This is a genomic window from Thermoflexus sp., assembly GCF_042408815.1.
Taxonomy (GTDB): Bacteria; Chloroflexota; Anaerolineae; order Thermoflexales; family Thermoflexaceae; genus Thermoflexus.
The window spans coordinates 1-56,233 of the sequence record NZ_JBHOQR010000028.1 but is presented as its reverse complement, the minus strand read 5'-3'; the positions used below and the strand labels follow the sequence as shown (position 1 = coordinate 56,233).

50 protein-coding genes, 2 tRNA genes and 1 pseudogene are annotated in these 56,233 nt (G+C 64.7%); 27 read left to right on the top strand and 26 right to left on the bottom strand.

Annotated features, from left to right (window positions below; genetic code table 11):
* The 13 genes from ACFMO3_RS10375 to ACFMO3_RS10315 all read right to left on the bottom strand — a co-directional run.
* On the bottom strand, window positions 1-1,791 hold a 1,791-nt coding region (locus ACFMO3_RS10375), incomplete at its 3' end, for a DNA translocase FtsK (RefSeq protein WP_376790335.1).
* A gap of 93 nt (window positions 1,792-1,884) precedes the next feature.
* Entirely contained in the window at window positions 1,885-2,943 is a 1,059-nt protein-coding gene (amrS, locus tag ACFMO3_RS10370; protein ID WP_376790334.1) for an AmmeMemoRadiSam system radical SAM enzyme, read from the bottom strand.
* Window positions 2,944-3,340: 397 nt separating this feature from the next.
* The gene (locus ACFMO3_RS10365; protein WP_376790333.1) at window positions 3,341-3,817 is read right to left on the bottom strand and encodes a DUF411 domain-containing protein; all 477 of its coding nucleotides are present in this window, start codon (window positions 3,815-3,817) and stop codon (window positions 3,341-3,343) included.
* 139 nt (window positions 3,818-3,956) lie between these two features.
* Window positions 3,957-6,392 (bottom strand): heavy metal translocating P-type ATPase, encoded by a 2,436-nt coding sequence (locus ACFMO3_RS10360; RefSeq protein WP_376790332.1) that lies wholly within the window; start codon window positions 6,390-6,392, stop codon window positions 3,957-3,959.
* 63 nt (window positions 6,393-6,455) lie between these two features.
* Window positions 6,456-6,695: a hypothetical protein gene (locus ACFMO3_RS10355; protein WP_376790331.1), complete on the bottom strand. Its 240-nt coding sequence runs from the start codon at window positions 6,693-6,695 to the stop codon at window positions 6,456-6,458.
* A 3-nt stretch (window positions 6,696-6,698) separates the two neighbouring features.
* A complete protein-coding gene (locus ACFMO3_RS10350) occupies window positions 6,699-6,944 on the bottom strand; it encodes a hypothetical protein (protein ID WP_376790330.1) in 246 nt (81 codons plus the stop codon).
* 159 nt (window positions 6,945-7,103) lie between these two features.
* Window positions 7,104-7,316, bottom strand: a complete 213-nt coding sequence (locus tag ACFMO3_RS10345) for a heavy-metal-associated domain-containing protein (protein WP_376790329.1) — start codon at window positions 7,314-7,316, stop codon at window positions 7,104-7,106.
* Between the two features lie 101 nt (window positions 7,317-7,417).
* Complete coding sequence (locus ACFMO3_RS10340; RefSeq protein WP_376790328.1) at window positions 7,418-7,696, bottom strand: metal-sensitive transcriptional regulator; 279 nt, start codon at window positions 7,694-7,696, stop codon at window positions 7,418-7,420.
* A 165-nt stretch (window positions 7,697-7,861) separates the two neighbouring features.
* Window positions 7,862-9,403, bottom strand: coding sequence for an ArnT family glycosyltransferase (locus ACFMO3_RS10335; RefSeq protein ID WP_376790327.1), 1,542 nt, complete (start codon window positions 9,401-9,403; stop codon window positions 7,862-7,864).
* 18 nt (window positions 9,404-9,421) lie between these two features.
* Window positions 9,422-10,348 (bottom strand): NAD-dependent epimerase/dehydratase family protein, encoded by a 927-nt coding sequence (locus ACFMO3_RS10330; RefSeq protein ID WP_376790326.1) that lies wholly within the window; start codon window positions 10,346-10,348, stop codon window positions 9,422-9,424.
* 403 nt (window positions 10,349-10,751) lie between these two features.
* On the bottom strand, window positions 10,752-11,270 hold the full coding sequence (locus ACFMO3_RS10325; protein ID WP_376790325.1) for a DoxX family protein: 519 nt from the start codon (window positions 11,268-11,270) through the stop codon (window positions 10,752-10,754).
* An 89-nt stretch (window positions 11,271-11,359) separates the two neighbouring features.
* Window positions 11,360-12,400 carry an SDR family oxidoreductase gene (locus tag ACFMO3_RS10320; protein ID WP_376790324.1) on the bottom strand — a complete coding sequence of 347 codons (1,041 nt, stop codon included), beginning with the start codon at window positions 12,398-12,400 and terminating at the stop codon, window positions 11,360-11,362.
* Between the two features lie 139 nt (window positions 12,401-12,539).
* Entirely contained in the window at window positions 12,540-13,511 is a 972-nt protein-coding gene (locus tag ACFMO3_RS10315) for a hypothetical protein (protein ID WP_376790323.1), read from the bottom strand.
* 120 nt (window positions 13,512-13,631) lie between these two features.
* On the opposite strand from ACFMO3_RS10315, the gene ACFMO3_RS10310 reads away from it, so the two are divergent.
* From ACFMO3_RS10310 to ACFMO3_RS10300, 3 genes are all read left to right on the top strand, one after another.
* Window positions 13,632-13,717 (top strand) — tRNA-Leu (locus ACFMO3_RS10310).
* Window positions 13,718-13,777: 60 nt separating this feature from the next.
* A complete protein-coding gene (locus ACFMO3_RS10305) occupies window positions 13,778-14,248 on the top strand; it encodes a pyridoxamine 5'-phosphate oxidase family protein (protein ID WP_376790322.1) in 471 nt (156 codons plus the stop codon).
* Window positions 14,245-15,027: an ABC transporter permease gene (locus tag ACFMO3_RS10300; protein WP_376790321.1), complete on the top strand. Its 783-nt coding sequence runs from the start codon at window positions 14,245-14,247 to the stop codon at window positions 15,025-15,027. Before ACFMO3_RS10305 ends, ACFMO3_RS10300 begins: the two co-directional genes overlap by 4 nt.
* Window positions 15,028-15,092: 65 nt before the next feature.
* Here ACFMO3_RS10300 and ACFMO3_RS10295 read toward each other — a convergent pair whose 3' ends face one another.
* Both ACFMO3_RS10295 and ACFMO3_RS10290 read right to left on the bottom strand, forming a co-directional pair.
* Entirely contained in the window at window positions 15,093-16,055 is a 963-nt protein-coding gene (locus tag ACFMO3_RS10295) for a threonine/serine dehydratase (RefSeq protein WP_376790320.1), read from the bottom strand.
* A gap of 39 nt (window positions 16,056-16,094) precedes the next feature.
* On the bottom strand, window positions 16,095-17,279 hold the full coding sequence (locus ACFMO3_RS10290; protein ID WP_376790319.1) for an NAD(P)/FAD-dependent oxidoreductase: 1,185 nt from the start codon (window positions 17,277-17,279) through the stop codon (window positions 16,095-16,097).
* Between the two features lie 252 nt (window positions 17,280-17,531).
* On the opposite strand from ACFMO3_RS10290, the gene alr reads away from it, so the two are divergent.
* The 6 genes and pseudogenes from alr (at window position 17,532) to ACFMO3_RS10260 (ending at window position 24,136) form a co-directional block, all read left to right on the top strand.
* Window positions 17,532-18,701 carry an alanine racemase gene (gene alr, locus ACFMO3_RS10285; protein ID WP_376790318.1) on the top strand — a complete coding sequence of 390 codons (1,170 nt, stop codon included), beginning with the start codon at window positions 17,532-17,534 and terminating at the stop codon, window positions 18,699-18,701.
* 846 nt (window positions 18,702-19,547) lie between these two features.
* Window positions 19,548-20,324, top strand: a complete 777-nt coding sequence (locus tag ACFMO3_RS10280) for a DeoR/GlpR family DNA-binding transcription regulator (RefSeq protein ID WP_376790317.1) — start codon at window positions 19,548-19,550, stop codon at window positions 20,322-20,324.
* Between the two features lie 10 nt (window positions 20,325-20,334).
* The gene (locus ACFMO3_RS10275; protein ID WP_376790316.1) at window positions 20,335-21,279 is read left to right on the top strand and encodes a 1-phosphofructokinase family hexose kinase; all 945 of its coding nucleotides are present in this window, start codon (window positions 20,335-20,337) and stop codon (window positions 21,277-21,279) included.
* A 13-nt stretch (window positions 21,280-21,292) separates the two neighbouring features.
* Window positions 21,293-22,656: pseudogene (locus ACFMO3_RS10270) on the top strand (PTS mannitol transporter subunit IICB).
* Window positions 22,641-23,096, top strand: a complete 456-nt coding sequence (locus ACFMO3_RS10265; RefSeq protein ID WP_376790315.1) for a PTS sugar transporter subunit IIA — start codon at window positions 22,641-22,643, stop codon at window positions 23,094-23,096. The pseudogene ACFMO3_RS10270 and the gene ACFMO3_RS10265 overlap by 16 nt, the downstream one beginning before the upstream one ends.
* A complete protein-coding gene (locus ACFMO3_RS10260) occupies window positions 23,096-24,136 on the top strand; it encodes a zinc-dependent dehydrogenase (protein ID WP_376790314.1) in 1,041 nt (346 codons plus the stop codon). The genes ACFMO3_RS10265 and ACFMO3_RS10260 overlap by 1 nt, the downstream gene beginning before the upstream one ends.
* Before the next feature lie 835 nt (window positions 24,137-24,971).
* Here ACFMO3_RS10260 and ACFMO3_RS10255 read toward each other — a convergent pair.
* A complete protein-coding gene (locus ACFMO3_RS10255) occupies window positions 24,972-25,199 on the bottom strand; it encodes a hypothetical protein (RefSeq protein WP_376790313.1) in 228 nt (75 codons plus the stop codon).
* Window positions 25,200-26,125: 926 nt separating this feature from the next.
* Between ACFMO3_RS10255 and aroB the strand changes: the two genes are divergently transcribed.
* The gene (aroB, locus tag ACFMO3_RS10250; RefSeq protein WP_376790312.1) at window positions 26,126-27,235 is read left to right on the top strand and encodes a 3-dehydroquinate synthase; all 1,110 of its coding nucleotides are present in this window, start codon (window positions 26,126-26,128) and stop codon (window positions 27,233-27,235) included.
* Between the two features lie 33 nt (window positions 27,236-27,268).
* On the opposite strand, the gene ACFMO3_RS10245 is transcribed toward aroB, so the two are convergent.
* From ACFMO3_RS10245 to ACFMO3_RS10235, 3 genes are all read right to left on the bottom strand, one after another.
* Window positions 27,269-28,435: a beta-ketoacyl-ACP synthase III gene (locus ACFMO3_RS10245; RefSeq protein ID WP_376790311.1), complete on the bottom strand. Its 1,167-nt coding sequence runs from the start codon at window positions 28,433-28,435 to the stop codon at window positions 27,269-27,271.
* A 97-nt stretch (window positions 28,436-28,532) separates the two neighbouring features.
* Window positions 28,533-28,868: a hypothetical protein gene (locus ACFMO3_RS10240; protein WP_376790310.1), complete on the bottom strand. Its 336-nt coding sequence runs from the start codon at window positions 28,866-28,868 to the stop codon at window positions 28,533-28,535.
* Between the two features lie 86 nt (window positions 28,869-28,954).
* Complete coding sequence (locus ACFMO3_RS10235; RefSeq protein WP_376790309.1) at window positions 28,955-29,521, bottom strand: sigma-70 family RNA polymerase sigma factor; 567 nt, start codon at window positions 29,519-29,521, stop codon at window positions 28,955-28,957.
* 447 nt (window positions 29,522-29,968) lie between these two features.
* Here ACFMO3_RS10235 and ACFMO3_RS10230 point away from each other — a divergent pair, with 447 nt between their 5' ends.
* The gene (locus ACFMO3_RS10230) at window positions 29,969-30,826 is read left to right on the top strand and encodes a GNAT family N-acetyltransferase (RefSeq protein ID WP_376790308.1); all 858 of its coding nucleotides are present in this window, start codon (window positions 29,969-29,971) and stop codon (window positions 30,824-30,826) included.
* 61 nt (window positions 30,827-30,887) lie between these two features.
* Here ACFMO3_RS10230 and ACFMO3_RS10225 read toward each other — a convergent pair whose 3' ends face one another.
* The 3 genes from ACFMO3_RS10225 to rlmN all read right to left on the bottom strand — a co-directional run bounded on the left by ACFMO3_RS10225 (window position 30,888) and on the right by rlmN (window position 33,616).
* Window positions 30,888-31,775, bottom strand: a complete 888-nt coding sequence (locus ACFMO3_RS10225; RefSeq protein WP_376790307.1) for an ROK family protein — start codon at window positions 31,773-31,775, stop codon at window positions 30,888-30,890.
* An 87-nt stretch (window positions 31,776-31,862) separates the two neighbouring features.
* A complete protein-coding gene (gene rpe / locus ACFMO3_RS10220) occupies window positions 31,863-32,540 on the bottom strand; it encodes a ribulose-phosphate 3-epimerase (RefSeq protein WP_376790306.1) in 678 nt (225 codons plus the stop codon).
* Window positions 32,537-33,616 carry a 23S rRNA (adenine(2503)-C(2))-methyltransferase RlmN gene (gene rlmN, locus ACFMO3_RS10215; RefSeq protein WP_376790305.1) on the bottom strand — a complete coding sequence of 360 codons (1,080 nt, stop codon included), beginning with the start codon at window positions 33,614-33,616 and terminating at the stop codon, window positions 32,537-32,539. Before rlmN ends, rpe begins: the two co-directional genes overlap by 4 nt.
* Before the next feature lie 425 nt (window positions 33,617-34,041).
* Between rlmN and ACFMO3_RS10210 the strand changes: the two genes are divergently transcribed.
* From ACFMO3_RS10210 to ACFMO3_RS10160, 11 genes are all read left to right on the top strand, one after another.
* The gene (locus ACFMO3_RS10210) at window positions 34,042-35,271 is read left to right on the top strand and encodes an aminotransferase class I/II-fold pyridoxal phosphate-dependent enzyme (protein ID WP_376790304.1); all 1,230 of its coding nucleotides are present in this window, start codon (window positions 34,042-34,044) and stop codon (window positions 35,269-35,271) included.
* Window positions 35,272-35,387: 116 nt separating this feature from the next.
* Complete coding sequence (locus ACFMO3_RS10205) at window positions 35,388-35,615, top strand: zinc ribbon domain-containing protein (protein WP_376790303.1); 228 nt, start codon at window positions 35,388-35,390, stop codon at window positions 35,613-35,615.
* A 14-nt stretch (window positions 35,616-35,629) separates the two neighbouring features.
* A complete protein-coding gene (locus ACFMO3_RS10200) occupies window positions 35,630-36,364 on the top strand; it encodes a hypothetical protein (protein WP_376790302.1) in 735 nt (244 codons plus the stop codon).
* A gap of 169 nt (window positions 36,365-36,533) precedes the next feature.
* Window positions 36,534-37,802 (top strand): exonuclease SbcCD subunit D, encoded by a 1,269-nt coding sequence (locus tag ACFMO3_RS10195; protein ID WP_376790301.1) that lies wholly within the window; start codon window positions 36,534-36,536, stop codon window positions 37,800-37,802.
* A gap of 46 nt (window positions 37,803-37,848) precedes the next feature.
* Entirely contained in the window at window positions 37,849-40,398 is a 2,550-nt protein-coding gene (locus tag ACFMO3_RS10190; protein ID WP_376790300.1) for an AAA family ATPase, read from the top strand.
* A gap of 180 nt (window positions 40,399-40,578) precedes the next feature.
* Entirely contained in the window at window positions 40,579-41,505 is a 927-nt protein-coding gene (locus tag ACFMO3_RS10185; protein ID WP_376790299.1) for a DUF1385 domain-containing protein, read from the top strand.
* A 487-nt stretch (window positions 41,506-41,992) separates the two neighbouring features.
* Entirely contained in the window at window positions 41,993-43,087 is a 1,095-nt protein-coding gene (gene ychF / locus ACFMO3_RS10180; RefSeq protein ID WP_376790337.1) for a redox-regulated ATPase YchF, read from the top strand.
* 23 nt (window positions 43,088-43,110) lie between these two features.
* Complete coding sequence (locus ACFMO3_RS10175) at window positions 43,111-43,821, top strand: SDR family NAD(P)-dependent oxidoreductase (RefSeq protein ID WP_376790336.1); 711 nt, start codon at window positions 43,111-43,113, stop codon at window positions 43,819-43,821.
* Between the two features lie 123 nt (window positions 43,822-43,944).
* Window positions 43,945-44,337 carry a Fe-S cluster assembly sulfur transfer protein SufU gene (gene sufU / locus ACFMO3_RS10170; RefSeq protein ID WP_376790298.1) on the top strand — a complete coding sequence of 131 codons (393 nt, stop codon included), beginning with the start codon at window positions 43,945-43,947 and terminating at the stop codon, window positions 44,335-44,337.
* Window positions 44,338-44,395: 58 nt separating this feature from the next.
* Window positions 44,396-44,468 (top strand) — tRNA-Met (locus tag ACFMO3_RS10165).
* A 145-nt stretch (window positions 44,469-44,613) separates the two neighbouring features.
* Window positions 44,614-45,246, top strand: a complete 633-nt coding sequence (locus ACFMO3_RS10160; RefSeq protein WP_376790297.1) for a site-2 protease family protein — start codon at window positions 44,614-44,616, stop codon at window positions 45,244-45,246.
* Between the two features lie 154 nt (window positions 45,247-45,400).
* Here the strand turns inward: ACFMO3_RS10160 and ACFMO3_RS10155 are convergent, their stop codons facing one another.
* Window positions 45,401-46,102 carry a PIG-L deacetylase family protein gene (locus tag ACFMO3_RS10155; protein WP_376790296.1) on the bottom strand — a complete coding sequence of 234 codons (702 nt, stop codon included), beginning with the start codon at window positions 46,100-46,102 and terminating at the stop codon, window positions 45,401-45,403.
* Window positions 46,103-46,562: 460 nt separating this feature from the next.
* On the opposite strand from ACFMO3_RS10155, the gene ablA reads away from it, so the two are divergent.
* From ablA to ACFMO3_RS10130, 5 genes are all read left to right on the top strand, one after another.
* Window positions 46,563-47,930 carry a lysine 2,3-aminomutase gene (ablA, locus tag ACFMO3_RS10150; protein WP_376790295.1) on the top strand — a complete coding sequence of 456 codons (1,368 nt, stop codon included), beginning with the start codon at window positions 46,563-46,565 and terminating at the stop codon, window positions 47,928-47,930.
* The gene (locus tag ACFMO3_RS10145) at window positions 47,930-49,039 is read left to right on the top strand and encodes a hypothetical protein (protein WP_376790294.1); all 1,110 of its coding nucleotides are present in this window, start codon (window positions 47,930-47,932) and stop codon (window positions 49,037-49,039) included. Before ablA ends, ACFMO3_RS10145 begins: the two co-directional genes overlap by 1 nt.
* A gap of 114 nt (window positions 49,040-49,153) precedes the next feature.
* Complete coding sequence (locus ACFMO3_RS10140) at window positions 49,154-50,254, top strand: D-alanine--D-alanine ligase (protein WP_376790293.1); 1,101 nt, start codon at window positions 49,154-49,156, stop codon at window positions 50,252-50,254.
* Window positions 50,223-50,765: a GNAT family N-acetyltransferase gene (locus tag ACFMO3_RS10135; RefSeq protein WP_376790292.1), complete on the top strand. Its 543-nt coding sequence runs from the start codon at window positions 50,223-50,225 to the stop codon at window positions 50,763-50,765. The genes ACFMO3_RS10140 and ACFMO3_RS10135 overlap by 32 nt, the downstream gene beginning before the upstream one ends.
* The gene (locus tag ACFMO3_RS10130) at window positions 50,765-51,814 is read left to right on the top strand and encodes an ATP-grasp domain-containing protein (RefSeq protein ID WP_376790291.1); all 1,050 of its coding nucleotides are present in this window, start codon (window positions 50,765-50,767) and stop codon (window positions 51,812-51,814) included. Before ACFMO3_RS10135 ends, ACFMO3_RS10130 begins: the two co-directional genes overlap by 1 nt.
* Before the next feature lie 24 nt (window positions 51,815-51,838).
* Here ACFMO3_RS10130 and guaA read toward each other — a convergent pair whose 3' ends face one another.
* The 3 genes from guaA to tdh all read right to left on the bottom strand — a co-directional run bounded on the left by guaA (window position 51,839) and on the right by tdh (window position 56,092).
* Entirely contained in the window at window positions 51,839-53,428 is a 1,590-nt protein-coding gene (gene guaA, locus ACFMO3_RS10125) for a glutamine-hydrolyzing GMP synthase (RefSeq protein WP_376790290.1), read from the bottom strand.
* Window positions 53,429-53,831: 403 nt separating this feature from the next.
* Window positions 53,832-55,034 (bottom strand): glycine C-acetyltransferase, encoded by a 1,203-nt coding sequence (locus ACFMO3_RS10120; RefSeq protein WP_376790289.1) that lies wholly within the window; start codon window positions 55,032-55,034, stop codon window positions 53,832-53,834.
* Window positions 55,035-55,054: 20 nt separating this feature from the next.
* Window positions 55,055-56,092 carry an L-threonine 3-dehydrogenase gene (gene tdh, locus ACFMO3_RS10115; RefSeq protein ID WP_376790288.1) on the bottom strand — a complete coding sequence of 346 codons (1,038 nt, stop codon included), beginning with the start codon at window positions 56,090-56,092 and terminating at the stop codon, window positions 55,055-55,057.
* Window positions 56,093-56,233: the final 141 nt, after the last annotated feature.

The window sequence follows — 56,233 nt, the reverse complement described above, 5'->3', positions numbered from 1 at the left end:
CACGGAGGAGGCCACCGCGAAGGCGATGCGGGCCGGGAAGTTGGCCTTGATCAGCCCGGTCACCACATCCACGCTGGGGCGCTGGGTGGCGATCACCAGATGGATGCCGGTCGCTCGCGCCATCTGCGCCAGCCGGGTGATCCGTCGCTCAGTTTCCTCCGGCGCGGTGATCATCAGATCCGCCAGCTCATCCACCACGATCACCAGATACGGCATACGGGGCTCGCCCCGCTCTTCTGCCCGCCGGTTGTAATCCGCGATGTGGCGCGCGCCGACGGCGGCGAACACACGGTATCGACGCTCCATCTCCCGCATGGCCTCCTGGAGCACCCGGGGCACTTTCTCGATCTCCACCACCACCGGGGTCCAGAGATGCGGGATCCCGTTATAGGGCGTCAGCTCGACCCGCTTGGGATCGATGAGGATCAGCCGCAGATCATCCGGCGTGCACGTGCATAACAGGGAGACCAGGATCGCGTTCAGGGCCACCGATTTCCCGGAGCCGGTCGCTCCCGCGATCAGGAGGTGCGGCATGGCGGTGAGATCGGCCACCAGGGGCTCGCCGGAGACCGTTTGCCCGAGGGGCAGCCGTAGCGGGGAGGCCATCGTGCGATAGACTTCGCTTTCCATCACTTCCCGCAACCGAACCAGGGCCGCCCGCTCGTTAGGAACCTCGATGCCCACCAGGCCCCGGCCCGGGATAGGGGCCAGGACCCGGACCGCGCGGGCGGAGAGGGCCAGCGCCAGGTCGTCGGCCAGCGCCGCGATCTGCCCTACCTTCACCCGGGTGGAGCGGCCTCCCCGGGAGATCTGCCCGGGTTCCAGGCCGAAGAGGGTCACCGTGGGCCCGCGCTGGACCTCCACCACCCGGGCCTCGACCCCCAGGCTGCGCAAGGTCTCTTCGATGATATGAGCCTTCTCCCGAAGATCCGCTTCGTCGATCTCCACGGCTTCTTCAGGATCCAGGATCTCCTCCAGGCGGGGAAGGGTCCATTTCGGTCCTTCCGGGGCAATCTGCAACGGCGCCTCCTGGCCCTCCGGGAGCTCCGAGGTCTGCACAGCCTCCGGGGCATGCTCGGAGGTCTCGGTTTCCCCCAGGATGCGCGGGGATCGATCGGAAGGAGGCAAGGCAGCCGCTGGTTCCGCCCGCTGGGGAAGGGGAATCGGGAGGCCCCCGGCCGCTCCGCGGGCGGGCCGAAGGCCTCGAAGCCGGCGCAGCCCTCGAATGGCCCACTCCAGCGGGCGTTCGGGCGAAAGCTGGAAGGTTCCCATCAGGCCCGTCCCGATCATCCCCAGCCAGACCAGCCATGCCCCGATGGGGCCCAGATTTTCCGTCAGACCCTGGACCAGCGCTGCCCCCACTGCCCCACCCATCCCTCCCAGTCCATCCAGGATCATCAACAGCGATCCATAGAGCAGGAGAAGCCCCAAAAGGAGCGACATGCGGGGTCGGGGGACCGGCTCAAAGCGTCGAACCAGCAGCCAGGCGCCGCCTGCGATCAGCCCCAGAGGGAACGCGAAGACCCCACCCCCCAACCCATCGATCAGACCCAGAAGGAAGAAGCTCAGGCCTGGCATTCGCTGGGGGGCGAGCAAACCGAAAGCCACCAGGATCCCGCCCAGAAACAGAATCAGGCCCAGCAGATCCAGCTGCTGATCCAGCGTGAGGGCCAGCCTCCAGCGCAGAGGACCTTTTGGGGAGGTTGTCCGGCGGGCGCCAGACGTTCTCTCCCGGGCCCCTCCTTTCGTCCGGCGACGCTCCCCAACGACACGCTTTTTCGAACGGCTCACGGTCCGCGCTCCCCTGGTCTCCATGAAGAATTCAGGCCCCCCTCTGCCCACCGGTCGACGGGCCATGGGCCCCTTTCATTTTTTGTGGTGTTCTCACTGCCAGATGCCCGGGATCGCCGTCCCGCACCGGTAGCAGGTCCCTCGCCCACTGAGATGATCCACCAGGATCTGGAAGCCATGGCGGGCGATGAGGAGCGCATCGCAGTTCGGGCAGTAGGTGTTCTCAAAGGGCCCCACCCGGCCCGGGAGGTTGCCGGCGTACACATAGCGCAGGCCAGCGGCCTTCCCGATCTCCGCCGCCCGGATCAACGTCTTCGCCGGGGTCCAGTCCCGATCGGTCATCTTGTAATCCGGATGGAAGGCCGTCACATGCCAGGGGATATCCGGGGAAATGGAAGCCAGAAACTCCGCCGCGTCCCGCAGCTCCTCATCGGAATCGTTAAAGCCCGGCACCACCAGGGTGACCACCTCCAGCCACAGGCCGCTCTCGTAGACCATGCGGATGCCTTCCAAGACGTTCTTCAGAGGCATCCCCAGGGCCCGGTAGTTCTTATCGCGCATGCTCTTGAGGTCGATCTTGTAGCCCACCAGGTAGGGGCGGAGATACGCCAGCACCTCTGGGGTGAGGTTGCCGTTGGAGACATAGACGCACCGCAGACCCTGGGCGATCGCTTCCTGAAAAACGGCCACCGCCCACTCCGAGGTGATCAGCGGCTCGTTATAGGAGCTCCCTACCAGCTGCGCCCCATACCGCTTCGCCAGCGTTACCAGCTGGGCAGGGGTGACCTCCTCCGGCATCACTCCCGCGGCTGGATCACGAAGAGCCTGCGAGGTAAGCCAGTTTTGACAGTAACTGCAATGCAGATCGCAACCCAGCATCCCAAAGGTCAGGGTATAGGAACCGGGAAGGATGTGGAAGAAAGGCTTCTTCTCCGTGGGGTCCACCTGGAGGGCGGCCACATACCCCCACGGGACGTAGAGGGTGCCGTCCCGATTGAAGCGCACCTGACAGATCCCCCGCCGGCCCGGACGGATCAGACAGCGGTGACCGCAGGCGTAACAGCGCACGGATCCATCCGGAAGCCGCTCATAGAGCTCGCCCGGCCGTGTCAGCGCATCCAGCACCTCCGCCAGTGTCCGAACCTCCGCCATCGCGATGCCCCCTTTCCCCCCATCAGGCCGGCAAGCCGCTGTTCATTGAGGAGTTCCAGATAGGGATCCTCTCGATTCCCCATAGAAACGATGATCCTCCTCACCTCCAGGCCGCAAAGCGGCGCAGGAGAGGGCAAGGACTCGCTCACCGCTCCGCGTCTTCCCGGCGCGGGGAGAGATGGAGAGAAGAGAAACAATCAGGGACCAGAGCCTCCACGGGCCCTTCTATTCACATTTTAATCCCCTTCTCCCGGGAGGGGGGAAAAGAAGGGCTGGTATCGTTCCGCTCGAATCGGGGAGGGCGGGTGGCTTCTCCCCCATGGCCCCAAAGGCCGTATGGGAAAGGGGAAATCCCTCCGTCTCTCCGAGGAGACCCAGCGCATGGGCCGTGTGGGTCTCACCACTCCATCCACAGATGGGCCTGGCCGTCGGCGGTGAGGAGATAGATCGTCAGCGGACCGGATCGGGCGCCCCCCATCCCGGGAGATCCAGACGGCATGCCGGGGAGCGCGATCCCCCGGGCGTTGGGGCGTTCCCTCAACAGGCGGGCGATGGCCTCCAGCGGCACATGGCCCTCGACCACATAGGGGCCCACCCACGAGGTGTGGCAACTCCACATGGACTCCGGGATCCCCCACTGCCGTTTCAGCGGTATCCGATCATCCTGTTCAATTTCAATGTCATGGACGGTCACCCCGTGATCTCGGAGATACCGAACGTATTCGCCGCAGCATCCACAACTCAGGGGGCGATAAACCGTCATCCCTTCCTTCGCCAGAGGGCTGTCCCGCTGGGCCGAGGGGAAGCACCCCTGGCCGCCCATCAGAAACATGATCACCAAGATCCCCAGGAGCGCTTTTCGCCCAGGTCTCATCGCTGCCTCCAGGGAAGCGTTGCTCAGAACTATGCCATGGAGCGCACCGAATCGAAGAGAGCCTGCTCCTCGACGCACTGCATCCCCCTGGACCTACTACTCCCCATTCGCGGATTCGCGACCTCCTCAGGGACGGCCTCTACACCCGGAACCCTCGTAGGCGCAGCGAGTTGGTTACAACGAAGATGGAAGAGAACGCCATGGCGCCGGCCGCCATCATCGGATGCAGCAGGCCCAGAGCTGCCACGGGGATCAGGATCACATTGTAGAAGAACGCCCAGAACAGATTCTGGCGGATTGTCCGCATCGTCCCCCGCGAGAGCCGGATCGCCTGGGGCAGCAGGCGCAGATCCCCCCGCATCAGCGTGACGTCCGCCGTCTCCATCGCCACCGCCGTGCCGGTTCCCATCGCGATCCCCACATCCGCCTGGGCGAGGGCCGGGGCATCATTGATCCCATCCCCGACCATGGCGACCCGATGGCCTTCCCCCTGCAGCTGGCGAACGATCTCGGCCTTGTCGGCGGGCATGACCTCCGCGAAGACTCGATCGATGCCGACCTGTTGGGCGATTGCCTCCGCGGTTCGCCGGTTATCCCCGGTGATCATGGCAGTTTGCACGCCCAGCCGATGCAGCGCCGCGATGGCCTCCGCCGCTTCCGGCTTCAACGTATCCGCCAGGGCGATCAATCCGATGGCCTCTTCATCCTGGGCGACCAGCATGGTCGTCCGGCCCTTCTCCTGAAGGGCGCGCGCCGCTTCGCCCAGTTCCTCCACCGTCACCCCCTCCGCCTGGAGCCACGAGACCTTACCTACCCGGACCACGTTCCCATTCCGGTGGGCCACCGCTCCCCGGCCGGGCAACGCCGAGAACCCGGCCAGCTTCTCCAGGGCGAGCCCTCGGGCTCGGGCGGCTTCCACCACGGCTACGGCCAGCGGATGCTCACTCCCCTGTTCCACGCTGGCGGCCAGGGCCAGGACATCCTCGGGGGCCCAGCCCCCGCGCGGGATCACTTCGGTCACCACCGGCCGGCCCTGGGTGAGGGTGCCCGTCTTGTCCAGGGCAACCAGGGTGACCTTCCCCAGCTGCTCCAGAGCCCGGGCGCTGCGGAAGAGGATCCCCATCGTCGCCCCTCGACCTGTCCCCACCATAATCGCGGTGGGCGTGGCCAGCCCCATTGCACACGGGCAGGCCACCACCAGCACGGCGATGGCGTTGACCATGGCGCGGGTAAAACCGGCCCCGCCGGCCAGCAGCCAGCCCAGGAACGTGAACGCGGCGATGGCGATGACCACAGGGACAAAGACCGCCGAGACCTGGTCAGCCAGCCGCTGGATGGGCGCCTTGCTCCCCTGGGCCTCCCGGACCAGCCGGATGATCCCGGCCAGCACGGTATCCCGCCCCACATGAGTGGCTTCGATCTTCAGCAGACCGTGCTGGTTCACCGTCCCACCCAACACCCGATCGCCCGGGCCCTTCTCCACCGGAAGCGATTCCCCGGTCATCATGGACTCATCGACCGCCGAGCGTCCTTCCAGGACGATCCCATCCGCCGGGATGCGCTCCCCCGGTCGAACGATGAGGAGATCTCCCACCCGGACCTCCGCGGCCGGGATCTCGATCTCCCGGCCGTCCCGCAGCACGCGGGCCCGCTCCGGCTGCAATGCCATCAGGGCGCGGATCGCCTCGCCGGCCCGCCCTTTGGCTCGCGCCTCCAGATACTTCCCCAGAACGATCAGGGTGATGATGACCGCGGCGGTCTCGAAATAGGTGTAGCGGCCCAGCGCCGTGCTGCCCAGGGTGAGGGCCAGGGTCACCGCCAGGCTGTAGAAATAGGCCGCCGAAGTGCCCAGGGCGACCAGCACGTCCATGTTGGCGGTTCCCAGCCGCAGAGCCCGATAAGCCCCTCGATAGAAATCCCATCCCACTCCGAACTGCACCGGCGTGCTGAGGAAGAGGAGCAGCCAGTCCAGAAGGAGCGGCCGGGCCATCCCGGGCATCACGTTGTGGAGCAGATCGAACTGCATGCTCAGCCAGAACGTGGGGAGCGTGAAGATCAACCCCCACAAGAGGCGACGGCGCTGACGGGCCAGCTCCGCCTCGCGGGCCGCCTGCTCCACATCCATCCCGGCCTCTTCCAGCTCTCCGGCCGCCACCACCCCATCGTAACCGGCCTCCCGAACTGCCTGGATCAGATCACGGATCGAGGCCACGCCCACCACATAAGTGACGTGGGCCCGCTCCGCCGCCAGGTTGACCGTGGCCTCCAGCACCCCCGGAACCCGGTGGAGGGCGCGCTCGATGGCGCGGGCGTCGTTCGCGTCGGCCATCCCCTGGATGGGCAGCTCCACCGTGGCGGTGGCCACATCGTAGCCGGCCGCCCGAACCTGCTGGACGGCCTGGCGGATGTCCGCGGCCGAGGGATCCAGCAGCACGACCGCCTGTTCGGCGGCGAAATTCACCGAAGCCTCCAGCACACCGGGCATGCGCTTCAGGGCCCGCTCCACCGTCCGGGCGCAGTTCGCACAGGTCATGCCGATGATGGGAAGCACCACTTCCCGCGTCGAAGCCGTCATGGAACGCTCACCTCCTGGATGCTGCTGTAGTGCATCGGGAAGACTGGCCCGGCCTCCCTGCGCCTATCGGATCGCCTGCTGCAGAACGGCCTCCACGGTTTCCGGCGTCACATCGTGGCCGAAGCTGCGCCAGATGACCTGCCCCTGGCGGTCCAGGACCACCAGGCCATGGGTGCCGGGCATCCCGAACCGGGCCAGGAGGGTCTGACCCTCCCGCGTGTCCGCCCGCACCTCGAAGAAATCGACATCGCTTTCATACTGGGGTCGCAGCGCCTGCACGAGGCGCGTATTGCGGGCGCACACCGGTCAGCCCGGCAGGACGAAGTTATAGAGCGCCGCCCGCGGGCGCGGCGTCGGCGTCCCCGTCGCCGTCGGGGTTGGGGCCGGCGTGGAGGTCCATGTCGGCGTGGGGACCGGCGTGCCGATCGCCACCAGCGAAGCGGTCGGTGTCTCTGTCAGGCCCGTGGGGATCGGGGCAGGCGTTCCCCCACCCCCGCTTAGGCATCCGACCAAACCGATCCACGCCAGCCCCAGCGTCCAGATCCTTCGCATCTTGCCCCCGTTCCATGGCTCATCTGTTTCCCCCAACAGGGGGAACCGAATGACCGGCCCCTTCCGGCTTCCTCGACCCGTGGCTCGTAGACCGGCTCTCCGCTCGATCCCTTATGCAACCGGAAGGCGGGCGGAGACCCCCAAAGGGGATGGACCGCCTCATGCCGAGGCAGGGGGGTAGCCGATTTCATGGAGCACCGCTACAATCCGCTCCCAGGTGGCGGGGGGCTCGAAGGCCACCGTCACCTGCTTGGTGGTCAGATCCCCGCGTACTTCCTTCACCCCTTCCAGCGCCTTCAGCTCGCGGGTGATGGTATGGATGCAGTGATGGCACGAGATGTTCGGCGCAACAAAGGTTCGAGTCTCCATCATCGCTTCCCTCCATACAGGGTTCTCTGGGAACCAGAGATCGCGCGTCGCCCGGATGGATCCGGGAGATGGCCCTCTCTGCATGATCCCTGGTCCTGGGCGGGTCAAAGCTTCTGCGCAGCCTCAAAAACCTCCACGATCTCCTCCAGCACCCGCTCCCGTTCGCCTGGGTCCTCACCCCGAATGGCGGTCGTGACGCACGTGCGCAGGTGCTGGGCCAGGACCATATCGTTCACCTTGGCCAGAGCCCGCTGCACCGCCTGCACCTGCCGGATGATGTCGATGCAATAGGCGTCCTCCTCCACCATCCGGGCGATCCCTTCCACATGCCCGGCGATGCTGCGCAGCCGCCGCAGGACCTCCGCTTTCGTTCGAGCTTCCATAGTCCCTCCGGGCGGATATCCCTCCCCCGGGGGGAGGGGAATCACCCCCATGATATCCCGACTGGGCGAGTCTGTCCAATTCGGCTTGGGGATCTTCGCGTTTGGCGGGGATGGGGAGGTCGAGGCGGAAGTCCCCCAGCCCCCGAGCCCAGCCCGAACCCGGCGCTATGGGAGATGTCGGGGGATCAGAAGGCGATAGATAAATCCGTTCATCGGGATATCGGCGATCGGCCGGTAAGCCTGGCCGATCGCGTCCAGCACCGGCTGGGGGTAGAACTGGGCCCGCAGCACCACGATCCCGAAGGCCTGGGCTCGGATCATCCGGATCAGCGGCTCCGGATTCAACTTCCGGTTTTTGTAAAGATTCAACAGCTGCGTGGGGTTGGTCACCGGTTCCTTCCCGGCCCAGAGCGCCCATGAGGCTTCTTCCGTGAAAGCGGGGCCTGGCGCCTCCCGCACCATCTCCACAATCCGCCACCCGTTGCGGATATCCTCCGCGGTGGGCAGATGGCCCAGCTGGGTGTATTCGACCGTGTCCACGTATCGAACTCCCTCCAGCCCCAGCCAGCGAGCCACCGGCGCGGTCCACGGATGATCAGTGGGCAGATGGAAGACCCGCGCAGCCTGATGGAGCAGGGCGAGGGGGATCAACACCGCCGCAATCGCCCGCCCTGCGGGCCGCCCAGCGGTCCATCCCTCGATGCGCGCCAGGAGCCGTCCGGCCGCCAGGATCGCGGCCACCACCGCAGTGATGAAATACGATTCCCCGGCCCCCCACTTGCCCGCCAGCGCTCCGCCGGCCGTGGCGAAGACGGCCCACATGCTGAATATGGAGAGGCGATCGGCATACAGCTCATACAGGACCAGCGCCGCCGTCAGGAAGAGGACGACTGCATGAAGGCGAAACCACTGGCTGTAGAGGAAGAAGGCCTGGCGGTAGTCATACTCGTTGATGTTGGCCTCAATGATGTGTAGGAACCAGTAGCCACCGGTGGCGAGATTCAGCAGGGCGAACAGGGCCAGATTCACCGCCGCGAAGGAAACCCCCCAGGCCAGCGCCACCCGGGGACGGCGCAGGAAGAGATAAGCGAAAACCGCCAGCACGGTGACGATGGCGTGTTGTTTGGTCCAGCCGGCTGCCGTCAGCGCCAGCGACCCCAGCAGCAGGGATCGCCGGGAAGGGAAATCCTCCTCCCGGGCCAGCGTCAGCACGGCCAGGGTTTCGAAGAGGACCATCATCATGTGGCTGCGGGAGAGGGGGCCGATGTGATAAACATAATTCGAGGCCAGGACCATCCCCCCTGCCCAGATGCCGGGCTCCCACCTCCGGGTCCAGCGCCCCACGGCGAGACCCACCGCCACGGCCAGGGCGATCGTTGCGGCCGTGGAGAGCAGCCGGCCCGCGATCAAGCGCGGGCCGAAGATCCAGACCAGGGGGACCGCCAGGAGATGAAAAAGCGGGGGATAATTTGAGGCATAGAAGGGGTAGGTCTCAATGTCGCGATATGGCCACTCCCCCCGGGCGAAGTAAATCGCATCGAGCAGCTCGAATCCCTCTCCCTGATCATAATCGAAGGGGAACTGAAAGAGAGAGACCGCGTAGATCCCGAAGATCGCCCCATATGCCAGATAGACCAGGACCACCAGGGTCCACAGGCTGGAGACCAGGCGCTCGCTGAGTTTGGACAGAAGGGAGGGAGTGGCCATGGGGGAACGATCCTCCGCTCACCCCCGGAACCGGGGATCTTCCCGGAGCATCCGACGCAGGCCTTCTTCCAGGAAGACCCGCGGCCGGTATCCCAGGAGCCGCTCCGCTTTCCGGAGATCGGCGCACAGCCGGGCCACCCCACCGTCCTGGGCGGGGCTGTGGATCACGGGGACCTGCCGGCCGACCACGCGCATGACGGTATCGGCCAGCTCGTTGATGGAGATCTCCCGGCCGCTCCCCACATTGATGAGCTCTCCGTTCAGGCCTGGCCGCTCCCCGGCCGCCACTAAGGCTTCCACCACATCATCCAGATACACGAAATCCCGGGTTTGGGTCCCATCCCCGAAGATCACCAGGGTTCCGCCTTCGATGGCCTGTTTAAGAAACCGGGAAATCACCGGCGCGTGGGCAGAAGGGAGCGGCTGGCCTGGGCCATAGGCGTTGAAAATCCGCAGGACGACCACCTCGAACCCCCACAGTCGGCCCAGGGTCAGAACGAAATGCTCGGCGGCCAGCTTGGTCACCGCATAGGTGGAGCGGGGGCGGGGAAGAAGCTCCTCGTGGACCGGCTGGACTGGCTGATCGCCATAGACGGCGCCGGAGGAAGCCAGCACCAGGCGCCTCACCCCGGCGTCCCGCATCGCCTCCAGCAGGGCCACGGTGCCGCCCACATTCACATCTTGGTAGATCCGAGGGTAGAGGATGGATTCAGGCACCGAAACCCGGGCGGCCAGATGATAGACCAAATCCACCCCTTGCAACAGGGTCCAGAGCCGGGGGACATCCCGCACATCCCCTCGGGCGAGGACCACCCGGGAATCCAGGCGCTGGGGATCCCCCGCGCTGAGGTCATCGAGGGCTAGCACTGTATGGCCCTCACGAACCAGCCGGTTCGCCAGGGCGGCGCCCAGGAAGCCCGCGCCGCCGGTGATGAGAATCCGCATTGGACCTCCCGCCCCCCATAGGCTTCTGTGGCCAGGCTGGGCATTGAAGCGGCCTAGCCATCGCAACCTACCGGATTATATTACCATTCGATGGGGGGCGTGCTTAGAGCGTGAAGCCGGAATCCACAGGCGGTGGGAAACCCGGGCGAGACCCGAGGGCCTTATCTTAGCCTTATCTTATGAGGAAAGCGAGGACCTTGCGGGATTGCTTCCAAATCCCCATGCCGGGGGAACGATCCATAGTCGTTGTCTGGGGTGGGGCGAAACGCGGGGATGGGGATGAGGCGCATCGCCGGCGACGATCCTCATAGGCGTTCCCGGGCTGATCCGCAGAACGGTGGGAAGAGCGAGGGATCGGGCGGCCGCTCTGCGGCCGCCCGATCCTCCGGCCGGGCCATAGGGATCAGGCGGCCCGCCGGGAGAGCCGCGGCGCCCAGACGGGAGCCGCCAAGGCGAGGAGGGCAATGAGCAGCGCCAGGATCAGGACGAGCCCGAAGGTCATGGGCTGCGGCCATGCCCACCCCAGCCAGGCATCCGCGCTGTAGGCGCCCGCCCCATAGAATCCGAAGAAAGCGTTCAGGGTGATCAGGACCAGGTTATACTCAAAGCCGCCCCGATCGATCCACAACCCCTTCGGCGCATGGACCCGAAGGAGGGCGACCAGCTGGGAAGCGAGCAGCGGCAGGGTCGCCCACGGCGTGGCCAGGCCCAGGGCGAGGAGCAGGCCGCCTGCAAACTCCCCCAGGCCCAGCAGCAGCGCCCACGGCCGTCCCGGCCGGATATTCAGGCTCTCCAGCCACGCGGCCGTCCCATTCAGCCCATGGCCGCCGAGCCATCCGAACAGCTTCTGAACCCCATGGCCCGCAAAGAGCAACCCGATCAAAACGCGCAGGATCGCCAGGCCGAGATCCAGGCGCACCATATGCCCTCACCTCCCTTCCGGCGCCTCGTTCGAGCCACTTTCATTTGCTGAATATATCGCCCCTGTGTAAACGAAACGTGAACAAAATATCAGCGTTCCGTTAGAGTCCCCCTCGGGGAGGGCCGGTCTGCCCCCTCCCCCGCGCGAGGGGATCCGGGACAGGATTCCTGATACCATTCCCATGCGCGCCGGATTGCCTCGCGCACTGGGACCTCGGGGCGATAACCCAGCTCCGCCTCCGCTTTGCGGCCATCACACCAGATGAAGTGGGCGCTCAGCCACAGCTGATCGGCCCCCACGGGCAGGGGAAGGCCCAGAGCCTTGGCGATCCGGGCCAGCGCGGCGAGCCCTTTTACCCCTCGTGGGGGGATCACCCAGCGGGGGGGAGGGACGCCGATGACTTCCGCGATCCGCTCGGCGAGCTCCCGATAGGTCAGGTTCTCCCCACCGAGGATGTATCGCTCTCCTGACCGCCCGCGCTCCAGGGCCAGGGCATGCCCGCGGGCCACATCCTCGACTGCCACCACGTTGACCCCACCGGGTGGGAGGGCTGGCACCCTCCTCCGGGCCATTTCCAGGATCAAGGCCCCCGCGATGCGATGGATATCCCGGGGACCCAGGATCACGGAGGGGTTCACGATCACCACCTCCAGCCCCTGTTCCACAAAAACCCGGGCGATCGCTTCCGCGATGGCCTTGCTGTATCCGTAAAGAAAGCGCCTAGGGGGCAGATTGTAGGGATGATCTTCGGTCAGCAAGGTGCCGGGCTCCGGCACCCCCAAGGCCGCCAGGGAGCTGGTTAGGACAACTCGATGGATCCCCATCTCCCGGGACGCCGTTAGGACGTTCCGCGTGCCTTCGACATTCACTCGGAGGATCTGTTCCGCTGGGGTGCGCCAGTAGGCGGAGATCGCCGCGGCGTGAAAGACCACATCGCATCCCACCATCGCCGGGCGCAGGCTGTCCGGATCCAGCACATCCCCGATTGCATGCTCTACATCCAGGTCCTTCACGGCGTCCAAGGAGGAGGTGGGGCGGCGGAGGATCCGGACCTTCCACCCCTGTTGTCGGAGATAGGCGGCCAGGTTGGCGCCCAGAAAGCCTGTTCCTCCTGTAATCAGCGCGCGCATTGGCGTCCCCTGTCCGATTCGAAGTGAGCCTTGTGGCTTCGTCTGGTGCTGAATGGGAAAACCCGTTCGGCGAGCTGTGGTGGTCGCACGAAGGGGGCGTTCCCCATCCCAAGAGGATACCACCAGCCAGGAAAGGCGCTCAGGGGGCCTGGGGGATCTCCTCTGCAGGCAGGGGCCCTCCGGTCCAGGAGCGATACGCCAGGGTCCACACCGTTTCCACAAAGGTCATGACCGGCGCCCGCAGGAGCGAGGTCAGAAGGCCGATGCAGAACCCAGTCAGCGCGATGACGCTGATGAATCGAGTGGAGAGATGCACAGGCCCGCCGCTCCCGAAGAAGGCCAGGAATGCGATACCTTCGATGGCTATAAGGGGAATGGCGGCGAGGAGGGAGAGAATGAAGGTGATCACGCCCAGCACCCCGACATCCAGCACCAGCCACACCAGGAGCAGAGAACCTATCCGCCGCAGGCCGATTTGAAGGCCCCGGCGGAGCGCTGAAATCCACGGGAGATCCTCTAGCAGTGCCGCTCGCAGAGCCAGGCGGGACCAGAGATGCAGCGCCCCGGCGAGGATCAGCAGACAGCCCAGGAGAGCCAGCATGGCCGGAATGAGCACCAGCAGGATGGTGATCCGGGCCGCTTCCACCCGCTGGGCGAAAGCCAGCAGGAAGCCGCCGAGGATAGCCGCGAGGAACACCAAGGCGACCAGGAAGCCGGGGGCGCCCAGCAGCGCCATGATCCCGATCATGCGCAGCAATCGCGCCGCGGCCCGCCGTGCCAGAACGCCCAGCGCCGGAGGGCGACCTGCCATTGCCTCGCCGCTTCCCAGGATCAGGGCTCCCTGGCCCCAGAGGGATGTGAGCTGAATCCCCATGGCCAGAACGAGAAAGCCCAGGAGGGCTAAAAGGAGGAGCGGCCAGTTCCGTTCCACCCATCGCTGGAGCATCGGTTCGAAGCCTGGAGAAGAGAAAGGGGGTCGCCCGAGGTTCAGACGGCCCTGGATGCGGGGAGGAATCCCTGCACCCAGGGCTGTCAGGAAACCAAAGAGCCAGAGGGTTTTATACCGCCAGGTCAGCTGAAGCCCTCGCGAAAGCCATTCCCCGAGTTCCATGGCGATCTCCTGTTCGGGATTCTGGAGAAGCATCCTTTCGCGCCCATCATGTTGTATGGATGCGTGCCTGTTGCCCGACACCGAAGGGGTCGGTGGGTTCGATTAAAATAATATGGGAAAGGGCCGGTGGCGGAAACGGCAGACGCGGCAGACTTAAAATCTGCTGCCCCGGAAGGGGCGTGCGGGTTCGACTCCCGCCCGGCCCATCTGCGAGCAGGATCTGGATTCCAATGGAAACCTCTCCTCCACCCACAGGGCGGTCCTGCATGGCCGAGTCCGTTCCGCCTCATACGGGAGAGGCTTGGGAAGCGGCCCTCCGTTTCCTGAGCCGTCGCTCGACCTTGACCTTGGCAACTGTGGATGAGAGTGGCCATCCCTACGTGGCTTCGCTCTACTTCGTCCACGACGAACGGCTGCGGCTCTATTTCCTCTCTTCCCCGGAAAGCCGGCACGTTCGTCATCTCATCGCCCGACCGGAAGTCGCCGTGACCGTCCATGGGGAGCCGTGGGACTGGAGGACCATCCAGGGCCTTCAGCTGACCGGGATAGCGGAGACTGTGGAGGATCCAGCGGAGCGGGAACGGGTGATGGCCCGATATCGGGAGAAGTTCCCGTTCATCCAAGAGCTACCCCAGGCCCTGGCCCATGCCCGGCTGTATCGGATCACCCCGCGCTGGGTGCGCTGGATCGACAACACCAAAGGATTCGGCTATCGGGTGGAGTGGCGCCTGGGATGACCTACGTGCGGGTTCTCCTTCGGTTTTTCAAGGCCAACCTGATGGCCGCTATGGAATATCGGGCCGATTTCCTGGCCAATGCCCTGGTGGCAGTTGCCTCCTCTCTCTGGACGCTGGCGGCGCTCCAGGTGTTCTTCATGCATCGCCCCCGGCTGGGCGGCTGGCGCTATGAGGAAGCCGTGATCGTGGCCGGGCTTTTCATCGCCTTCGAAGGCGTGATGGCCGCCCTCTTCCGCCCAAACCTGGAGGAGATCCCGGAGGCGATCCGTAAGGGCACCCTGGATTTCACCCTGCTGCGCCCTCTGGACAGCCAGTTCTTGGTCTCCTTCCAGCAGATGCAGATCTGGCATCTCACGGATATCCTACTGGGCCTGGGGGTGGTGGCCTGGGCTTTGAGCCGGCTAGGGTGGCCTTCGCCGGATCGCCTGCTCCTGTTCGGGGTGATGCTCCTCGCCGGCCTGGTGATCTTCTACTCGCTGCTGATGGTTCTCATCACCCTGGCTTTCTGGTTTGTGGAGGTGGGGAATATTATGGAATTGATTTATACCTTCTTCGAGGCCGGCCGTTTCCCCGTGACGGCCTTCCCCACCTGGGTGCGGATCGTCTTAACTTTTATTGTCCCGATTGCGTTCATCACCACGGTGCCGGCCCAGGCGGCCCTGGGCTGGCTGCGGCCGGAAGGGGCTCTGGCCGGTCTCCTGATCGCCGTGATCCTCTTCGGGATCAGCCGCTCCTTCTGGCGCTACGCGCTCCGCCACTACACGAGCGCGGGCGGGTGATCGACCGGCTCGAGGTGAGGGGCTGCCGTGCCCTGCCGTCTCCCGCATCCCCGGCCGGAAACCGCTTAGAGGAGAAAACGACGGAGCTGCTCGGGAGACACGTTCCCCCCGCTCAGGATCAAGGCGATGGTCTTCCCCCGGATCTGTTCCCGCATCCGGAGGGCGGCGGCCAGGGGGGCGGCCCCTGCGGGCTCCGCCAGCGTCTTCGCTTTTTCCAAATAGATCCGCACGCCCTCCACCAGCTCCTCATCCTCCACCAGGAGGAAGTCGTCCAACTTCTCCCACATGATCCGCTGGGGCAGCATGAACGGCCGCCGCGTGGCCAGGCCCTCCGCCAGCGTCTCCATCGGCGCCTCCATCCAGCGTCGATGCCGCCAAGTGAGATAGGCGGCGGGCGCGCGGGCAGACTGCACGCCGATCACCCGGATCTGAGGGTTCAGGGTCTTCGCCACCAGGCATGCCCCCGCCGCGCCGCTCCCTCCACCTACCGGCACGAAGATCATTTCTATCTCCGGCTGCTCCTCCAGGATCTCCAGGGTCTCGGTGGCGACCCCGGCGATCAGGTCCGGCTCGTCGCCGGAGGAGATGTAGCGGAGGCCTTCTTCAGTGGCGGCCTGTTCACAGTAAGCCCGGGCGTCATCGAAATCCCGGCCGTGCACGCGGATTTCGGCGCCGTAGGCGCGGATCGCTTCCACCTTGACCGGATTGGCGCTCTGGGGCACCACGATCACGGCCCGGACATGGAAGAGGGCCGCGGCATAGGCGATGGACTGGCCATGGTTGCCGGTGGAGGCGGTGATCACTCCCCGGGATTGCTCCTCCGGCGAGAGCCGGGACATGAGATACACGCCTCCTCGAACCTTAAAGGCGCCGATAGGCTGGAAGTTCTCGTGCTTCACATAGACCCGCGCTCTTAGCAGCGCGTCCAAGCTCGGATAGCGGTAGAGGGGAGTGCGTGGCAGGAAGCGTCCCACGACCTGTCGGGCGCGCAGCACATCCGTGAACGTGGGCATGGGCGGCTCGGACATCTCTGCCTCCGCTGAGCAGGATGCTGAAAGAGCGGCCTCTCACAGGACCTTCTTTCCAGTTGGGCGGAAGGTCCGATGGACTCGGAAGCGGTTCTCCGCTTCAGGGAGCTGACCGGTCATAACGGCGATAAGGTGCCGCGCGGCCTGGGGCGCACTCTCAATCCCGTAGCCGTTATCCCCGGTCAGCACATACAAGCCCTCCACTGGCGGACAGCCTCCAATAAGTGGTTTCCCATCGGGCGTGCATGTATACTGACCCGCAGCGACGGATACTCGATCCCGGGTCAGCCGGGCCGCCACTTCCCGGAAGAAAGGGGCGAGCCGCGCCGCGCCCTCGAGGACGCGGGCCGGGAACAGGGGATCCGTGGGGACGGGGTCCTGAGGCTCGCCTGGCGACTCCGGCCAGCCCCACCCCAGAAAAGCCCCCCCGGCCTCCGGTCGCCAGTACACCCCGGTGTCGTCGTCCGCTACCATCGGGGCGTCAGAGGGGATGGCCGGATCGGCAACGAAGGCCCGCTGGCGCCGGAGCAGGAACAGCGGGAGGTCCACCCCGGCGGTGGCGGCCAGGCGGCGGGAGAACGGCCCTGCGGCGATGACCACCTGGGGCGCGGCGAGGAACCCGCGGGAGGTTTCCACGCCGAGGACCCGCCCGCTGGCGGTGTGGATCCGGAGCGCCTCCGTCTCCAGCAGGAAGGTCGCCCCGCTGGCCCGCGCGTAGCCGTAAACCACTTCGTGCGGCGAAAGCCACCCATCCCGGGCTCGGAACGTGGCGGCCGTCACATCGTGGGAAAGCCATGGGAAGCGCCGCCGGGCCTCATCCCCCGTCCAGAGTTCGGTGTCGGTGATCCCCAGGCGTCGCTGGCCTTCGACCCAGCGTTGAAAACGGTCGAAGCCTTGAGGATCCGTCGTGGCGAACAGCCATCCCTGTTGACGCAGGCCGATCTCATAGCCGGGGATGCCGATCTCCTCCGCGAACCGCTCATACGTGGCGATGCTTGGGACCATCAGGTACGCGAAGTCCGGGTCGTCCCATTGGGCGCGGAAGCAGGCCACAGCCACGGCGGTCGTCAATGCGCCCAGCCACGGCTTGCGTTCCACCACCACGGTCCGAAAGCCTGCGCGGGCCGCGTAGAAGGCGGCCGCCGCCCCGGCGATCCCCCCGCCGATGATCGCCAGATCCGCTGTGCGGGGAGAAGCCCCCAAGTTCGCAAGCCCCGACCGCATAGGCTCCTCCGATGTTCCCAGGATGGGATTCGCTCAGGCCTTTCGCGGATCCCAGGTCCCCTCGGATGGCCCATCCTCCGGGAGAGCGATCGGGCCCTTCGGTTGGGGATGATGACCGCGATAGGATCCAACGCTATAATACCAGCGGGCTTGGTTTCCAACACGTCGGGAAGTCGCGAAGGAGGGTGGAGAAGGAAGCCGGCGACGCAACGCCCATTGAGAGGACGTGATGGGCTTTCTCAAGGAGGAGGGATGACCCTGAAGGCGTCTCCCCTGACATGGGCGGAGGTGGATCTGGACGCAATCGCGGAGAACACGCGGGCGTTGAAACGATGGGTGGGCGAGCGGGTAGAGATCATCGCCGTGGTCAAGGCGGATGCCTACGGCCACGGCGCGATCCCCGTCGCCCGGACGGTCCTGGCTGCTGGCGCGTCCCGCCTGGCCGTCCACCGCCTCGGCGAAGGGATCGTCCTCCGTCAGGCGGGCATTGAGGCGCCCATTCTGGTGATGGCTCCCCTGATGCCCGAGGAGGCTTCCGAGGCCGTTCGTTGGCAGTTAACCCCCACGCTTTCCACCATCGAGGCCGCCCAGGCCCTGGACGCGATCGCCCGGGGAGCCGGGCGGGTCGTCCTGGCCCACGTGGAGGTTGATACCGGGATGGGGCGGGCGGGGATTTCCCCCGAGGATACGGTGGATTTCCTTCGCGCGCTGCGGACGATGGATGGCCTCATGGTGGAGGGCCTCTATACGCACTTTGCGACCGCCGATGAGAGCGACCCTTCCTTCGTGATGCGTCAGCTGCGTCGGTTTGAGGAGGTCATTGTCGCCCTGGAATCTGCTGGGATCCGGGTTTCCCTCCGTCATGCCGCGAACAGCGCGGCGACGATGCGCTTCCGCTCCGCTCACTTCGAGGCCGTGCGCCCGGGGCTGGCCCTCTATGGGATGCGCCCTTCTACGGAGTGGGAGCCTCCCTTCCCCCTGCATCCGGCCATGACCATCAAAAGCCGGGTGATCCGGGTGTGGACCCTGGCCCCAGGGGAATCGGTGGGGTATGGCCGGACGTTCGTCGCGGAACGGGAATCCCGGATGGCGCTGGTGCCCATCGGTTACGGCGACGGCTATCCGCGGGCCCTTTCCAATCGGGGGTATGTTCTGATCCAGGGCCAGCGGGCTCCGGTGCGCGGCCGGGTGAGCATGGACCAGATCGTGGTGGACGTCACTGGGATCACGGGCGTGAAGATCGGGGATGAGGTGGTGATTCTGGGCCGACAGGGGGAGGCGGAGATTCGCGCGGAAGAGCTGGCGACGTGGGCCGGCACCATCAACTATGAGATCACGACTCGGATCTCCTCCCGGGTCCCACGGATCTATCGAGGGGAAAGGCCGCCTGAGGGTTCAAGGGGTTTTCCCTTCAAGGCTTAAGGGAATGGAAGCGCCGCCAGCTGCTTCGTCCGGCTCACCCTCTCAACGATAAATCCTTGCTCTATGGTTCTCTGGCGAGATGCGGGTAACCCAGGCCTTCCGGTTCAAGCTGGATCCCAATACAGCTCCGCCGCCCAGCTCCATGAGGCGTGGAATACCTGGAAGCGGCAAAATGCCCCTTGGTAGAAGATATGCCCAAGTGCGCCCCTGAGAAGGCTTTCCAGGACCTGGAGCGCGCTTTTCGCAACTGACGGCAGGGCCGGGTTGGAAGGCCTCGATTCAAGACATGCAGCTCCCTCGTACTGGCCAGATAGGCGCCAAAGAGCGGACGGATTAAATAGGGGCGACCCCCCGGGCTGCCCCTATTCAATTCAAAAAGGAGGCCGGCATCCAGCTGGCCCTTCCTCTCCCCGAATCGGGAAGAGGAGGGTAGGGTCAGAGGCCACTGACACACCCGGTCATGATCAGCGCTTCAAGCGGTGATGGAATCGCCGCTTCCTGGGCTATGAAGAAGCGATTCCCCCTAAGACATCTGCCCTAGCCTCGGATACTACTACATCATCCATGCCTCGTCATCGAAGCGGGGTTGTCCCCGCTGCCGCGCTGGGGACCATGGCTTATCCTTGAAAATGGTATTGGACCGTCTGCTGAATCTTCGGAATAAGGAAGACGAGCTCGCTGCATCGCCGATCTCTTCTTTGAGGTGAATGCTGTTGCCATATCTAAATGCCTCGCCGCCCTCCTCCAGTCAACCCCCTGTTTTTTCGAACAGCCCCCCGCCCCACTTGACAAAAACAAACATAGACGCTAAAATAAATCAAAAACAATCGAGCACAATTGAACGCCATGAGCCTGAAGGATCTCTTTGCTGAAGAACGCCAGCGGCGTATTGCCGAACTTGTCCGCACCCAGGGGCGTGTAGTCGTTGCCGAGCTGGCGGAGCGTTTTGGGGTATCTGAAGCTACAATCCGCCGGGATCTGACCATCCTGGAGCAGATGGGGGTTTTGCAGCGAACCCATGGGGGGGCCATCCTTGCCGAACCCATGGGTCTGGAACTGCAGTTGGAGGAGCGAGCCACCCGCCACTTAGAGGAGAAAATCCGGATCGGGCAGAAGGCCGCGGAGCTTATCGCAGATGGTGACACCGTCATTCTCGATGCGGGGACAACTACCATTCATATTGCGAAGGCGATCAAAGCCCGGCGTTCACTTACCGTAGTCACTAATGCGCTGAACATCGCTATGGAGCTGATGGGGAGTCCAGGTATTGAGGTGATCTTCATTGGAGGCTCCCTGCGTCCCCGGACCGCCGCGGCCGTTGGTCCCTTCGCCGAGCAGATGCTCTCCCAGCTCAATGCAGACAAGGTTTTCTTGGCGACAAATGGCATCTCCCTGGAACGCGGCCTGACTACCCCCAATCCGATTGAGGCTCGAACAAAGCAGGCGATGATAGCAGCCAGCCGGCAAGTCATCACGGTAGCGGATCATTCCAAATTCGGCAAGGTGTATTTCGCACAGATTGCCTCCTTGCAATCTATCGATGTCCTGATCACAGATGATGGGGCTGAGCCAGAGGTGATTCAACAGATTGAAGCCATTGGCATCCATGTTTTCCTCGTCTAAGGAGATGTGGATGCAGACCGCCATGGTGCTCACCGTTACTTTAAATCCTGCTTTAGATCGAACCATGATTGTGCCGGGATTCCGAGAAGGGGCTATCTATCGGGCTCAAGAGGTTTATTACACCCCAGGAGGGAAAGGAATTAATGTTTCCCGCATCCTTCACCAGCTTGGCACCTCCTCGCTGGTCTTTGCTCTGGCCGCAGGACATATTGGTCTCCTGCTTCTGGATCTGCTGCGACGGGAAGGCCTGGCGCTGGATTTCATGTTCCTGGAGCACGGAGAGACTCGAATCAACACCACCATATTGGATCCTGAATCTGGCATAGAAACCAAAATCAACGAACTTGGTCCCTGGGTGGACCAGAACGCTGTAGAGGGGGTTGTAAAGCGGCTCGCTACACTGCTTCGACCAGGGTTATGGGTCGTGCTCTCGGGAAGCCTGCCGCCAGGGGCTCCGGAAGATCTGTATGCTCGCCTGATCGAGTGCATTCATGAGCGGAATGGAGCTGTGGCTCTAGATACTTCTGGTCCACCCCTAGCTCTTGGTTTAGAAGCCCGCCCGCGTCTAATCAAGCCCAATCGAGTTGAGGCGGAGGGAATTCTGGGCCGTGCGATCCAGAATGTCCGCGATGGAGGAATAGCAGCCTGGCAGTTCGCTCGGAAATGGGGGTGCCAAGTTCTACTCTCCCTGGATCAGGATGGTGCGGTGTGGACCGATGGTTGTGAGATCTGGTGGGCCCGAGTTCCCCGGGTTCAAATTCGCCAGTCGGTTGGGGCAGGAGATGCACTGCTTGGAGCGTTTCTTCATTTCTCTTTACAAGGCTTCCCGCCACCGAAAGCCCTTCGATTCGCCGCTGCCCTGGCTACAGCCGTGACGATCTCGGGAGAGATTGCCAGGTTTCGAGCAGATGATCTGGAATCTGTGTTGGCTCAAACCAGCGTTGAACCCCTCTAAAAGGAGGTGCGCCATGACGACGGTTCCTATGCCACTGGCTGCGCGTGGCCTTCAGGCCTGGCTTCAGCGAATTGGAGGCTTCCTGGCCAATATGGTCATCCCCAATATTGCCGCGTTCATCGCTTGGGGGCTCATCACAGCCTTCTTTATCCCTACGGGCTGGCTCCCAAATCCCAAGCTGGCTGAGCTGGTGTCTCCGCTAATCCGCTTTCTGCTCCCGATCTTGATCGGCTATACCGGTGGATATCTGGTTCACGGCCAGCGAGGAGCTGTTGTGGGAGCCATCGCCACTGCCGGGATCGCCGTAGGGACTCAGATCCCCATGTTCCTGGGTGCGATGATTGTTGGCCCGGCGGGAGCGTGGCTGATCAAGCAATTCGATCGTGCTGTTCAGGGAAAGATCCCGATTGGGTTTGAAATGTTGGTTAACAACTTCTCCGCTGGTATCCTGGGTGGGGCGCTGGCAGCCCTGGGCCATGTGCTCATTGGGCCTGTCGTTGAGGCGGTTTCGCAGGCCCTGGCGGCAGGCGTCGGATTTCTGGTGCAGGCCCGCCTGCTTCCTCTGGCCTCGATCATCATTGAGCCCGGTAAAGTTCTTTTCCTCAACAACGCGATCAATCACGGCGTGCTGGCCCCTCTAGGGGTAGCAGAAGCTGCCCAGAAGGGCAAGTCGATCTTTTTCCTCCTGGAAACCAACCCGGGGCCAGGTCTGGGGCTCCTGATTGCTTACTGGTTGTTCGGACCGCGCTCGGTGCGCCCTTCGGTGCCGGGAGCTATCGTCATTCATTTCTTCGGTGGCATCCATGAGGTTTACTTCCCTTACGTCCTGATGCGGCCGATCCTTATCCTGGCCATGATCGCCGGTGGGATGTCGGCTGTCTTCACCTTTCTGCTCACGGGAGCCGGATTAGTGGCAACCCCGTCCCCAGGGAGCATCTTCGCGGAGCTGGCTATGACTCCTAAAGGTGGGCATCTGGCCACTCTGGCTGGCATTGCGGTGGGCGCAGCGGTGTCCGGCATGGTAGCCAGCATCCTCCTTAAGCTTTTTCCATCCGGGGAGGACCAGGGATGAAAAAGATCCGGGGGAGTGAGATTCGCAAGATTATAGTAGCTTGTGAGGCGGGGATGGGAAGCAGTGCTCTACTGGTTTCCCAGCTTCGTCAGAAGCTCCGGAGCTTTGCCATTCACATTGAGCACACCACGGTAAATCGTATCCCGCCAGATGCGGATGTGGTGCTGTGCCATCGGAGTTTATCTGCACGCGCTCGCGAGGTCGCCCCGGATAAGGTAATCCTTCCCTTCAACACTTTCCTGGGCGATCCGGTTTTCGACCATCTGGTCCGGATAATCCAGGAGGACACATGGATCGAAGGTTAGAGGTTTCCATAGGCTTGCTACAGCCTCAGGCGATCCGACTCGAGGGTCGTGCGATCGAACGCTTTGAGGCTGTTCGCGAGGCAGGAGAGCTTCTCGTCGAGATCGGCGCTGTGGAGCCTCCTTATGTGGAGGCTATGCTGGAGCGAGAACATCAGATTTCAACCTATGTGGGGGAGGGCTTCGCCCTCCCCCACGGCACCAATGCCAGCCGTGTCTGGATCCGCCGCTCCGCTCTCGCGTATCTCCGGTTTCCCCACGGAGTGGATTGGGGGGGAGAGAAAGTTTTTGTATGTATCGCGCTGGCCGTTCATGGCGAGGAACACCTTGACGTGCTCTCCCAGCTCGCTCAGATATTGATGGATCCTGAAAAAGCCGCCCGGCTGCGTGCGGCTACATCAGTAGAAGAAGTTTTAAGCTTTCTCCGTGTCAAGGAGGGATGATGCAAGTAGCACGACTTTACGCTCCCGGCCGGCTGGAGCTGGAAGTGGATCCAGATCCAGAGCCCGGTCCAGGCGAGCTGGTTATCCGGGTGAGGGCATGTGCCCTCTGTGGCACGGATCTGAAAATCTTTCGTCACGGGCATTCTCATTTGGTTCTCCCCCGTGTGCTGGGGCATGAGATCGCCGGCGAGGTTGTGGCCCTTGGAGAAGGGATCACGAACTGGGCACCCGGGGATCGGGTCCAGGTGATCGCTGCCATCCCGTGCGGGGAATGCCGCTACTGTCGCCGGGGATTTCAGACAGTATGTGAAAATCTGGAATCCATAGGCTATCACTATGATGGCGGGTTCGCGACCTTCATGCGCATTCCGGCAAAAGTGATTCAGCAGGATGGGTTGCACCGCATTCCGGATGGCCTATCGTACGAGGCCGCCGCACTGACGGAGCCCCTCGCTTGCGTTCTAAATGGCCAGGAGCAGGTGGGAACAGGGCCTGGGGACACGGTAGTTGTTCTGGGGTCTGGCCCTATTGGTTGCATGCATGTCTGGCTGGCCCGGGCGCGGGGGGTGGACCGCATCTTTCTGATCGACGTAGACGCAACTCGCCTGCGAATGGCCGCAGAGCGCGTAGAGCCAGACGAGGCCATTTGCTCGATGGAGAGCGACCCCGTTGAACGCGTCCTCCGGCTGACACATGGATATGGAAGCGATGTGATTATCGTGGCCGCCCCTTCTGCTCAGGCGGTGGAGCAAGCTATCGCAATGGCTGCCCGTCGAGGACGGATTTGCCTTTTCGCTGGGTTACCGAAAGAACAGCCGGTAGTCCAATGCAACGCCAACCAAATTCATTATCGCGAGCTGATAGTGGTAGGCGCCTACGGTTCCACTCCTCATCAGAATCAGAGGGCCCTGGACTTGATCGTCCGTGGAGAGGTGCCAGTCGAGCGCCTGATCACTCATCGCCTCCCATTGGACAGGATCCTAGATGGTCTTCAGCTCATGGCGCAGGGCAAAGCGCTCAAGGTCGTGATCACACCATAGCTCGGGTGTTTCGCTTGTGCGGAAGGCTGACGGATCCCAAACTGCCTCGTCCGTCCCAGAGGTCCCGGTGCTTGGGGGATAAGAGCCTGGAAGGCGGTCGGATTTGGGGATACCATTCAACCGGGGATCCCCGGAGAGGCCGCGTCGGATTGCAAGATAATTTTGCCATCCAGAGGGGCCTTGACTAGAAAACCCCCGCCCTCCACTGTCCCCCGGCATGAAGCCCGTTTGCACGGCGTAGAAGTGGCAGATCAGATCCGGAAGGCCATCATCATTGACATCTTCCGCTTCGCTGTTGCAAAACGCCAGGCTGGGCTTGCTTCACGTTCGTACGAAGGTGAGGCTATCCCGATCCAACCGAGAGGATGCCGCAAAGCCCGGGGTGGAAAGGATGGCCCCAGGAATCCGTTTCCTGCTTTCGATACGCACAGGATCCTTGGGGCTGCCAGGCTTGATATGGTGCTTGCCAGGCTCTTGTAACACATCGTTTCCTCCTTTCGCAAGCTCCGTCTTGCCTCCGCCGTGTTCCCGATAGGGTTGGAGGGGAGTTCGGTCAGGTCCGCCGCCGCCGGCTTAATTCCTTCCTGACCTTCCTTTCCCACCCCTGGGTCACCTCCGGGATGAAGATCGTCTGGGCTTTTCCTAGGATGTCTTCCATCTGCTCCTCCGTTAGCAAGGGCAGGAAATCGGACAGCATGCGGTCGTAAGCCGCCCAGTCATTATGTGGCGATGTAAGCCAGGAGCCCCTCCAGGTTCTCCCGAGTGACGGGCAGGCCCTCTAATGAGGCCCGTCACTACATCAAAGGCTATGTTCATCGCCTCGTCCGCGTCTTCCTCACTCAAAGCATGATGTGCTCGAAGATCCCTGCCCGGCCCGCAGGCGCAGCCGCTCCGTGGCCCGGACACAGGTGATGGGCCGATCGGTCTGGGAGGCATATCGCAAGGCCTTCACCGGCACGTAGCCGGAGGCCCCTTCGAGGGTTCGGATCCGGCTCCACGCGCTGTCTTCTCTGATAATCCAAACCGGTGCCCCGTGGGCAATGTGGCCGATGAGAGCGGCCATCGGGGGCTGCACGCAGGGCCTGATCCCCCGCTACGCAGGCATGGGGATGAGGAGGCGTTGGCGAGGGAAGGCGGGTCTGTTCCCCTTGCTCCAAAAGCCGTTTGAGCTCCGACAGGGTGAGGATCTCCCCATAGATGGTGCAGGAGGCCGGCTTCCCAGGCCAGATGAGCTGCTTCGCTTCGTTCTGATAAAGGAACCAGCCCGGCAGCAGCGAATCCGTCGAAAGCGAGAGGAAGGGTGCCTGGCGGCAGCGATGGCGTAGAAGGTCAAATACCTCAAAAAGCTTTTCTTGCGAAGGCGGGATGTCTTGAAGAGGAGCGCCAGTGACCAGATCCTCGATGGGGCAAACCTCATGGCGGGCGAGGACCGAGATTAACGGATCCGTCAAAGCCGCGGCTCGTCCCTTAGAAAGGCGGATTTGAGGATCATCGAGCTCCCAAAGGATGTGGGAAAACCGGGCCGCCGAGATCTCCAGCTTCCGCAAGGCCTCGTTGCGGACCGCGCATCCGGACCATGCGTAGAGCCGGCGAAGCAGGTCGCCGCGTCCCTGGACGGATCCAACATGCTCTCCTCCCCGATTGTCGAAAGGGCGTGGAGCAGGGTATAATAAAGCCCATTCCAGGGCTGTTGAGCCCTGCTTCCCGCTGTCCGACGCGCCCCCATGCGTCGGGCAGCTACTTTAAACCCCCGGCCGCTGCTGGACAGCCGGGGGCTTCTTTATCGGAGGATCAGTAGGAGCCGAACCTGCTTCTTCTGTAAGCCGAAGAGCGACTCGAGGAACTCCGATTGCTTCATCTTCTAAGGTAATCACCGTGCTGCGAAGTTTAACAACACATAGCATGGGATCGCTGTATTGTCAGGTTGCCATGCCTCGCCTCAGGAAGCTCTCATCCCGCGTTTATGCCAGAACCATGATCACGCTTCGTATGCGTTTTCCGGAACCGGAGCATTCCCATCCCATCCTGCTATCGCCGGGCCTGCTGGATCGTTGCGGGGCCTCCCTGCGGGAGGCCGGCCTGGAAGGACCAATCGTCCTGGTGAGTGACACGACGGTAGGGGCCTATCACGGCGCGCGGGTGCGACGATCCCTGGAGGAGGCGGGGTTCCCAGTCCGGGAGATCCTCCTGCCTCCCGGGGAAAAGACCAAGACCCTGGATACGGCCGCCGGGCTTTATCGCCGTCTGGCCCAGGGCGGGGTCGGGCGGGATGGCCTCCTGATCGGCCTGGGGGGCGGGGTGGTGCTGGACCTCGCGGGCTTTGTGGCGGCGACCTATATGCGGGGGATCGCGCTGGTGAGCATCCCCACCACATTGCTGGCCATGGTGGATGCCTCCATCGGAGGGAAAACCGGAGTTGATCTGCCGGAGGGTAAAAATCTGGTTGGAGCCTTCTACCCCCCGCGCCTTCTCCTGATCGACCCCCTCCTCCTGCGCACCCTCCCGCCCGCCGAGTGGCGAAACGGCATGGCGGAAGTGGTGAAGGCGGCTCTGATTGGGGATCCCGAGCTGTGGGTGCGATTCCGGGAGGATCCGGCCCGTTGGGCTCGGATGCCGGAGATGGAATCCCTGATCGACCTGCTGATCCGGGCCATCACGGTCAAGGTTCGTATCGTGGAGCAGGATCCCCTGGAGACCCTGGGGGAGCGGGAGGTGTTAAACCTGGGCCACACCTTCGGCCACGCCTTCGAGCGGATCAGCGGCTATCGGGTTCCGCATGGGGAAGCGGTTGCCGCTGGCATGATGGCAGCGGCCGCGCTCTCCGCCCACCAGGGCCTTCTGGAGGACCCTCATCTCCTCCAGGACCTGGAACGGGTGCTTCAGGGATTAGGACTCCCCACCCGCTGGCGGACCTGGCTGGCCGGGTATGGGATCGAGGCCACGCCGGAGGATGTCCTTGCGGCGATGGGCACGGACAAAAAGCGACGGGGTGGACGCCTCCGCCTGATCCTGATCCATCGGCCCGGCCAGGCGCGCGTCCATTCCGATGTGCCCGATGAGGCTGTCCTTCAGGCCCTGGAAGGGATGGCCGGGCTGTAGGGCGTGGGGGCGCCGTGGGCACTGCGCCCCCTCTCAGCGCCGCCGTCGGGTGCGCGCATAGAACGGAAGCAGCAGGCTCATCGCCGTCTGCAGGATCTGGCGGCGGGCCCGCAGGGCCATCACCTTGGCCTGGCGCACCGGCTCCAGCCGGTTGAGGTTGGGGAGCGAGACCGGCAGCCGCACCGGCCAGTTCTCCACCGCGATCGGTCGGTCCTCCGGCCGCACTCCATAGCGGACCACCGCCCCTGCCCATGTCAGGCCAGCCCCGAAGCCGATGAGGAGCAGGTTGTCTCCCTCCCGGATGCGGCCCTGCGCCATGGCTTCCGCGAAGGCGATCGGGATCGACGCCGCCGAGGTGTTCCCATAGCGGTCCAGGTTCAGAAAGACCTTCTCCATTGGGAACCCCAGCTCGCGGCAGGCCGCCTCGATGATGCGCTCGTTGGCCTGGTGGGGGATCATCAGGTCGATCTCATCGGGGGCTAAGCCGCTGCGGGCGATGGCCTCGATGGCGACCCTGCCCAGCACCCGGGTGGCGAATTTGAACACCTCCCGCCCGTTCATGCGCAGCAGATGGCCCTTCCGCCGGATGGTCTCCTCGGTGATCACGGCGTTCGTGGAGATGCCCGGGACGATCAGATGCTCCGCCCCGGACCCGTCCGATCCGAGCACGAAGGAGAGAAGCCCGGTGGGGAGCTCGCTGGCCTGCAGGACCATCGCCCCGGCCCCATCGCCGAACAGCACCGCGGTGTTCCGATCAGACCAGTCGATGTTGCGGCTGATGATCTCGGCTCCGATGACCAGGATGTTCCGCATCAGGCCGGCGGCGATGAAGGCATGAGCGACGGCCATGCCATACATAAAGCCGGTGCACCCGGCGCCCAGGGTGAAGGCTCCGCAGCGGGCATTCAGTTTGTGCTGAATGATGGATGAGACCGGGGGGATCACATAATCGGGCGTGGAGGTCGCCACAATAATGAGATCGAGATCCTGGGGAAGAACGCCCGCGCGGGTCATCGCTTCCCGGGCCGCGGCTACCGAAAGGTCCGACATGGTCTCGCCTGGCCCCGCGATCCGCCGCTCCCGGATCCCTGTTCGCGTGAGGATCCATTCCTCCGTGGTGTGCAGTTGCTGAGCCAGCTCCCGGCTGGTTAACACCCGCTGAGGAACCGCCATTCCCCACCCCGCGATCCGGCTATACATTTCCGTCCTCCTGTCTGAGGTTTTCTCTCCCTAGGGAGAGAGCGAGACAGGGGATCCCCATGGCCCCCTGGGCTATGGGGATGAGAGGAAGATCCCATTAGGGCCGTGCAGCGCGAAGCCGGCGATATGCCCATACGCCCAGGGTTGCTGTGCCCACCATCACCCCCAGCCACCACCGGGAACGCATCGGAGATGGGGCTGGGATCCGGCGCCGCCGATCGGCCTCTCCCATCAGGCGCTCATAGAGAGAGGCCACCCAGACCGGTCGGGGCTCCACCGGGCGCAGAGCCTCCGCCAGCCGCTCGGCAAGCTGGAACAGCTCCCGCTCCTGAGGGGAAAACGCCAGGGGAGGAAGCGGGTAAGCCGCTTCTCCTCGAAATCCCTGCTGCAACCGCGTGGCGTGAACCTCCAGCCAGTAGGCCAGATCCGGCATGGGATCCTCCGGTAGCGTTCTATGGGATGAGGGTATCTGAAAAACAGCCCGGCGGACGGCACCGGAAGGTGTGATGCTGCGATTTCCTAACGTTCCTGGGTCAGCTCCTTTCGAAGCGCCTCCAGCGTGCGGTGATACAGCACCCGGATCGCCCCTTCTGTGCGCCCCATGATCCGGGCGATCTCCGCGTTGGAAAGCCCCTCCACGAATTTCAGGATCAGCAACTGCTGCCGGTCCGGCGGCAGGCGTCGGATGGCTTTCAGCAACCGTTCCCGCTCCTCCTCACGTTCCAGGGCGGCTTCCACCCGTTCGGCGCTCCGATCGTGCCCGTTCTCCGAGAGAGGGAAAACGGGATGGCGCTGGCGATCCCGATGCCAGTTGGCCACCAGGTTATGGGCGATGCGAAACAACCATGCTGCAAACGGAAGGCCTCTTTCCTGGAACCTGGGCAGATGCTGCAGCGCCTGCAGAAAGACCCGGCTGGTCAGATCCTCCGCCTCCTCGGGATCGCCGATCCGATAAAAGATGTATTGATAAACCGAGCGGACATGGCGAAGATACAGCTCTCCAAAGGCCTCGGGATCCCACCGGGCCCGCTCCACCAACTGTCGCTCGTCTTCACGGGATCCTGCCGGAGAACGTCGAGCGCTCATAAATAAAACACCGTTTCTGGTGATGGGGAACAGGCATGCACGGCTCAGCCCCGTTGGGGAGTCCCCCGGGAATCCTCCCCCCAACCGTGGGCGAACATGCTCCTTCGCGCTGCTGGTTTCCTCGGAAAGACGTTTTGAGGCCGGCCCGCCCTTACCAAACCACCACCCGAAGAAGAGCAACCATCGGTTGCATGACTCCGGTAACCTAAGTATACCAGGGAGCGGGAGGATCTGTGGGTCGCTTTTCAGCACCCGATGCGGGTTCGCGAACGGATCTGTTCGGCGGTGGAGGGCTCGATCTGCGAATTCATGACCGAGATCGAGCCATAGAAACGGGGCGCCGGTGGCGCTACGCCCGGCCCTCAGGCCTCCGGGCGTGGAGAGGACGCCTTCGGCGAGCTGTCAGATCCACAGGAACTGGGTCTCGCACAAGGGTGGAGGTGATCCTTGTGGGCGCTGGCTCGCCCGGCCACCCGGGCGGATCGAACGGCCATCCTCCAGCTGGTTCGAGGACATCGACGGACGCAACTGGCCCTGGATTGGTGGTCCCTGGAGGAGTGGCTGGAGGCACCCACCGCGTGGGTCATGGAGCGGATGGGGCAGATTGTCGCCTTCTGGTTGGGGGTCCAGGTCGATAGCCCCGTGGCATGGCTGCGAGGCGTTGCGGTGGCCGATGGGGAGGACCCCGTGGCGCTGTTTCGGCAGCTCTGGCCGCATTTCGCGCGCGCGCTGGCCCGTCAGGGCGCCGAACAGGTGGTCGGGATGGCCTACGGGGAATGGCTGGAGCCTGTTTATCAGGCCGTGGGCTTTGCCCGTCGGACCGTGGTGATCACCCTGCGGAAGGAGGACTGGCGGATCCCGGAGATCCCGGCGATCCCGGCTCATATCCGGCGGGCCGCCTTGGCGGACATCCCGCGGATTGCGGAAGTGGACCGGCAGGCCTTTGAGCCAATGTGGTGGTATGGTCCAACGATCCTAACCCGGGCGTGGCGCCAGGTGCCCCATTTCATTGTGGCGGAGGAAGAGGGGGAGATCATCGGGTATGCGTTCACAGATCTCTATGGCATGCATGGACACATCGTTCGCCTCGCGGTTCACCCGGCGTACCAGGGGCGGGCCATCGGGGCGCGGTTGCTGGCCGAGAGCTTGCGCTATCTGATCGATCTGGGGGCGTATCCGATCACGCTGAACACCCAGATCGAGAATCAGATCTCCCAGGCCCTCTATCGACGCTTCGGCTTTCGCCCCACTGGCCAGGAGATCTCAATCTGGGGTTGCCGGCTGACAGGGCTCGAGGGATTGTAAGGACCGGAGCCTGGCCGGGAGGAGGGCCATGGCCCCGTGAAAGCGTCCCCCAAGGGAGAAATCAGGGCTCCCCCTCGCTCATGGCGAGGGCGAGTGCTCCGAGCAACCCCGCGCGCTCGCCCAGCGCCGGAGGCACAATGTAATCCACGAGGTCTCCCTGCAACGCGGGGATTGGGAGATAGCGATTTAACAGCTCCCTGACCCGTTGCCGGATCCGGGGGAACAGGCTCCGGTTTTCCATCACGCCACCCCCTAGGATGATTCGCTCTGGGGCCAGGACGCAGAGGATATTCTGCAAGCCCAGGGCCAGATACTCCGCCTCCAGATCCCACGCGGGATCATCTCCGGGCAGGGATTCGGGAGGTCGCCTCCATCGGGCCTCCAGCGCCGGCCCGGAGGCCAGCCCCTCCAGACAATCCCCATGGAACGGACAGACCCCGGGGAAGGGATCCCGCTCCCAGTCATGCGGGATGCGGATATGCCCCATTTCCGGATGGAGCGCACCATGGAGCAGCCGTCCATGGACCACTGCGCCGCCCCCGATGCCTGTCCCCACGGTCAGATACACGAAGGTTTCCACGCCTCGAGCCGCGCCCCATCGCCCTTCTCCGACCGCAGCGGCGTTCACATCCGTTTCCAGGTAGACGGGGACCCGCAAGGCTTCCTGAAGGGGCTGCAAGAGATTCACGCCGGACCATCCCGGCTTGGGGGTGGTGGGGATGGTGCCGAAGGTGGGGGAACGGGGGTTCAGATCGAGGGGGCCGAAAGCGCCGATCCCGATCGCCCGAAGCTCATGCCCGAAAGCCTGGAAGAACGCCACCACGCGCCCCATCGTCTCTTCCGGGGTCGTGGTCGGGATGCGGGTCACCGCTCGCAGATCCTCCGGCCCCGTTCCGACAGCGCAGAGAAATTTCGTGCCGCCCGCTTCGACCGCGCCATAAAGCCCCATGGTCCTCTCCGCTAGCCGAGGGGATCCGGGTTCTGGAGGGAGGCCTTCGGCATCTCCAGGCCCTCAGATCTTCCGCCCGGAACCGGGTCATCCAGCGTGGACGTGCTGGATCGCTTCTCGAAGACGCCGGAGGGCTTCCGTGGGTCCTTCCGGGGCCTCGAAGATCGAGGCCCCAGCGACCAGCACCGTTGCGCCTGCTTCCACCAGGGCTGGGGCGTTCTCTGGCCCCACCCCGCCGTCCACCTCCAGCTCGATGGATCGACCCAGGGCATCGATCATCCTCCGGGCCCGGCGCACCTTTTCCAGCATGCGCTCGATGAACGCCTGGCCGCCAAATCCGGGGTTGACGGTCATGATCAGCACCTGGTCCACATCGGGCAGGATCTCCTCGAGCGCGCTCAAGGGCGTGGCTGGGTTCAGCGCCACGCCGGCCCGCAGGCCCAGCCCTCGAATCCCCTGGATCACTCGGTGCAGGTGAGGGCAGGCCTCGACATGCACAATCAAACGATCGGCCCCTGCGCGGGCGAACGCCTCGAGATAACGCTCTGGAGCTTCGATCATCAAATGCACATCCAGGGGAAGCCGGGTGACGCGGCGCAGCGCCGCGACGATCGGCATCCCGAACGTCAGGTTCGGGACGAAGTGACCGTCCATCACGTCCACATGGATCCAGTCTGCCCCTGCTTCGACCACCTCCGTCACCGCCCGGGCCAGGCAGGCGAAATCGGCCGAGAGGATCGAAGGCGCGATCCGGATCTCCTTCATGCGGGCACCTCCCGGAGGAGAGGGCCAGCGATCTGCGGACGGCGCCCAGGGATCTCCGCCCGCAGCTGGCCGCAGCCCGCCGCCACATCGATTCCCCGTCGCACGCGGACGGTGCAGGGGATCCCTGCCTTTTCCAGGACATGTCGGAAAGCCTCCACCCGCTCCGGCGGAGAGGCTGCCCCTGGGAACCCCGGGGTGGGGTTGAGAGGGATGAGGTTCACATGGGCCAACATCCCCCGGATCCATTCCACCAGCGCCTCCGCCTGTTCCGGCGTGTCGTTGACCCCGCGGATCATCACCCACTCGAACGTGACCCGTCGGCGGGTTTGCTCGATGTAATCGCGAACTGCCGCCATCAATGCGCGAAGGGGATAAACACGGTTGATGGGAACCAGTCGATTGCGCAGCTCATCGGTGGCGGCGTGCAGGGAGATGGCCAGATTGATCTGCCATCCTTCCCGCGCAAATCGCCGGATGCCCGGGACGATCCCCACCGTGGAAACGGTGATCCGGCGCTGGCCCAGATGAAGGCCATCTGGATGGATCAGCAGGCGCAGCGCTTTCGCGGTGCTGGCGTAGTTGGCGAAAGGCTCGCCCATCCCCATGAACACGACATGGGTCAATCGCTCGCCATGGGCGGCCAGCCAGCGGGCGATCCAGAGGACCTGCTCCACGATCTCACCGGGGGTGAGGTTGCGCAACAGGCCCATCTGCCCGGTGGCACAGAAGGGGCACCCCATCGCGCAACCGGCCTGGGTCGAGACACATGCGGTGCGCCGGTCCGGGTATTCCATCAGGACAGCTTCTACCTCGGCGCCATCGGGCAATGCGAAGAGCCACTTCCGGGTCCACCCATCCTGGGAGACCCGTTCGGCCAGCGGGCGCAAGGTCTGGAGCGTGAAGGTCTCCGTGAGCCGGGCGCGCAGGGCTTTGGGCAGGTCGGTCATCGCCTCAAAGGTGACGGCGCCACGCCGGTAGACCCACCCCCAGATCTGGCGGGCACGGTAAGGGGGCTCTCCCCAGCTCGTTACGAGCTCCGTGAGCTCCTCCAGGGATAGATCCAGCAATCCGCGCATCCGACCTCATTCCCCACCGGAAGTCCGGGGAGCAGCCATCCAGGCGCAGCAGCCCTGTGCCTTTCCTCATCGGGCTCCCCATCGTTTACCATCATCCTAACCGAGAGACAGAGCGGGAGGCAAATCCTGGCTGGCGACCCGCTGAAGCGGCCCCGGTTCGTGGCTCCGACCGGGCGGCGAGCCCTTGTGCCCCTCCCCGGCGGTGAACCGGATGAGGACACGTTCCGAAATAGGCGGGGATTGACTTCAAGAGCGCTCTCCCTACAATGAAAGGGTGTAAAACCCGGGGCGGGATAAGAGGCCGGCCCCGGGTTCCCTGGGAGCCGCGGGGAGTGGGGAAAGCGTATCCTGCCTCTGCGAAGGCCCGATCAACGTTCATCCCGATGGTGGGCGCCACGAACCGGAGAACCCGGATGGAGGGAGCGATGGATATCTTTGGGAAGTGCTATGAGTTCACTACGGCAAAAGAGGCGATGGCGGCCGGCTTCTACCCGTATTTTATCCCCCTGGATGACACCGAGGGGACCGAGGTGATTTACCAGGGGCGCCGCATCCTGATGTTCGGATCCAATAACTATCTCGGATTGACCACCCACCCGAAAGTCAAAGAGGCGGCCATCGATGCGTTGAGGCGGTATGGAACCTCATGCACCGGCTCTCGCTTCCTGAACGGAACGCTGCGCCTGCATCGGGAGCTCGAGGAGCGCCTGGCGGCCTTCGTCGGAAAGGAGGCGGCGCTGGTGTTCTCCACCGGCTACCAGACCAACCTGGGGACGATCTCCGCGTTAGTCGGGCGGGGGGATTACGTGATCCTGGACAAGGAAGATCACGCCAGCATCGTGGACGGCGCCCGGATGTCCCTGGGGATCACCAAGCGATTCTCCCACAATGACATCGCCGCCCTGGAGCGACAGCTGGCTGCCCTGCCTCCGCAGGCCGGTAAGCTGGTGGTGGTGGATGGCGTCTATTCGATGGGCGGCGATATTGCCCCCCTGCCGCAGTTGGTGGAGGTCTGTCGCAAGCATGGGGCGCGGCTGATGGTCGACGATGCCCATTCCCTGGGAGTGCTTGGCCCCAACGGGCGGGGGACAGCAGCCCATTTCGGGCTCACGGAGCAGGTGGATCTCATTATGGGCACTTTCAGCAAGTCCTTTGCCTCCATCGGGGGCTTCATCGCTGGGGATGAGCCCGTAATCCATTACATCCAGCATCACGCCCGCTCCCTGATCTTCAGCGCCAGCCTGCCTGCCCCCAATGTGGCCGCCGTGCTGGCGGCCCTTGAGATCATGCTAGAGGAGCCGGAGCGGATCCGGCGGGTGAATGAGATCGGCGCCAAAATGCGCTATGAGCTCCGGCGCCTGGGCTTCGATATCGGGCCTAGTCAGACCCCGATCGTCCCGATCATCATCGGCGATGATATCCAGACCGCTCTGGCCTGGAAGGCCCTGTTCGAAGAGGGTGTCTACGTGAACTGCGTGGTAGGGCCTGCAGTCCCTCCCGGGAAACAGCTCCTGCGCACCTCCTATATGGCCACCCACACCGATGAGCAGCTGGAGCGGGGTCTGGAGATTTTCGAGCGGGTCGGGCGGGCGCTGGGGCTCATTAACCCCTCGACGGCTCACGTGGAAGAGCCCGCTCCATCCCCAGGCGCCTGAGCGCTGAACCGATCAGGGGGATGGGGGGAAGGCCGGGCAGTTTCGTTCCAGTTCGGGTTAAAATGGTGGCCGGGTTCCAGGTGGAATCGGACAAACGGAGGCGGGAGGCGTTCGGCATGCCGCTTTATGAATATCTCTGTCGGGATTGCGGCGCGAAGTTTGAGCTCCTGCGCGGGATCGCCCAGGCGGATGATCCGGCCCCCTGCACGGAGTGTGGTAGCCCCCGGACAGGCCGTCTGATTTCTCTTTTCGCGGCCATCAGCGATGGGAAGATGGTGGTCGGTTCCACCGGGTGTGCGGCCTGTTCCTCGCATCATTGCGCCGCCTGCGGGCTCCACGGATGAAGGGGAAGGGCCCGATGTCGGGGAAGCCCGAGCCGATCGCGATCCAGAGCGGGAAGAGCGCTACGGGCCTCTGGAAGGCGGCACGGTGGGGGATCGGGCTGATGCTGATCGGCCTCCTGGGGTTGTGGGGGCTCGATCGAGCCCAGGCCCAGGGTGATTTCCAGGCCCAGGTGATTTCTCCCCCGCGCAATCAGCCCGTCTGGGGCACCGTGGATATCGTGGGGATCGCGACCCATCCGAACTTCGCTAAATACGATGTGGCGATCCTGGACGCCTATGACTTCACCAAGGAGTGGCGCTGGCTGGTGCAGGGTCGCCCGGTCCGCGCGGATGCGCCCACGGTGCTGGCCACGTGGGATACCCGGCTCTTCCCGGATGGGGAGTATGTCATCCTGATTCGCGTATGGGATCAAGGAGGGGGCCATCGGGATTTCCTCTTCCCAGGATATCGGGTCGCGAACGCTCAGCCTACCCCGACTCCGACGGCAGTCATCGCTCCAACCATCGAACCGGAACCGACCGGCACGTTGGTTCTGACCCCGACGATTCGGATCGAACTCCCTCCCACGGCGACCCCAGGCCCAACCCCTACGCCCGTTCCGGGGACTGGATCGGCCCCGAGGAACCGCCTCGGTTTCGAGGCGATCCTGGGATCCTTCCTGGCGGGAGTCCGATGGACGTTTATTCTGTTTGGGATCTGGGGAAGCCTCCTGGTCCTCCGTTGGAGTTGGCGTCGGTGGCGTCATTGAAAAGGACGGATCGGAGGGCGGCCGGGCATTTCCCCGCCGAATGTTCCTTTTCCTGAAGAAGGCGGGAGGGGGCGTCCCATCTTTCCGGCTTGAGCCCAACCGCATCATTCCTCACGCGGTCTTCAAAGCGGAACACACCTTGTGTTCGCTCCGTCAGAGGTAGCCCGCTATGACCGGGGAACCGATCCGGGTGCTTCACTTCGCGGATCTGCACATCGGCATAGAGACCTATGGTCAGATCGATCCTCAAACCGGCCTGAACCGGCGGGTGGTCGATTTCCTGCAGGCCTTCGATCATGTGGTGGAGCATGCGATCGAAGGGGAGGCTGACCTGGTGCTCTTCTGTGGTGATGCTTTCAAAAACCGGGATCCCTCCCCGACCTATTTGAGAGAGTTCGCGGCCCGCCTCCGCCGCCTGCTGGAGGCCGGGATCCCAGTGTTTCTACTGGTTGGCAACCATGACCTGCCGGGGATGGAGAAGCGGGCCACCCCTCTGGATATCTTCGGGGAGTTCCGGCCCCTGTTGCGGGAAGGGGAACGCCTGATGGTCGGGCGTCGGGAGGCGGTGCATCGGATTCGGACCCGCCGGGGCCTCCTCCAGCTGATCGCCATGCCGTTCCCGATGCGGGCGCGGCTCCTCAAGGATGAGGCGTGGCGGAACCTTCCCGCGGAGGAGCTGGATCACAAACTCCGCGAGGCCCTCTATCTTCTCCTGCGACGCATGCTGGAGACCGAAATCGATCCCGCTTTGCCGACGATAGTGGCGGGCCATTTCTCCATCGAGGGGGCTGTCTATGGATCCGAACGCCAGGTGATGATCGGCCACGATGTGGTCTTGCCCCCATCGATGTTTCAGTATTCAGCCATCGACTATGTGGCCCTGGGCCACATCCATAAGCACCAAGAGGTGGGCAACGGTTCCCCCCCCATCGTATATAGCGGGAGTGTGGAGCGGGTGGATTTCACGGAGGAGGGGGAGCCGAAAGGGTTCTGTTGGGTCGAGGTGCGGCGAGGGAAGACGCAATGGCGTTTCGTGGAGCTTCCAGCCCGTCGGTTCATCACGCTGTCGATCGATCTCCGGAACGCCTCCGATCCCGAGATGGCGGCCATCGCCCAGATCCGCCGTGACGCTCTCTCCCTTCGGGAAGCCGTGGTGCGGGTGCGCCTGCGCATCCGCCCGGAGCAAGGGGAAAGGCTGCGGGAGATCAGGATACGGGAGGAGCTGGAGAAAGCAGGCGCGTTCTATGTCTCCGCCATCCAGATGGAAAGGGAGGAAGCCCGCCGTGCTCGCATCGCTCTGAGCGAGGTCGAGCGCCTCACCCCGTTGGAGCTGCTGGAGCGCTACCTGGAGTCCCAGGATCCACCGCCGGATCCGGAGCGGCGCGCTCGTTTGCTCCGTGCCGCGGAACAGCTGATGAAAAAAGAAACAGAGGCGTGATCTGGGGCGAGGAGGGATCCTTCCCGGATCCGCATGGGAGGACGTCATGGAGCTGGTGCGGCTGGAGCTGAAGAATTTCCTGAGCTACCGCGAGGGGGAACTGGATTTCACCGGCCTGCATCTGGCAGCCCTGGTGGGGCCGAACGGCGCGGGCAAGAGCAGCCTGCTGGATGCCATCACCTGGGCGCTGTGGGGCAGAACATCCCGCCTGGATCGGGATCAGGATCACTTGGTCCACCGAGGGGAGAAGGAAGCCCGGGTGAGCCTGACGTTCCGGCTGGGGGAGGCTGTCTATCGGGTCACCCGGGTCCGACGACGGGGGAAGGGGAACATCATGCTGGACTTCCAGATGCTGGCGCCTCGTCAACGTGTCCTCTCCGGCGCCGGAGTCCGCGAAACCCAGGAGGAGATCAACCGGGTCCTGCAGATCGATTTCGACACGTTTGTGAACTCGGCCTTCATCCGCCAGGGACGCGCAGACGAGTTCACCACCAAGACGCCGGCAGGGCGCAAGGAGGTCCTGGCCGAGATCCTGCGGCTGGATCAATGGGCAGAGCTGGAGGAGAGGGCGAAGGAGAAGATCCGCCAGATCGATCTCCAGCTGGACAATCTGAAATGGCGCATGGATGAACACGAACAGGAGCTTCAGCGGAGGCCGGAATATGAGGCGGCCTTCCGGCAGGCTTCGATGGAGCATCTGGCCCGGCAAGAGGAGCGGGAGGCTGCGGAGCGGGAATGGGAGGCGTTGCGGCGGGATGAGGACCGGGCGCGGGCTATGCGCGAGCGTCTTCGAGAGCTGGAGGAACAGCGAGGGGAAATCGAGGGCCATCTGGCCCGCCTGAAGGAGCAGATCGCTCAGCTTCAGGAATCCCTGGGCCGATGGCAGGAGCTGACCCGCCGCCGGGAGGCGATCCTCGCTGCGTGGGAGGAGCTCCAGCGCGCGCGGGAGGCCCTCGCGCGCATGGAGGAGGCTTCCCGGGAGGCCCATGCGCTCCGGGAACGCCGCATGGAGCTGGAGAAGCGGATCGCGGTGGCCCGGGAGCGGCTGGAGGGAGAGCGACGACAGCTGCAGGCGGAGATTGAGGCCATCGTCGCCCGGGCCGCGCGCCGATCGGAGCTGGAGGCGGAAGCCGCGAACATCCGAAGGCGGCTCGATGAGCGGCCTGCGCTGGAGGAGGAGATCCGCACCCTGAAAGAACGGCAACAGGCCTTGCAGACCGAGCGGGGGGAGCGTCAAAACGAAAACCGACGGCTTTATCAGGAAATGAAAGATCTCGAGGCCCGGATCCAGGCGATCTCGCAGATCGGCGCCGAATGCCCGACCTGTCGGCGTCCGCTTCCAGAAGAGGAGCGGAGGCGCCTTCAGCAGGAATGGGAGCAGGAGGGCCGTCGTCGAGGCGATCGCTATCGGGAGAACCAGGCGCGCCTCCAGGCGATCGATCAAGAGCAGGGCCAGCTGGAGGCCCGGCTCAAGGAGTGCGAGCGCCTCCTAAAGGAGCTCTCCGGGCTGGAGCTCCGCATGGAGCAGATCGAAGCGGAGCTCCGGGAGATCCGGGGAGAGCTGCAGCGCCTGGAGGAAAAGCGACAGGCCCTCCGGGAGATCGAGCAGCGGCTTCGGGAGGACCGGGTGGCTCCGGAGGAGCAGGCGGCCCTCCATGAAATCGATGCCGCCCTGGCGGCCCTGGGCTACGACATCGAGACCCATGATGCGCTTCGCCGTCGGGTCCGTGAGCTGGAAGAAGCCGGACAGGAGTGGCATCGCCTTCAGGAAGCGGAGCGGCGGATCCCGCAGGAGGAAGAGGCGCTCCATCGCCTGGAGGAGATCTACCGGATGGAGCGCGAGCGCCAGGATCGGCTGCAGAAAGAGTGGGAGCGCCTGGAGGAGGAACGGAAAGCCCTGGAGGAGCGGTTGAAGATCATGCCGGAGGCAAGCCGACGGGTAGAAGCGGCGCGCCAGGCCGAGCGCGAAGCCCGGGATCGGGTGATCGCGGCGAAGCAGCGGCTGGAGAACTGCGACCGCCTGGAGGAGGAGTTGGTTCAGCTGCGGAAAGAAAAAATCCAGCTGGAGGAGGAGAAAGGTCTTTACCGTGATCTGCAGGTTGCCTTCAGCCGGAACGGGATCCCGGCAATGATCATCGAAACCATCCTACCGGAGATCGAGGAAGAGGCCAACCGGATCCTCCAGCGGTTGACAGATGGACGGCTCACCGTTCGATTCCGTTCCCAGCGGGAAACGAAGAGCGGCACGGTGCAGGAGACTCTGGACATCCTGATCTCGGATGAGGGGGAGGAGCGCCCCTATGAGAATTTCTCCGGCGGCGAGAAGTTCCGGGTCGATTTCGCCATTCGCCTGGCCCTCTCTCGGGTGCTCGCCCGGCGCTCCGGGACCCCGCTGCGGCTGCTGGTGGTGGATGAAGGATTCGGCTCCCAGGATCAGACCGGCCGGGAACGGTTGATCGAGGCGCTGAACACCGTGAAGGATGAATTCTCCACGGTCCTGATTATCTCCCACTTGGAGGAGTTCCAGGACGCCTTCCCGGTTCGGATCGAAGTCCGCAAAACTGCGAATGGCTCGCAGCTCCATGTGGTGAGATGAAGATGCCCATGGGGAACGGGCTCCGGCTCGGCCCTCCGCTTCCTGCCTGGGTGTCTGCGAAGGCGGAAGGCGCAACCCCTCATGGCGCTAATGGTCCCGGATGCCTGGAATGGTCTGACGGGAACAGGATGCCCCTCCTGACCGGGAGCGCTTGGATCCTCCCGGAGGATTGGAAAGGCCATGGGAAGGCATGGGTTGATCGCGCAGGCGGCCCTCCGATACGGTGGGCAGGCGGTTCTGGAAGGGGTAATGATCCGCGGGCCGGCCGGCATAGCGGTCGCGGTGCGGGCTCCAGATGGACAGATCGTTCTCCGCTCCAGGTCCCTTCCGCCCCGGCGGAAATGGCAGCGCTGGCCCTTCATCCGGGGGACGTTCATCCTGTGGGAAACCCTACGCTGGGGCATGGAAGCCCTCTGGTTCTCCGCTAACGTCGTGGCGGGGGAGAACGAGGCCCGGGAAGTCCGCGAAAGCCCCGTCGCCATGCTCACGATCACCGCTTCCCTCGCCCTGGCTCTGGGGGTCTTCCTGTTGCTGCCCGCGCTTCTCGCGGAAGGGATCGAGCGGATGTTCAGGCTCTCCGCTTGGATCCGGACTGGGCTGGAGGGGATCTTCCGTCTGGGGCTGGTTCTCGGCTACCTGGCTGCGGTGGGTCGTCATCCAGAGATCCGTCGGGTGTTTGCCTATCACGGGGCGGAACATAAAGTGGTGCACGCGTTGGAAGCAGGGGCGCCATTGACGATCGAGGGGGCGCGTCCCTTTCCGACCGCTCATCCCCGTTGCGGGACGGCCTTTCTGCTCACCGTGATCCTGGTCGCGGCGATCCTCTTCGCCTTCCTGCCCGCCTCCACGCTGATCGAGCGCCTGGCCCTCCGGCTGGCCCTGCTTCCGGTCCTGGCCGCTCTTTCCTATGAGGCGCTGTGGTTCAGCGCGCGATATCAGCATGTGAAGCTGGTGGCGGCCCTTTCAGCCCCGAACCTCTGGCTGCAGCGGCTGACCACTCGCGAGCCGGATGACGCCATGCTGGAGGTGGCCCTGGCCGCGCTGGAGGCCGCCCGAGCCCTGGAATCCTCTCCCAGGTCCTCCGGCCATGCGCGCCCTTCCTCCTGATCACCGGAACAGATCGACATGGAGGAACCTCGTCTGCGTGCCGCCTCCCCATGCGATTGCTCTTCTCCTGCCGGCGCTCTTTCTTGCTCTTACTCCTGGCACCATCGATGGGGAGATGGTTTACTGGGAGACGGTGGCCCTGTCGGAGCATGGCCACCCTGCCGTTCGGCCGATTCCCTCCCCTCATTTCCCGGCGCTCGTGGAGCGGGGTTTTCTCCAAATCGGCGAGGACGGATCCTGGTTCGTCCGTTATTCTCTGGGACAGCTCCTCGCTGCCCTTCCCTGGGGGGATCCTCGGCGGTCCGGATTCCTCCGCTACCCGGCTCTTCGTTAACGCCTGGAGGGCTCGGGAACGGATGGCGTGATCCTGCCGATCCCCATCGAGATCCGTCCATGAGCCCAGGGATCGGGCGGACACTTCTTCAGAGCCCAACCCCGGGGTTTTCCGTGTAGAATCCCCAGTGGAGGACTTTCGCATCGCGAGGCGATCATGGAGATCGGTCTGGTGGGGATGCCCAACGCGGGCAAATCGACGCTTTTCAATGCCCTCACCCGCCACCCGGTGCCCACTGCGCCCTATCCCTTCACTACCATCGAGCCGCACCGCGGCGTCATCCCCGTCCCCGATCCCCGGCTGGAGGCCCTGGCCCGGATCATCCGGCCGGAGCGGGTGGTCCCAGCCACCCTTACCGTTGTGGACATCGCCGGGCTGGTCCGGAACGCGCACCGAGGGGAGGGCTTAGGGAACCAGTTCCTGGCGCACATCCGGGAGGTGGATGCCATCCTGATGGTGCTGCGCGGGTTCGAAGCGCCGAACGTCCCCGCCAGCTTAGGGGAGGTGGATCCCCTGGCTGAGCTGGAGGTGTTGGATCTGGAGTTGGCACTGGCCGATCTGGAGACGGTGCAGCGGCGTCTGGAGAAGACCCGGAAGGCCGCCAAGGCGGACCCTCAGGCCTTCGCGGAGGTCATGGCCACGCTGGAGGATCTGGCCGCCCACCTGCAGGCCGGCCGCCCCGCTCGCCTTTGGCCCAGTCGGGAGGCCTGGGCAGGGTTGCTGGGGGAGCTTTTCCTGTTGACCGACAAGCCGCGTCTGATCGTGCTGAATGTGGCGGAGAAGGACCTGCCGGAGGACGGCCGCTGGGCGGCGGAGCTGGCCCGCCGGGCTGCGGCGGAGGGCAGCCCCTTCCTCGTCGTCTGCGCGGAGCTGGAGGCCGCTCTGAACGAGTGGCCGGAGGAGGAGGCCCGCGCCTACCGGGAGAGCCTGGGGCTTCCTGGCTCTGCCTTGGACCGCCTGATCCAGGCGGCCTATGCCCATCTGGGCCTGATCACGTTTTTCACCATCACCGGCGGCCGCGAGGTGCGGGCTTGGTCCATCCGGCGGGGCACCCCCGCCCAGCAGGCCGCTGGGCGGGTGCATTCCGACATGGAGCGCGGCTTCATCCGTGCGGAGGTCATCCCCTGGCACGTCCTGGTCGAGGCGGGCTCCCCGCAGGCGGCCCGGGAGCGGGGCCTCTGGCGTATCGAGGGACGGGATTATGAGGTGCAAGACGGGGACGTCCTGCATTTCCGGTTCCATGCCTGAGTCGGGAGGGCATCGTGGGACAGATGGGAAGCCATACGCGGCCCGTGGCGCTGGTCACAGGAGCCGGACGGGGATGGGGGGAGTGGCTCTCCCGGATGTTGGCGGCCCGGGGTTTCCATGTGGTGGCCAATGACATCCATCCGGCGGCGGCGGAGCGGACCTCCGAACGGATCCGCGGGGAGGGCGGGTCGGCTGAGCCTTTCCACGCCGATGTGGCCAACCGGGTCGCTGTAGGGGCCATGGTTCAGGAGATCCTGGCTCGCTGGGGCCGGCTAGATCTGATCGTCCACCACGCGGAAGTTCATCCCCATCGCGGGCTGCTGGAGATGGGGGAATACGAGTGGGATCGCACGTTGGCCGTGATCCTGAAGGGAGCCTTCAACCTGCTGCAGGCGGCCGCTCCGGCGATGATCGAACGGGGTTCTGGGGCGTTCGTCTTCCTGGTTCCTGCGCGGGTTCTGGAGGGGGAGATCCCGCACGCCGCCTATGGGGCCGGGAAAGCCGGGTTGCTGGCCCTGGCCCATGCGGCCCGGGACACTCTGGGCCCCTTCGGCCTGGCGGTGCATGTGCTCCTCACCCCCAGCGAGGACGCCCTTCGAGGGATCCCAGGGGAGGATCCGATCGTCGCTCTGGATCGGATGGTTCGCATGGATGGGCCGGGCGAGACCCTTCGTCTCGCGCCCCGCTCCGGCGAAGCCCCTCGCGCAGAGAACGATCCCGGCGCCTGTCGATGAGGATCGGAGCATCGGCGCGGCTCCCGGAGCGATCCGTCGGGAAGGTGAATCCCGAGGGGGATCGTGGTATGATGAGAGGGGCGAAGGACAGCAGAAGAACTCTCCTTAGCGAGGATCAAGGCGATGGAAGACCTCTATCGGGAGATCATCCTGGACCATTACGAGAATCCCCGCAATTACGGCGTGTTGCCGGATGCGGATATCTCTTATGAAGACGATAATCCCCTGTGCGGGGATCGGGTCCGGATCGACCTGAAAGTGCAGGATGGGCGCATCGTGGATGTGCGGTTCTCGGGGAAGGGCTGTGCGATCAGTCAGGCCTCTGCCTCTATGCTAACCGAGCGGATTAAAGGGGCGACGGTAGAGGAAGCCCGACAGCTGACTCGTGACGACATCCTGGAGATGCTGGGCATTCCCCTGGGGCCGGCCCGCATCAAGTGCGCCCTGCTCTCCCTGAAAGTCCTCAAGGCCGGTCTCTACGGGTTGCCGAAGATCGATTGGGACGAACTGGGTTGAGGGGCCAGCTGGCCGCGTTGACGCCCTTGCCCCGACTGCGCTATAATCAAAATGCCTCGGCGAGGTAGCTCAAGTGGCAGAGCAGCCGGCTCATAATCGGCGGGTTGTGGGTTCGAGTCCCACCCTCGCCACCTGCGCCCCCCACGCCCCGGGACGGTCGGGAAGGCCCAGCCGCCCCGGGGCGTTTTATTTGGCTTCCCCTTCGGAGAGCGGCCGGGATACGGGGCCTCTCTTCGGGAACGATATACTCAGGGAAACTGGAGGAGGTGCGCCGATATGCCCTTCGTCCGCCTCAACGATCCGGGATATCTGCTGGCTCTGGCGGTGATCTTCCTGTTTGCCCTGCCGTTGCATGAGCTGGCCCATGCCTGGGTGGCCGAACGCCTCGGGGATCCCACTCCGCGCCGCTACGGGCGGGTGACCCTGAACCCGATGGCCCATCTGGATCCCATCGGCGCCCTGATGTTGGTGCTGGCCGGGTTCGGATGGGCCCGCCCGGTCCCCGTGAACCCCCTGTATCTGCGCTATGGCCCCCGCGTGGGGATGGCGCTGGTCGGAGGAGCGGGGCCGCTGATGAACCTGCTCCTGGCTGGCCTGGGGATCCTGGCTTACCGGATGGGCCTGGAGATCGGAGCTCTGCCTCCCCGGCTGATCCTTTCGTTCCTGAATGCGTGGATCTTCATCAACATCGGCCTGGCCGTTTTCAACATGCTCCCTCTGCCCCCGCTGGATGGCTATCGGGTGCTGCAGGGGCTGCTCCCGCCGGATCTGGCGTATGCCTACGCCCGGCTGGAGGCCTATGGGCCGATGCTGCTGCTGCTCTTCCTGGTGCTGGATCGGCAGCTGGGCCTTCTCGGGAGTGTGCTGCGGCCCTTCTACGCACTGGCGTTCCGGTTGATGCATCTATGAGGGCAGGGCTTTTGCGAGGGGGCTCCCCTCAGGGGCACGAGGATCCCCCGGTTTCCTGGTGAGCCATGTTTTGGGGGGGCCAGTGGGGACGTTGAAAGCCCACCGTCTGGCCTCCAGAGGTCCCTGGGGAAAATCGGCGGAAGAGGGGCGCGGGTTATCCTCCGATCACCATCCGACGGAACGCCTCCGCATAACGCATACCCACTGCCCGTCCCTCCTCAGTGGCCCATGCCCGCAGGGTGGGGCCCGGATCCCAATCCCCGATCTGGCTGCGGTGGCAGCGCAGGGCTTCGATTTTGATCTCCAGAGTCTCCTCGATGTCGATCCATACATTGGGCTGCGCCGCGCCGTAGATATACACCTCCCGCACTCGATGAGGAGGAAGGCCCAGCTCGGGGAAGAGGAGGGGCATCCCCGCGGCGGGGAACACGGCTTCCAGCGCGGCCTGGGCCGCCGCCCGATGATCCGGGTGGTTGATGTAATCCTCTCCGTAGAAATAGACGGAGGGATCGCCGCACACCAGGGCCTGAGGTCGGAAGCGGCGGATCTCCCGCACCAGCTCCCGCCGTAGCTCCAGGGTGGGTTGCAGCAGGCCATCCGGATGGCGCAGGAAGATCACCTCGGCGATGCCCAGGACCCGGGCGGCGGCCTCTTGCTCCGCCTCCCGGATCCGTGCCATCTCCTCTCGCGATCGATTGGTCTCTTCTGTTCCCGCGTCGCCGCTGGTGCAGAGCACCAGGGCGATGATGCTGCCCCGCCGGGCCCACTTAGCCAGCGTGCCCGCACAGGTGAACTCCACATCGTCGGGATGGGCCGCCACCACCAGCACACGTTCCGGCGTTGTCGGCTCGATCATCGTTCCTCCATCGATCGGGCGGATTGAAGGCCATTGTTCCAGCGCAGCGCTTGCGCCGTCGGAGCGGAGACAGGTTTCTCAATGCTCCGACTATATCGCGGCCTCTGAAATCCGTCGAACGATGCGAGACCCATGCCCTCGCCTCCTATGGGAAGCACGCCCCGTTTGCGCCCACGCACGGCGATCGTTGTTTTTCTCCCGGCATCGGGATTGAAGCACAGGAAACGTCGATGAGATCCCAAGAGCGCCTCCGCCCTATGCATTTATAGTTTTCGATTTATCTAAAATCTTCGATAATATGCTTAACCGAAATCTCACGAAATTCACACGCTTTCTTAACGCATCTCATGGAGGAGATGATGTAAAATCCCGCTCGTGGAGAAGGAGTTCAGGCTGTGGCGGTCATGGGGGGAGATCCCTGGGCTCCCGGATGTGATCTCGCTGAGGAGGATAGGAGGCAATGGAAGAGCGGAAGCGGCTGGAGGAGGAGCCCCCGGGTGGGAAGCGGCGCAGCCGACGGGCGCCGATCTGGCAGGATGTGCCGGATGAGCTGTGGGATGACTGGCGCTGGCAGCTCACCCATCGCCTGAACTCGGTGGAGCAGCTGAAGCAGATCATCCGACTGACCCCGGAGGAGGAGGCCGGTGCGGCAGCCACCCACCGGTTCCGCATGGACATCACCCCGTATTTCGCCTCCTTGATCGACCCGGAGGATCCGAGCTGCCCGATCCGGCGCCAGGTGATCCCCACCGCGAGGGAGCTGGAGCCGACGCCGGGGCTGATGGAGGATTCCCTTTCCGAGGATCAACACTCCCCGGTCCCGGGCCTGGTCCATCGGTATCCGGATCGGGTGCTGATGCTGGTGACGACCCAGTGTGCCAGCTACTGCCGGTTCTGCACTCGCAGTCGGATTGTGGGGGATCCCCATGCCAATTTCGGGCGGCGGGATTACGATCGGCAGATCGAATACATCGCCCGCACACCCCAGATCCGGGATGTGTTGCTCTCTGGTGGCGATCCCCTGATCCTCCCCCAGCCGATCCTGGAGGATCTGCTCCGTCGGCTGCGGGCGATTCCCCATGTGGAGGTCATCCGCATCGGGACGCGGGTGCCGATCTTCCTGCCGCAGCGGATTACGGAGGATCTGGTGGCGACGTTGCGCAAATACCATCCGCTGTGGATGAACATCCATGTGAACCACCCGAAGGAGCTGACCCCGGAGGTCACTGAGGCCTTGGCGAAGCTGGCGGATGCGGGCATCCCCCTGGGCAGCCAGACGGTGCTGCTGGCGGGGGTCAATGATTGCCCCCACATCATCCGCGCCCTGGTTCATGAGCTGGTCAAGCGCCGGGTGCGGCCCTACTACCTCTATCAGTGCGATCTGGTGGAGGGGGCCGGGCACTTCCGCACGCCGGTCTCGAAGGGGCTGGAGATTATGGAGGCCCTGCGGGGGCACACCAGCGGCTATGCCATCCCCACTTATGTGATCGACCTGCCCGGCGGCGGGGGGAAGGTGCCGGTGATGCCCAACTACTTGCTGGCCATGAACGAGCGCCGGGTGGTGTTGCGCAACTTTGAGGGCTTCATCAGCACCTACGAGCAGCCCGTGGATTACACGCCCCACGACCCGAGCCGTTGCGAATACTGCCGGAACCAGCGACCGGAGCCCGGCCAGCGTGGGATCTTCGGGCTGCTGCAGGGCGACGCGATGGCGATCGAGCCGGAAGGCTTCGAGGCCGTGCACCGACGGCTCCAGACGGGAGGTACCGAAACGATGCCCCTGATCATTGGGGAGCCCCTGCCGATCGTCAACGGGGAGGTGCTGTGATGCGGGTGGCGGTCCTGGCGAATCTGAAGCGGAACGCGCCCCATCAACCGGATGAGCCGCCGGATGCCTGGGCGGAGCTGGATTCGGAGGAGACGGTGGAGGGGATCGCCCGGGCCCTGGAGGCCTGGGGGCATACCCCGGCGATCTTCGAGGGAAATCTAGACCTCCCGGAGGTGTTGCGCCGTTTCCGGCCGGACATCTGCTTCAATATCTGCGAGGGCTACTGGGGAGATTCCCGAGAGGCCCATGTCCCGGCGATGCTGGAGATGATGCGGATCCCCTACACGGGCTCCCGCGTCCTCGCCCTGGCGATCTCCCTGGACAAGGCGATGACCAAGCGGGTGTGGGTGGCGGAGGGGCTGCCGACGCCCCCCTTCCAGGTCTTCCGGCGGCCCGATGAGCCGCTGGATCCCCGCCTCTCCTTCCCCCTCTTTGTCAAGCCGAACCGGGAAGGAAGTGGGATGGGGATCTCCGCGAAGTCGGTGGTGACCAATGAGGCGGAGCTCCGGGAGCAGGTCGCTTATATCCTCCGGACCTACCGGCAGGAGGCCCTGGTGGAAACCTTCATCGACGGCCCGGAGCTCACGGTGGGCCTGATCGGCAATGTCGATGGGGAGGCCGGATGGCTCCGGCCGCCCGGCGGGTGGGCCACGGAAGAAGGCCTGGATATCGAGGGCGTCCATGTCTTCCCGCCGATGATGGTGGACCTCAGCCCCTGCCCGCCGGATCAGCGGGGGCTGTACACGTCTTACATCAAGTCCGAAATGCCGCTGGGTCCGCGCTATCTCTGCCCGGCCCCGCTGGATCCGAGGTTGCGGCAGGAGGCGCAGCGCCTGGCTTTCGAAGCCTTCCGGGCGATCGGGGCATGTGATCTGAGCCGGGTGGATATGCGGATCGATGCCGCCACTGGCCGGATCTATCTGCTGGAGATCAACACCCTCCCCGGGCTGAATCCGAGGTATAGCGATATGGTGCTGAACGCCCGGGCGGACGGGATGGCGTATGACGTGCTGATCGCGCGGATCCTGGAGGCTGCCTGCCGTCGTTATGGCCTTCCGATCGCGGAGGCTGTGGAGCCGGCCAGGATCCCTCTGGGGACGACGGGGTGAGAGCGGTTTGCTGAAACACGGGGAATGCGAGGGGAGGGCAAAGGGGCCCGTCGGTTTCAGCGCCCAGGTCCTGCTCTCCTCCTGGACGAAGCGGGATCCATTCAAGGAGCGACTATGCGCCGTCGCCGCCCCATTGCGCCGAGCCGGGTTTTGATCCTTTACAGCGTGGTGGAGCATCTTCCCCGTGGGGAGCCTCGCGATTGGATCGCTGAGGAGGAGGTCGCCCTCACGGCATGGGCGATGGTTTCGGCGCTCCAAGAGCGGGGATGGTGCGTGACCGCCCGGCCGGTCTGGGATCGGGCCTCTCTGCGCGAGGCGCTGGATGCCTTCGATCCGCAGGATACCGTGGTGATCAATCTCTGTGAAACCCTCGAGGGGCGACCCCAGGGGGAAGCGGTGGTGCCGGTCCTCCTGGAGGCGCGAGGGTTTATCTATACTGGATCCTCCAGCTCGACGCTGGCTCTCTGTCTGGATAAGGGGCGGGCCAAAGCTCGGCTTCGGGCCGCCGGCCTGCCCACCCCCCCGGCCCAGGTGTTTCACCATCCCCAGGAGCGCATCCGGATCCCCCTGCCGGCGATCGTGAAGCCTCTCGCGGAGGATGCCAGCCACGGGATCGACCGGGAATCCGTGGTCGTCGATGCGGCCTCCCTCCGGGCGCGGGTGGCCTATGTGCTGGAGGTGTATCGCCAGCCGGCCCTCGTGGAAACCTTCATCGAGGGACGCGAGTTCAACGTCGCCCTGTGGGGCGGTCGGGACCCCGAGGTTTTGCCCCTGGCGGAGGTGGATTACTCCCAGATCCCGAATCCCCTGTGGCGGGTGTGCACGTTCGCGGCCAAGTGGCTGCCGGAATCGGAGGAGTATGCGCTGACGCCGGTGCGGTGCCCAGCGGAGCTCGAGGAAGCCCTCGCCGCCCGGGTTCGTGAGGTGGCCATCCGGGCCTTCCGGGCGGTCCGGGGTCGGGATTACGGGCGGGTGGACATCCGGCTTCAAGGGGAGACCCCCTACGTGCTGGAGGTGAACCCGAACCCGAGCCTGGCTCCGAACAGCGGGTTTGTGAACGCGGCCCGGGCGGCTGGCTATTCCTATGCTGCGATGACGGAACGGCTGATCCGTCTGGCATGGGAGCGCCGGGGACGGTGGAAGGAGACCCTTCAACCCCAATCGGGATGGGCGGTGGAAGCCGATGTCGCCTATTCGATGGCCTCGAGCGGATGAAGAGGCAGCGATCCGGACGATGGCGGAACGTTGCGGCGTGTTCCGGCCGGAGGAAATCGATACCCTTCTGGAGATCTTCCGGGAAGCCTGTGAGAAGGGATTCGAGCGGAGCGGTTATTACTTCCATGTCTGGGTGGACAGCGCCGAAGAAAGGGAGCCCTCCGGTCTGATCTGCTATGGGCGGAGGCCGCTGACCCGATGGTCCTGGGAGCTCTACTGGCTGCTGGTGGATCCCCGGGTGCAGCGGAGGGGGATCGGGACCGCCCTCCTCCAAGCCATGATGGAGCATATCCGGCAGGAAGGCGGGCGCTGGATCCTGGTGGAGACCGCCACGGCGCCCGCTTATACGCCAGCCCGTCGGTTCTATGAACGCCACGGGTTCCGGTTACTGGCCCAGGTCGAGGATTTCTACGACGAGGGCGAGGGGCTAGCGATTTATCTAAGGGGCCTCGATCCGCTAACGGCCGCCTCTCTGTCGGCGGTCGAGGCCCACGCGCAGGAGGTGGAGTGATGCGACGGCATTCGTCGAACCCGAGGACCATGCGCCGGGTGCTCCTGCTTTACAACATGGATCGCGCATGGCCCCCTGAGGATCAGACGTATGCCTTGGAATGCGTCCGCAGAATGTGGGAAGGCCTTCAAGCCCACGGACTCGAGGTCCATCCGGTGGAGATCCGCCGGGATGTCCTGAGCCCTCTAACGGGCTACGATCCCCAGGAGTGGATCGTCTTTAATTGGTGCGAGGCACTGGAAGGGGATCCCTATGCCGAGCCCCGAGTGGCCTGGGCGCTGGAGTCGGCCGGCTTTCTATACACGGGATCCGGTCCATGGACCCTGACGGTGGCCGGCAACAAGGCGCTGATGAAGGCGTTCCTCACCCTGAATGGCATCCCCACGCCCCCATGGCGGGTATGCTATCGGTTGCAGGACCTGGAGGGCTGGACGGATTTCCCGGCGATTGTGAAGCCGGTCCGGGAGCATGGCAGCGTGGGGATCACCCCTGAGGCGGTGGCGACTTCCCCGTCGGCGTTGCGGGAGCGGGTGGAAGTGGTGTGGGAGACGCTTCGCCAGCCGGCGCTGGTAGAGTCCTTCATCCCGGGCCGCGAGCTCAACGTCAGCCTGTGGGGGAATGAGGATCCCGATCCGCTGCCCATTTCCGAGATCCTCTTCGACGGACTCCGGGAGGAAGAGCGGATCCTCGATCACTCGGCGAAATGGGATCGACAGAGTGAGCGATATCAGCGGACCCTCCCCCTCGTGCCGGCGCCGCTGGATGAGTGGACGGAGGCGGAGGTGGTGCATGTGGCACTGATGGCCTATCGGGCTCTGCGGGTGCGGGATTACGGGCGCATCGATATCCGGCTGGCCCCGGATGGGAGACCCTATGTGATCGATGTGAACCCGAACCCGGATCTTTCGCCGGATGCGGGGTTTGTGCGCTCGGCGGCGGCGGCCGGCTATGATTACGGACGGATGGCTGCCCACATCCTGCGCATCGCTTTCGCCCGACGCGCCCGACGCGCTCCCATGCCGTTTCCTGTCTTCCAGGTGCCTGCGTAAGGGGTGAAGTTCCCAATAGGCATCTTATTCCCACTCGATGGTGGCCGGGGGCTTGTGGGTGATGTCGTAGAGCACACGGTTGACCCCAGGGACCTCGTTGACGATCCGGCGGGCGATGCGATCCAGCACCTCAGGGGGCAGGGGAACCCAGGCCGCGGTCATAAAGTCTTCGGTGGCCACCGCCCGCACCACGACCACTTCCTCGTAGGTCCGGGCATCTCCCATCACGCCCACACTGCGCACGGGCAGTAGGACGGCGAAGGCCTGGGCCACCTGCTCCGCCCACCCGGAGCGGGCCAATTCCTCCTGCACGATGGCGTCAGCAGCCCGCAACCGCGTCAGCCGTTCGGCGGTGACCTCCCCGACGCAGCGCACGGCCAGCCCCGGTCCCGGGAAAGGCTGGCGGCGCAGCAGAGCCTCCGGGATCCCCAGATGGGCCCCCAGGGCGCGCACCTCATCCTTGAAGAGATACCGTAGGGGCTCGAGGAGCTCGAAGGAGAGGTCGGGGGGGAGCCCGCCGACGTTGTGATGGGTCTTGATGCGGGCGGCTGCCCGCCGCTCCGGGGCCCGGCTCTCGATGACGTCGGGGTAAAGGGTGCCCTGGGCCAGGAACCGGAAGGGGCCCAGCCGGCGGGCGTGCTCGGCGAAGACGGCGATGAAGGTGTGGCCGATCCGCATCCGCTTCTCCTCGGGATCGGTGATCCCCTGCAGCGCCTCCAGGAAGGCCTCGGCGGCGTTCACCGCGGCCACCGGCAACCCCAGGGCCCGCAGGGCGGCCACCACCTCCTCCCCTTCCCCCTGGCGCAACAGCCCGGTGTCCACGAAGAGGCATTGCAGCTGCGCCCCCACTGCCTGGTGGACCAGCACCGCGGTGACGGTGGAGTCCACACCTCCGGAGACGGCGCAGAGCACGCGCTCCCCGCCTACCCGCTCCCGGATGCGCGCCATCTGCTCCTCGGCGATCGCCCGGGGGGTCCAGGTGGGCTGACAGCCGCACAGGGCCACTGCGAAGCGCCGCAGAAGCTCGCGGCCCAGGGGGGTGTGGGCGACCTCCGGGTGGAACTGCACGCCGTAAAGGCGGCGGGCCGGGTCGCCGATGGCGGCGAAAGGCGCATTGGGGGAGCGGGCCATGGCCTGGAAGCCGGGCGGCAGAGCCTCCACGCGATCCCCGTGGGACATCCAGACGGTCATGGGGGAGGGCAGCCCGCGCCAGAGGGGATCCTCGGGCTCCAAGATTTCCACCTCCGCCCGGCCGTATTCCCGGGCCGGGGCCGGGGCGACCCGTCCGCCCAGGGCGTGGGCCAGCAGCTGCATCCCGTAGCAGATCCCCAGCACCGGCCGGCCGATCTGCAGGACATACGACGGGAGGGAAGGGGCGCCAGGCTCATAGACACTGGCCGGGCCTCCGGAGAGGATGAAGCCCCTCGGCCGCAGGGCGAGAACCTCGGCGGGATCTGCATCCCATGGGAACAGCTCGGCATAGACGCCGATCTCCCGGATGCGGCGGACGATCAGCTGCGCATACTGGGAGCCGAAATCCAGCACCGCGATGGTGTCGTGAGCGGGATGATCAGACGTCGCTGGGATTCCGGTCTTTGGGCTCAAGAGCTCCATGGTCCTGTTGGATCGGAGGCTGGAGGCCGCGCTTGGGTCCGTTGCTGGACATGATACCACCGGCAGGGTCCGCCCGAGAGCCCCATGGGGTGGTGATTTCCTGGCCTGCCCTCCCTTATTACGAGGTCACCAATGCCCCGCGCCGATTGTCATCCATGGAGTGCTTTGGCCTCCAGAAGCGGTCAGGCTTCTGGAGATCGCCCTCGCTGGCCCACGCAACGGCGCTGCCGCGGGAGCCTTTCATTGCTTTGGTGGGCCCGCTTCCCTTCGCCCGGGGTTTGCTGACGATGGAGACGCTTCGAGCCGAAGGTGTGGCGCTGTTTTCGGGCCGGGTTCCGTTGCGGCGGGCGGCGATGGGGCGTGCGCTGGATGGAGAGGCGCTGGGGTGGATGTGCCTGGAGGATCAGCGGATCACCCCCAGCTCCCGTCCCACTTTGGCGAAGGCCTCCAGCCCCCGATCCAGGTCCTCCCGGCGGTGGGCGGCGGAGATCATCACCCGGATGCGGGCCTTGCCTCGGGGCACGGTGGGATAGCCGATGGCCTGGGCGAACACTCCCTCCTCGAAGAGTCGGCGGCTGAAGGCCTGGGCCAGTCGGGCGTCCCCCAGCATCACCGGCGTGATGGGGGTCACGCTCGCGCCCAGATCGAAGCCCAAGCGGCGCATCTCCTCCTTGAAATAGCGGGTGTTCTCCCACAGCCGGTCCACCAGCTCGGTGGATTCCTCCAAGATCTCCACGGCGGCGATGCAGGCGGCGGTGTCGGCGGCGGTCATGGCGCTGGAGAACAGGAAGGGACGGCCGCGCTGGCGCAGCCATTCCACGATCTCTTGGCGCCCGGCCACGTAGCCACCCACCACCCCGAAGGCCTTCGAGAGCGTCCCCACCTCGATGTCCACCCGGCCGTGGAGCCCGAAGTGGTCCACGATCCCCCGGCCGCCCCGGCCCAGCACCCCCTCACCGTGGGCGTCATCCACCATCAGCATCAGGTTGTAACGCTCAGCGATCTCGGCGATTTCCGGCAGGGGGGCGATGTCGCCGTCCATGGAGAAGACGCCGTCGGTGACGATCAGGCCTCGCCGGAAGCTCCCTAAGTGCTCCCGGATCTTCGCCTCCAGGTCGTTGGGATCGTTGTGGGCATAGCGGACGATGCGGGCGCGGGAGAGGCGGCACCCGTCGATGATGCTGGCGTGGTTGAGCTCGTCGGAGAAAATGGCGTCGCCCTCCCCCACCAGGGCCGGGATCGTGGCCAGGTTGGCGTTGAAGCCCGACTGGAAGGAAATGGCCGCCTCCACGCCCTTAAAGCGCGCCAGCTTCTCCTCTAGGATCAAATGGAGGTCCAGGGTGCCGGCGATGGTGCGCACCGCGGCGGGCCCCACACCGTATTTCTCAACGGCCTGGCGGGCCGCTTCCCGCATGCGCGGATGGTTGGCCAGCCCGAGGTAGTTGTTGGAGCAGAAGTTCAGCACCCGCTGGCCGTCCACGATCAGCCAGGGCCCCTGGGCCGACTGGATGGTACGGATGTGGATGTAGAGGCCCTGGTCGTGCAGGGCCTGGAGCTCCTCCCGGATCCACGATAGCTTATCGGCGGTGGTCGGTTGCACGGTCATCGTCGAACCTCCTGCTAACGTTATGGGATCAGCATCACCTTCCCGCTCTGGCCACTGGCCATGGTCGCGAAGGCCTGGTCGAACTCCTCCAGGCGGAAGCGATGGGTGACCAGCGGGCGCAGGTCCACGGCGCCGGCGTTCAGCAGCCCTCGGATCTCATACCAAGTCTCCCACAGACGGCGCCCGACGATGCCGTGGATCGTCACGCCTTTGAAGATCACCATGTTGGCCAGGTCGAACTCGATGGGGCCCGGAGGGAGGCCCAGCAGGGCCGCTTGGCCGCCCGGCTTGAGGACGGTGAAGCCCTCACGGATGGCCGAGGGAGCGCCGGACATCTCCAGCAGCACGTCCACCTCCCCGCCTGCCAGATCCCGGATGGCCTCCACGACGTTGACCTCCTGCGGGTTGAGGACGTAGTCGGCCCCCATCCGCCGGGCCAGCTCCAAGCGATAGAGGCTGATGTCGGTGGCGATGACCATCCGGGCGCCGATGGCCCGGGCCACGGCGATGGTCATCAGGCCCACCGGCCCGCAGCCGGTCACCAGCACCTTGCGCGCCCGCAGGTCCACCGCGAAGGCGGTGTGCACGGCGTTGCCGAAGTTTTCCAGGAGGACCGCCACTTCGAGGGGGAGATCCGGGGGATTGACCCAGGCGTTCTCCGCGGGGATGACGATGAAGTCCGCGAAGGCACCGTCGCGATCCACTCCCAGGATGCGGGTGTTCCGGCAGAGGTGACCTTTGCCGGTGCGGCACATGTCGCAGCGGCCGCAGATCACATGGCTTTCGGCGGAGATGAAATCGCCCACCCGGATTCCATCCACCTCCGGCCCGGCCTCGACTACCTCCCCACAGAACTCGTGGCCGATGATCAAGGGCGGGCGGATGCGTCCCTGAGCCCACGGGTCCCAGCGGTAGATGTGGAGATCGGTCCCGCAGATGGAGGCCGCCCTGACCCTCACCAGGATCTCCTGGGGGCCGGGGGTGGGGATCGGGTAGCGGGCCAGGGACAGGCCCGGCCCCGGCGCCGCTTTGATCACGGCGCGCATCGTCTCGCTCATCGGTATCCGCCTCCCGATTCGGAGTTGGGGTCCATCCTCCGTTCACCGGGGGCTGGCTCCCTTATTATTATGGCCCAGCTTTCCTGGAGGTAGATGTATACAAGACGGCTAACGCGGTGACCTTGTCGGGTAGAGGCATTG

Excerpts from the sequence above, each read along its gene's own strand:
- ACFMO3_RS10265 (WP_376790315.1), top strand. The coding sequence starts at position 22,641 with ATGGATCGAAGGTTAGAGGTTTCCATAGGCTTGCTACAGCCTCAGGCG.
- amrS (WP_376790334.1), bottom strand. The coding sequence starts at position 2,943 with ATGGCGGAGGTTCGGACACTGGCGGAGGTGCTGGATGCGCTGACACGG.
- ACFMO3_RS10135 (WP_376790292.1), top strand. The coding sequence starts at position 50,223 with ATGTCGCCTATTCGATGGCCTCGAGCGGATGAAGAGGCAGCGATCCGG.
- ACFMO3_RS10345 (WP_376790329.1), bottom strand. The coding sequence starts at position 7,316 with ATGATGGAGACTCGAACCTTTGTTGCGCCGAACATCTCGTGCCATCAC.
- rlmN (WP_376790305.1), bottom strand. The coding sequence starts at position 33,616 with ATGCGCGGATTGCTGGATCTATCCCTGGAGGAGCTCACGGAGCTCGTA.
- ACFMO3_RS10295 (WP_376790320.1), bottom strand. The coding sequence starts at position 16,055 with ATGTCCGAGCCGCCCATGCCCACGTTCACGGATGTGCTGCGCGCCCGA.
- ACFMO3_RS10280 (WP_376790317.1), top strand. The coding sequence starts at position 19,548 with ATGAGCCTGAAGGATCTCTTTGCTGAAGAACGCCAGCGGCGTATTGCC.
- ACFMO3_RS10195 (WP_376790301.1), top strand. The coding sequence starts at position 36,534 with ATGACCGGGGAACCGATCCGGGTGCTTCACTTCGCGGATCTGCACATC.
- ACFMO3_RS10155 (WP_376790296.1), bottom strand. The coding sequence starts at position 46,102 with ATGATCGAGCCGACAACGCCGGAACGTGTGCTGGTGGTGGCGGCCCAT.
- ACFMO3_RS10120 (WP_376790289.1), bottom strand. The coding sequence starts at position 55,034 with ATGACCGTGCAACCGACCACCGCCGATAAGCTATCGTGGATCCGGGAG.
- ACFMO3_RS10130 (WP_376790291.1), top strand. The coding sequence starts at position 50,765 with ATGCGACGGCATTCGTCGAACCCGAGGACCATGCGCCGGGTGCTCCTG.
- ACFMO3_RS10190 (WP_376790300.1), top strand. The coding sequence starts at position 37,849 with ATGGAGCTGGTGCGGCTGGAGCTGAAGAATTTCCTGAGCTACCGCGAG.
- ACFMO3_RS10240 (WP_376790310.1), bottom strand. The coding sequence starts at position 28,868 with ATGCCGGATCTGGCCTACTGGCTGGAGGTTCACGCCACGCGGTTGCAG.
- ACFMO3_RS10255 (WP_376790313.1), bottom strand. The coding sequence starts at position 25,199 with ATGGCCGCTCTCATCGGCCACATTGCCCACGGGGCACCGGTTTGGATT.
- ACFMO3_RS10330 (WP_376790326.1), bottom strand. The coding sequence starts at position 10,348 with ATGCGGATTCTCATCACCGGCGGCGCGGGCTTCCTGGGCGCCGCCCTG.
- guaA (WP_376790290.1), bottom strand. The coding sequence starts at position 53,428 with ATGGAGCTCTTGAGCCCAAAGACCGGAATCCCAGCGACGTCTGATCAT.
- ACFMO3_RS10275 (WP_376790316.1), top strand. The coding sequence starts at position 20,335 with ATGCAGACCGCCATGGTGCTCACCGTTACTTTAAATCCTGCTTTAGAT.
- ACFMO3_RS10210 (WP_376790304.1), top strand. The coding sequence starts at position 34,042 with ATGGATATCTTTGGGAAGTGCTATGAGTTCACTACGGCAAAAGAGGCG.
- ACFMO3_RS10315 (WP_376790323.1), bottom strand. The coding sequence starts at position 13,511 with ATGGAACTCGGGGAATGGCTTTCGCGAGGGCTTCAGCTGACCTGGCGG.
- ACFMO3_RS10335 (WP_376790327.1), bottom strand. The coding sequence starts at position 9,403 with ATGGCCACTCCCTCCCTTCTGTCCAAACTCAGCGAGCGCCTGGTCTCC.
- tdh (WP_376790288.1), bottom strand. The coding sequence starts at position 56,092 with ATGAGCGAGACGATGCGCGCCGTGATCAAAGCGGCGCCGGGGCCGGGC.
- ACFMO3_RS10290 (WP_376790319.1), bottom strand. The coding sequence starts at position 17,279 with ATGCGGTCGGGGCTTGCGAACTTGGGGGCTTCTCCCCGCACAGCGGAT.
- ACFMO3_RS10365 (WP_376790333.1), bottom strand. The coding sequence starts at position 3,817 with ATGAGACCTGGGCGAAAAGCGCTCCTGGGGATCTTGGTGATCATGTTT.
- ACFMO3_RS10225 (WP_376790307.1), bottom strand. The coding sequence starts at position 31,775 with ATGGGGCTTTATGGCGCGGTCGAAGCGGGCGGCACGAAATTTCTCTGC.
- ACFMO3_RS10145 (WP_376790294.1), top strand. The coding sequence starts at position 47,930 with ATGCGGGTGGCGGTCCTGGCGAATCTGAAGCGGAACGCGCCCCATCAA.
- ACFMO3_RS10235 (WP_376790309.1), bottom strand. The coding sequence starts at position 29,521 with ATGAGCGCTCGACGTTCTCCGGCAGGATCCCGTGAAGACGAGCGACAG.
- ACFMO3_RS10200 (WP_376790302.1), top strand. The coding sequence starts at position 35,630 with ATGTCGGGGAAGCCCGAGCCGATCGCGATCCAGAGCGGGAAGAGCGCT.
- ACFMO3_RS10340 (WP_376790328.1), bottom strand. The coding sequence starts at position 7,696 with ATGGAAGCTCGAACGAAAGCGGAGGTCCTGCGGCGGCTGCGCAGCATC.
- ACFMO3_RS10245 (WP_376790311.1), bottom strand. The coding sequence starts at position 28,435 with ATGTATAGCCGGATCGCGGGGTGGGGAATGGCGGTTCCTCAGCGGGTG.
- ACFMO3_RS10175 (WP_376790336.1), top strand. The coding sequence starts at position 43,111 with ATGGGAAGCCATACGCGGCCCGTGGCGCTGGTCACAGGAGCCGGACGG.
- ACFMO3_RS10325 (WP_376790325.1), bottom strand. The coding sequence starts at position 11,270 with ATGGTGCGCCTGGATCTCGGCCTGGCGATCCTGCGCGTTTTGATCGGG.
- ablA (WP_376790295.1), top strand. The coding sequence starts at position 46,563 with ATGGAAGAGCGGAAGCGGCTGGAGGAGGAGCCCCCGGGTGGGAAGCGG.
- ACFMO3_RS10350 (WP_376790330.1), bottom strand. The coding sequence starts at position 6,944 with ATGCGAAGGATCTGGACGCTGGGGCTGGCGTGGATCGGTTTGGTCGGA.
- ACFMO3_RS10260 (WP_376790314.1), top strand. The coding sequence starts at position 23,096 with ATGCAAGTAGCACGACTTTACGCTCCCGGCCGGCTGGAGCTGGAAGTG.
- alr (WP_376790318.1), top strand. The coding sequence starts at position 17,532 with ATGACCCTGAAGGCGTCTCCCCTGACATGGGCGGAGGTGGATCTGGAC.
- ACFMO3_RS10320 (WP_376790324.1), bottom strand. The coding sequence starts at position 12,400 with ATGCGCGCGCTGATTACAGGAGGAACAGGCTTTCTGGGCGCCAACCTG.
- ACFMO3_RS10360 (WP_376790332.1), bottom strand. The coding sequence starts at position 6,392 with ATGACGGCTTCGACGCGGGAAGTGGTGCTTCCCATCATCGGCATGACC.
- sufU (WP_376790298.1), top strand. The coding sequence starts at position 43,945 with ATGGAAGACCTCTATCGGGAGATCATCCTGGACCATTACGAGAATCCC.
- ACFMO3_RS10205 (WP_376790303.1), top strand. The coding sequence starts at position 35,388 with ATGCCGCTTTATGAATATCTCTGTCGGGATTGCGGCGCGAAGTTTGAG.
- rpe (WP_376790306.1), bottom strand. The coding sequence starts at position 32,540 with ATGAAGGAGATCCGGATCGCGCCTTCGATCCTCTCGGCCGATTTCGCC.
- ACFMO3_RS10300 (WP_376790321.1), top strand. The coding sequence starts at position 14,245 with ATGACCTACGTGCGGGTTCTCCTTCGGTTTTTCAAGGCCAACCTGATG.
- ACFMO3_RS10305 (WP_376790322.1), top strand. The coding sequence starts at position 13,778 with ATGGCCGAGTCCGTTCCGCCTCATACGGGAGAGGCTTGGGAAGCGGCC.
- ACFMO3_RS10160 (WP_376790297.1), top strand. The coding sequence starts at position 44,614 with ATGCCCTTCGTCCGCCTCAACGATCCGGGATATCTGCTGGCTCTGGCG.
- ACFMO3_RS10140 (WP_376790293.1), top strand. The coding sequence starts at position 49,154 with ATGCGCCGTCGCCGCCCCATTGCGCCGAGCCGGGTTTTGATCCTTTAC.
- aroB (WP_376790312.1), top strand. The coding sequence starts at position 26,126 with ATGCGTTTTCCGGAACCGGAGCATTCCCATCCCATCCTGCTATCGCCG.
- ACFMO3_RS10185 (WP_376790299.1), top strand. The coding sequence starts at position 40,579 with ATGGGAAGGCATGGGTTGATCGCGCAGGCGGCCCTCCGATACGGTGGG.